The sequence below is a fragment of the Hydrogenispora ethanolica genome (assembly GCF_004340685.1).
Classification (GTDB): Bacteria; Bacillota; UBA4882; order UBA8346; family UBA8346; genus Hydrogenispora; species Hydrogenispora ethanolica.
The window spans coordinates 1-57,671 of the sequence record NZ_SLUN01000027.1; the positions used below are offsets into that span (position 1 = coordinate 1).

55 protein-coding genes (1 of these 55 running past the window's edge) are annotated in these 57,671 nt (G+C 55.2%); 39 read left to right on the plus strand and 16 right to left on the minus strand.

Translation table 11 applies throughout. The features are described 5' to 3' along the window. Positions 1-161: 161 nt before the first annotated feature. Entirely contained in the window at positions 162-608 is a 447-nt protein-coding gene (locus tag EDC14_RS18630) for a hypothetical protein (RefSeq protein ID WP_132015824.1), read from the minus strand. A gap of 302 nt (positions 609-910) precedes the next feature. After that, on the minus strand, positions 911-1,744 hold the full coding sequence (locus EDC14_RS18635; protein ID WP_165908127.1) for an AraC family transcriptional regulator: 834 nt from the start codon (positions 1,742-1,744) through the stop codon (positions 911-913). Between the two features lie 77 nt (positions 1,745-1,821). Between EDC14_RS18635 and EDC14_RS18640 the strand changes: the two genes are divergently transcribed. Then, the gene (locus tag EDC14_RS18640) at positions 1,822-2,880 is read left to right on the plus strand and encodes a hypothetical protein (protein ID WP_132015826.1); all 1,059 of its coding nucleotides are present in this window, start codon (positions 1,822-1,824) and stop codon (positions 2,878-2,880) included. A 434-nt stretch (positions 2,881-3,314) separates the two neighbouring features. Here EDC14_RS18640 and EDC14_RS18645 read toward each other — a convergent pair whose 3' ends face one another. From EDC14_RS18645 to EDC14_RS18665, 5 genes are all read right to left on the minus strand, one after another. Beyond that, complete coding sequence (locus EDC14_RS18645; protein ID WP_132015827.1) at positions 3,315-4,094, minus strand: ABC transporter ATP-binding protein; 780 nt, start codon at positions 4,092-4,094, stop codon at positions 3,315-3,317. Beyond that, positions 4,091-4,867: an ABC transporter ATP-binding protein gene (locus tag EDC14_RS18650; RefSeq protein WP_132015828.1), complete on the minus strand. Its 777-nt coding sequence runs from the start codon at positions 4,865-4,867 to the stop codon at positions 4,091-4,093. The genes EDC14_RS18645 and EDC14_RS18650 overlap by 4 nt, the downstream gene beginning before the upstream one ends. Next, positions 4,836-5,876, minus strand: coding sequence for a branched-chain amino acid ABC transporter permease (locus EDC14_RS18655; RefSeq protein ID WP_132015829.1), 1,041 nt, complete (start codon positions 5,874-5,876; stop codon positions 4,836-4,838). The genes EDC14_RS18650 and EDC14_RS18655 overlap by 32 nt, the downstream gene beginning before the upstream one ends. 6 nt (positions 5,877-5,882) lie before the next feature. After that, positions 5,883-6,761: a branched-chain amino acid ABC transporter permease gene (locus tag EDC14_RS18660; protein WP_132015830.1), complete on the minus strand. Its 879-nt coding sequence runs from the start codon at positions 6,759-6,761 to the stop codon at positions 5,883-5,885. Between the two features lie 159 nt (positions 6,762-6,920). Next, positions 6,921-8,060, minus strand: coding sequence for an ABC transporter substrate-binding protein (locus tag EDC14_RS18665; protein ID WP_132015831.1), 1,140 nt, complete (start codon positions 8,058-8,060; stop codon positions 6,921-6,923). 420 nt (positions 8,061-8,480) lie between these two features. Between EDC14_RS18665 and EDC14_RS18670 the strand changes: the two genes are divergently transcribed. From EDC14_RS18670 to cysK, 18 genes are all read left to right on the plus strand, one after another. Beyond that, positions 8,481-9,833, plus strand: a complete 1,353-nt coding sequence (locus EDC14_RS18670) for an aminotransferase class III-fold pyridoxal phosphate-dependent enzyme (protein ID WP_132015832.1) — start codon at positions 8,481-8,483, stop codon at positions 9,831-9,833. A 63-nt stretch (positions 9,834-9,896) separates the two neighbouring features. Continuing rightward, complete coding sequence (locus EDC14_RS18675) at positions 9,897-10,997, plus strand: iron-containing alcohol dehydrogenase family protein (RefSeq protein ID WP_132015833.1); 1,101 nt, start codon at positions 9,897-9,899, stop codon at positions 10,995-10,997. A gap of 520 nt (positions 10,998-11,517) precedes the next feature. After that, a complete protein-coding gene (locus EDC14_RS18680) occupies positions 11,518-12,480 on the plus strand; it encodes a sulfate ABC transporter substrate-binding protein (RefSeq protein ID WP_132015891.1) in 963 nt (320 codons plus the stop codon). A 20-nt stretch (positions 12,481-12,500) separates the two neighbouring features. Continuing rightward, positions 12,501-13,331, plus strand: coding sequence for a sulfate ABC transporter permease subunit CysT (gene cysT, locus EDC14_RS18685; RefSeq protein ID WP_243663020.1), 831 nt, complete (start codon positions 12,501-12,503; stop codon positions 13,329-13,331). A gap of 14 nt (positions 13,332-13,345) precedes the next feature. Further along, the gene (gene cysW, locus EDC14_RS18690) at positions 13,346-14,239 is read left to right on the plus strand and encodes a sulfate ABC transporter permease subunit CysW (RefSeq protein ID WP_243663021.1); all 894 of its coding nucleotides are present in this window, start codon (positions 13,346-13,348) and stop codon (positions 14,237-14,239) included. A gap of 3 nt (positions 14,240-14,242) precedes the next feature. Further along, positions 14,243-15,313: a sulfate/molybdate ABC transporter ATP-binding protein gene (locus EDC14_RS18695; RefSeq protein ID WP_132015835.1), complete on the plus strand. Its 1,071-nt coding sequence runs from the start codon at positions 14,243-14,245 to the stop codon at positions 15,311-15,313. A gap of 60 nt (positions 15,314-15,373) precedes the next feature. After that, positions 15,374-15,604: a sulfur carrier protein ThiS gene (gene thiS / locus EDC14_RS18700; protein WP_132015836.1), complete on the plus strand. Its 231-nt coding sequence runs from the start codon at positions 15,374-15,376 to the stop codon at positions 15,602-15,604. A gap of 12 nt (positions 15,605-15,616) precedes the next feature. Beyond that, positions 15,617-16,864, plus strand: coding sequence for an O-acetylhomoserine aminocarboxypropyltransferase/cysteine synthase family protein (locus EDC14_RS18705; protein WP_132015837.1), 1,248 nt, complete (start codon positions 15,617-15,619; stop codon positions 16,862-16,864). Positions 16,865-16,867: 3 nt separating this feature from the next. Next, positions 16,868-17,683: a HesA/MoeB/ThiF family protein gene (locus EDC14_RS18710; protein ID WP_132015838.1), complete on the plus strand. Its 816-nt coding sequence runs from the start codon at positions 16,868-16,870 to the stop codon at positions 17,681-17,683. Next, complete coding sequence (locus EDC14_RS18715; protein ID WP_132015839.1) at positions 17,676-18,086, plus strand: M67 family metallopeptidase; 411 nt, start codon at positions 17,676-17,678, stop codon at positions 18,084-18,086. Before EDC14_RS18710 ends, EDC14_RS18715 begins: the two co-directional genes overlap by 8 nt. Then, positions 18,083-18,946 (plus strand): 4Fe-4S binding protein, encoded by an 864-nt coding sequence (locus tag EDC14_RS18720; RefSeq protein ID WP_132015840.1) that lies wholly within the window; start codon positions 18,083-18,085, stop codon positions 18,944-18,946. Before EDC14_RS18715 ends, EDC14_RS18720 begins: the two co-directional genes overlap by 4 nt. Next, on the plus strand, positions 18,939-19,172 hold the full coding sequence (locus tag EDC14_RS18725; protein WP_132015841.1) for a sulfurtransferase TusA family protein: 234 nt from the start codon (positions 18,939-18,941) through the stop codon (positions 19,170-19,172). The genes EDC14_RS18720 and EDC14_RS18725 overlap by 8 nt, the downstream gene beginning before the upstream one ends. Positions 19,173-19,238: 66 nt before the next feature. Then, positions 19,239-19,970, plus strand: a complete 732-nt coding sequence (locus tag EDC14_RS18730) for a phosphoadenylyl-sulfate reductase (RefSeq protein ID WP_207930760.1) — start codon at positions 19,239-19,241, stop codon at positions 19,968-19,970. Further along, complete coding sequence (gene cysD, locus EDC14_RS18735) at positions 19,967-20,848, plus strand: sulfate adenylyltransferase subunit CysD (protein ID WP_132015843.1); 882 nt, start codon at positions 19,967-19,969, stop codon at positions 20,846-20,848. Before EDC14_RS18730 ends, cysD begins: the two co-directional genes overlap by 4 nt. Next, positions 20,848-22,653, plus strand: coding sequence for a GTP-binding protein (locus EDC14_RS18740; RefSeq protein ID WP_132015844.1), 1,806 nt, complete (start codon positions 20,848-20,850; stop codon positions 22,651-22,653). Before cysD ends, EDC14_RS18740 begins: the two co-directional genes overlap by 1 nt. 252 nt (positions 22,654-22,905) lie before the next feature. Continuing rightward, positions 22,906-23,097 (plus strand): DUF2292 domain-containing protein, encoded by a 192-nt coding sequence (locus EDC14_RS18745; protein ID WP_132015845.1) that lies wholly within the window; start codon positions 22,906-22,908, stop codon positions 23,095-23,097. Between the two features lie 52 nt (positions 23,098-23,149). Continuing rightward, positions 23,150-23,308, plus strand: coding sequence for a YezD family protein (locus tag EDC14_RS27395; protein WP_243663022.1), 159 nt, complete (start codon positions 23,150-23,152; stop codon positions 23,306-23,308). 75 nt (positions 23,309-23,383) lie between these two features. Beyond that, positions 23,384-24,319, plus strand: coding sequence for a cysteine synthase A (gene cysK / locus EDC14_RS18755; RefSeq protein ID WP_132015846.1), 936 nt, complete (start codon positions 23,384-23,386; stop codon positions 24,317-24,319). Positions 24,320-24,693: 374 nt separating this feature from the next. Here the strand turns inward: cysK and EDC14_RS18760 are convergent, their stop codons facing one another. Together EDC14_RS18760 and EDC14_RS18765 are read right to left on the minus strand one after the other, a co-directional pair. Next, positions 24,694-25,638, minus strand: a complete 945-nt coding sequence (locus tag EDC14_RS18760) for a TerC/Alx family metal homeostasis membrane protein (protein WP_279388782.1) — start codon at positions 25,636-25,638, stop codon at positions 24,694-24,696. A gap of 240 nt (positions 25,639-25,878) precedes the next feature. Continuing rightward, complete coding sequence (locus EDC14_RS18765; protein WP_132015848.1) at positions 25,879-26,721, minus strand: TerC/Alx family metal homeostasis membrane protein; 843 nt, start codon at positions 26,719-26,721, stop codon at positions 25,879-25,881. 446 nt (positions 26,722-27,167) lie between these two features. Here EDC14_RS18765 and EDC14_RS18770 point away from each other — a divergent pair, with 446 nt between their 5' ends. Together EDC14_RS18770 and EDC14_RS18775 are read left to right on the plus strand one after the other, a co-directional pair. Further along, positions 27,168-28,316: a DUF362 domain-containing protein gene (locus tag EDC14_RS18770; RefSeq protein WP_165908128.1), complete on the plus strand. Its 1,149-nt coding sequence runs from the start codon at positions 27,168-27,170 to the stop codon at positions 28,314-28,316. A gap of 14 nt (positions 28,317-28,330) precedes the next feature. After that, positions 28,331-29,362: a sugar kinase gene (locus EDC14_RS18775; protein ID WP_132015850.1), complete on the plus strand. Its 1,032-nt coding sequence runs from the start codon at positions 28,331-28,333 to the stop codon at positions 29,360-29,362. 18 nt (positions 29,363-29,380) lie between these two features. Here EDC14_RS18775 and EDC14_RS18780 read toward each other — a convergent pair whose 3' ends face one another. Then, positions 29,381-30,370 carry a hypothetical protein gene (locus tag EDC14_RS18780; RefSeq protein ID WP_132015851.1) on the minus strand — a complete coding sequence of 330 codons (990 nt, stop codon included), beginning with the start codon at positions 30,368-30,370 and terminating at the stop codon, positions 29,381-29,383. A 231-nt stretch (positions 30,371-30,601) separates the two neighbouring features. Here EDC14_RS18780 and ruvC point away from each other — a divergent pair, with 231 nt between their 5' ends. From ruvC to EDC14_RS18835, 11 genes are all read left to right on the plus strand, one after another. Further along, positions 30,602-31,090, plus strand: a complete 489-nt coding sequence (gene ruvC / locus EDC14_RS18785) for a crossover junction endodeoxyribonuclease RuvC (protein ID WP_132015852.1) — start codon at positions 30,602-30,604, stop codon at positions 31,088-31,090. Positions 31,091-31,426: 336 nt separating this feature from the next. Next, the gene (ruvA, locus tag EDC14_RS18790; protein WP_132015853.1) at positions 31,427-32,029 is read left to right on the plus strand and encodes a Holliday junction branch migration protein RuvA; all 603 of its coding nucleotides are present in this window, start codon (positions 31,427-31,429) and stop codon (positions 32,027-32,029) included. Between the two features lie 18 nt (positions 32,030-32,047). After that, positions 32,048-33,091: a Holliday junction branch migration DNA helicase RuvB gene (gene ruvB, locus EDC14_RS18795; RefSeq protein ID WP_132015894.1), complete on the plus strand. Its 1,044-nt coding sequence runs from the start codon at positions 32,048-32,050 to the stop codon at positions 33,089-33,091. A gap of 24 nt (positions 33,092-33,115) precedes the next feature. Then, positions 33,116-33,646 carry an epoxyqueuosine reductase QueH gene (locus tag EDC14_RS18800; RefSeq protein ID WP_132015854.1) on the plus strand — a complete coding sequence of 177 codons (531 nt, stop codon included), beginning with the start codon at positions 33,116-33,118 and terminating at the stop codon, positions 33,644-33,646. Positions 33,647-33,652: 6 nt separating this feature from the next. Further along, positions 33,653-33,877, plus strand: coding sequence for a DUF2905 domain-containing protein (locus EDC14_RS18805; RefSeq protein ID WP_132015855.1), 225 nt, complete (start codon positions 33,653-33,655; stop codon positions 33,875-33,877). Then, positions 33,878-34,630, plus strand: coding sequence for a DNA repair protein RecO (recO, locus tag EDC14_RS18810; protein WP_132015856.1), 753 nt, complete (start codon positions 33,878-33,880; stop codon positions 34,628-34,630). It begins immediately after the preceding gene. 219 nt (positions 34,631-34,849) lie between these two features. Beyond that, the gene (locus EDC14_RS18815) at positions 34,850-35,230 is read left to right on the plus strand and encodes a DUF4342 domain-containing protein (protein ID WP_132015857.1); all 381 of its coding nucleotides are present in this window, start codon (positions 34,850-34,852) and stop codon (positions 35,228-35,230) included. A gap of 369 nt (positions 35,231-35,599) precedes the next feature. After that, positions 35,600-36,244: a stage II sporulation protein M gene (locus EDC14_RS18820; protein ID WP_165908129.1), complete on the plus strand. Its 645-nt coding sequence runs from the start codon at positions 35,600-35,602 to the stop codon at positions 36,242-36,244. A gap of 15 nt (positions 36,245-36,259) precedes the next feature. Further along, a complete protein-coding gene (locus EDC14_RS18825) occupies positions 36,260-37,573 on the plus strand; it encodes a glycine--tRNA ligase (RefSeq protein ID WP_243663023.1) in 1,314 nt (437 codons plus the stop codon). Positions 37,574-37,896: 323 nt separating this feature from the next. Then, positions 37,897-38,181 carry a zinc ribbon domain-containing protein gene (locus tag EDC14_RS18830; RefSeq protein ID WP_243663024.1) on the plus strand — a complete coding sequence of 95 codons (285 nt, stop codon included), beginning with the start codon at positions 37,897-37,899 and terminating at the stop codon, positions 38,179-38,181. Positions 38,182-38,288: 107 nt separating this feature from the next. Then, a complete protein-coding gene (locus EDC14_RS18835) occupies positions 38,289-40,955 on the plus strand; it encodes a calcium-translocating P-type ATPase, SERCA-type (RefSeq protein ID WP_132015859.1) in 2,667 nt (888 codons plus the stop codon). A 107-nt stretch (positions 40,956-41,062) separates the two neighbouring features. Here EDC14_RS18835 and EDC14_RS18840 read toward each other — a convergent pair whose 3' ends face one another. Beyond that, on the minus strand, positions 41,063-41,458 hold the full coding sequence (locus EDC14_RS18840; protein ID WP_132015860.1) for a hypothetical protein: 396 nt from the start codon (positions 41,456-41,458) through the stop codon (positions 41,063-41,065). A 516-nt stretch (positions 41,459-41,974) separates the two neighbouring features. Between EDC14_RS18840 and EDC14_RS18845 the strand changes: the two genes are divergently transcribed. Further along, a complete protein-coding gene (locus tag EDC14_RS18845; protein ID WP_132015861.1) occupies positions 41,975-42,478 on the plus strand; it encodes a hypothetical protein in 504 nt (167 codons plus the stop codon). 93 nt (positions 42,479-42,571) lie between these two features. Here EDC14_RS18845 and EDC14_RS18850 read toward each other — a convergent pair whose 3' ends face one another. Beyond that, complete coding sequence (locus EDC14_RS18850) at positions 42,572-44,383, minus strand: DNA/RNA non-specific endonuclease (protein ID WP_132015862.1); 1,812 nt, start codon at positions 44,381-44,383, stop codon at positions 42,572-42,574. Positions 44,384-44,707: 324 nt separating this feature from the next. Continuing rightward, the gene (locus EDC14_RS18855) at positions 44,708-45,646 is read right to left on the minus strand and encodes a hypothetical protein (RefSeq protein WP_132015863.1); all 939 of its coding nucleotides are present in this window, start codon (positions 45,644-45,646) and stop codon (positions 44,708-44,710) included. Positions 45,647-46,149: 503 nt separating this feature from the next. On the opposite strand from EDC14_RS18855, the gene EDC14_RS18860 reads away from it, so the two are divergent. Together EDC14_RS18860 and gnd are read left to right on the plus strand one after the other, a co-directional pair. Then, on the plus strand, positions 46,150-46,815 hold the full coding sequence (locus EDC14_RS18860) for a phosphoribosylanthranilate isomerase (RefSeq protein ID WP_243663025.1): 666 nt from the start codon (positions 46,150-46,152) through the stop codon (positions 46,813-46,815). A gap of 529 nt (positions 46,816-47,344) precedes the next feature. Then, positions 47,345-48,796, plus strand: coding sequence for a decarboxylating NADP(+)-dependent phosphogluconate dehydrogenase (gene gnd, locus EDC14_RS18865; RefSeq protein WP_132015865.1), 1,452 nt, complete (start codon positions 47,345-47,347; stop codon positions 48,794-48,796). A gap of 125 nt (positions 48,797-48,921) precedes the next feature. Here the strand turns inward: gnd and EDC14_RS18870 are convergent, their stop codons facing one another. The 3 genes from EDC14_RS18870 to EDC14_RS18880 all read right to left on the minus strand — a co-directional run bounded on the left by EDC14_RS18870 (position 48,922) and on the right by EDC14_RS18880 (position 51,933). Next, positions 48,922-49,344, minus strand: coding sequence for an organic hydroperoxide resistance protein (locus EDC14_RS18870; RefSeq protein ID WP_132015866.1), 423 nt, complete (start codon positions 49,342-49,344; stop codon positions 48,922-48,924). 517 nt (positions 49,345-49,861) lie between these two features. Further along, positions 49,862-50,950: an aspartate-semialdehyde dehydrogenase gene (gene asd, locus EDC14_RS18875; protein ID WP_132015867.1), complete on the minus strand. Its 1,089-nt coding sequence runs from the start codon at positions 50,948-50,950 to the stop codon at positions 49,862-49,864. A 35-nt stretch (positions 50,951-50,985) separates the two neighbouring features. Further along, positions 50,986-51,933 (minus strand): DMT family transporter, encoded by a 948-nt coding sequence (locus EDC14_RS18880; protein ID WP_132015868.1) that lies wholly within the window; start codon positions 51,931-51,933, stop codon positions 50,986-50,988. A gap of 149 nt (positions 51,934-52,082) precedes the next feature. On the opposite strand from EDC14_RS18880, the gene EDC14_RS18885 reads away from it, so the two are divergent. From EDC14_RS18885 to EDC14_RS18900, 4 genes are all read left to right on the plus strand, one after another. Next, a complete protein-coding gene (locus tag EDC14_RS18885; protein ID WP_132015869.1) occupies positions 52,083-53,051 on the plus strand; it encodes a LysR family transcriptional regulator in 969 nt (322 codons plus the stop codon). A gap of 48 nt (positions 53,052-53,099) precedes the next feature. Continuing rightward, positions 53,100-54,047 carry an alpha/beta hydrolase gene (locus tag EDC14_RS18890; protein ID WP_132015870.1) on the plus strand — a complete coding sequence of 316 codons (948 nt, stop codon included), beginning with the start codon at positions 53,100-53,102 and terminating at the stop codon, positions 54,045-54,047. Positions 54,048-54,466: 419 nt separating this feature from the next. Further along, the gene (locus tag EDC14_RS18895) at positions 54,467-56,065 is read left to right on the plus strand and encodes a SpoIVB peptidase S55 domain-containing protein (protein WP_165908130.1); all 1,599 of its coding nucleotides are present in this window, start codon (positions 54,467-54,469) and stop codon (positions 56,063-56,065) included. A 35-nt stretch (positions 56,066-56,100) separates the two neighbouring features. Next, positions 56,101-57,671: the 5' end (the start) of a translocation/assembly module TamB domain-containing protein gene (locus tag EDC14_RS18900; protein ID WP_132015872.1), read on the plus strand. 3,109 nt of this gene lie beyond the right edge of the window; only the first 1,571 of its 4,680 coding nucleotides appear in the window; its start codon is at positions 56,101-56,103; the stop codon falls past the right edge of the window.

The following is a 57,671-nucleotide window of genomic DNA, read 5'->3' on the forward strand; positions in this document are numbered from 1 at the left end:
ATTTCCGCCCATGTTAACTCTAAAATTCGTAAGTTTATTCATTGTCAACTCCAAATCTGGTTCGCTGGTTTGCCCAACTTTATCAAGGCGTATTTGCCGATTCCAAGCTGCGAAAGTTGAGAACTTATATATTTTATCGGTTATTATCTGTTTGATGTTTATCAAGTTAACTCCGCGGGTAACTTGGGCATGAGCAGGTAGAAACTTACAAAAAGAACTTTTAATTCATAAAAAAAGCCCATTATTCGCAGAAAGAGCTTGCTGAGCGACTGAGAGAGCTTGCTGAGCGACTGAGAGAGCTTGTTGAGTGACTGAGAGAGCTTGCTGAGCGACTGAGAGAGCTTGCTGAGCGACTGAGAGAGCTTGCTGAGTGACTGAGAGAGCTTGCTGAGTGACTGAGAGAGCTTGCTGAGTGACTGAGAGAGCTTGCTGAGTGACTGAGAGAGCTTGCTGAGCGACTGAGAGAGCTTGTTGAGTGACTGAGAGAGCTTGCTGAGCGACTGAGAGAGCTTGTTGAGTGACTGAGAGAGCTTGTTGAGTGACTGAGAGAGCTTGCTGAGCGACTGAGAGAGCTTGTTGAGTGACTGAGAGAGCTTGCTGATCCGCAAAGAGAGCATTATCCATAAAACCGGAATCCGTGGCTTTAATAGGGACCTTCGACAATAACCGGACAACCGGCGCCAGAGAGCAAAGACTTGATCGCGGATTTAGCGGATGAAATGATTCCATAGACTGGAGAACGGAAAATGGGTTTTTCTGTGAAATCCCCAAATCCATGAATCCGTGATCGGCTTTTTTCATAGCAGCGTCTTTGCTGGGCAAACTTGATAATCAGATCTGATTTCATTTTGTGAATAAAACAACTCCGGCGATATCGCCGGGGCTGCTAATTTGTCCAAGACATTGCTGTTTATTTGTTATGTTTTCTATATTTACCCGGTGAAATACCCGTGTGTTTTTTAAACTGCCTTATGAAAAAGCTCGTGTCATAATAACCAAGTATCTCGGCGATATAGTTTATAGTGTAGTCCGAGGATCTTATTAAAAATTTTGCCTTATTTATCTTTGCATTGGCTACATATTCAGAAAAAGTAACTCCGATTATCTTGTGAAAAAGTTTTCCGAGATACGTTTCGGAATATCCTAATTGTTTAGCAAATTCTGAAAGCTTAGGCGCAGTTTCAGCAGATGCGTTAATTTTGTCGCACATTTCAAAAACTTTTTTTTCATTGATACCGATGTAGGCTGAAGTCAAATTTTCAGTAGCATTTGAAGTTAAGAATTCATACAGGGCCGCATTCAGCCAGAAAGAAGCCTTTTCAGTCTCGTTTCGGTAAAAAAAGGTGATGACATGATTTAATAGATCCCCAAAGAAAGCAGTATCCGCAATATGTCTATGCTGAACTCCCCACGGGGAAACGTTTTTTTGGTTTTCTGAAATACTAAAATGGACATGGATGACAAACAGCGGAGATAATGGATCGTGGTTTCCGATGTATTTTTTCCCCGGTGCAAGCAGCATGCATGAACCGGCCGACACTTCGAAAGTTTCCGACGCGGTCCTAATTTCGCCTTTTCCGCGAAATACGGCCCAAAGATCATAGTCGTCGAAACCATTGTCAGCGGTTATCCAACTCCAATCCGGAGCGCAGTCCGTAATACCACATGAATTAATTATTAATTGATAATCTTTTATAATTCGGAAGCCTCCATACCTTTTATAGAATATGTCGTAATAATACAATATCGCGTCGTAGAAATCAATGCTCCTGCCTTCCTGTTTGTGCTAGTATTTACTTAATAAAAAACGGAGGTGGAGATATGAAGAATCCCAATATCAAGATCAAAGTCGTTGTCCAGGCGAAGAAAGAAAATGTTCCAGGCTGGCCGCATATCAATTTCGACTATTTGAAAGAAACCGAAAAGGTTATGGAATGTGTAAAAGCCGGAAATTCGGAGACCGAATTTGACGTGATAAAATACACGGCTGTTGCCGAGGCGGAAGCTGATTATCAGGCTGATCTTAAAAAATACAGCGGCGTTCTTGTCCTGGAAATGACCAATTGGATAGGACTCGATGCGTTTTATGCCAGAAAAAGCATTGACGGCATCCCGTGTGTTATTGCAGATGTTCCTTTCTGCGGAAGCGGCTCGACTTTGTCCGGAGCAAGCCCTATGGTTAGAAACGAAAAACTGCCCGTTCCGATCATTGCGTCAAGTAATTATAACGATATAGCGCGTGGTGCAAAACTTTTGGCCGTTAATGAAAAGCTTAAAAATACAACGATACTTGTAGTAAAAAACAGTGTGCAAATGGATGAGCAAAAAGCGGCTATGGAAAAATGGGGATGTAAATTCATAAACAGGACGGCAGCCGAGCTCATAAAGATTTTTGATTCTGTGCCGCTGGAAAAGGCGGAAAAAACGGCCAACTATTGGAAAGAGTCCGCTCTGGGAGTAATCGAACCTAACGATGCCGATATTCTGGAAAGCGCAAAGCTCTATCATGCGATAAAAGCACTAAAAGAGGAATGCTCCGCAGATGCGGTAACCATCGACTGTCTAGGACTTTCATATCATAATGATTACGGAAATAACAAGCATATGTATCCATGCCTTTCTTATTATCAGATGTGTAACGACGGAGAGATAGGTGTATGCGAGGCTGATATCAATTCAACAATATCGTCCATCATAATCCTATATCTAACCGGCCGCTACGGTTTTGTATCCGATCCGGTGGTAGATACTTCTTCCGATGAAATTACATATGCCCATTGCGTCGCCTGCCGGAAGCTATTCGGCTGTGATGATCTTAGAACATGTAGCTTTATATACGCAGCCATGCCGAAGATCAGCAAGGCGCATCAGTTCAAGTGATATTCCCTAGCGGAGAAAAGCTTACGACGATTAATCTGAATAATAAGGCAAACTGGGCTTGCGTCCATTCCGCGCGATCGGTCGGCAACGCAGGCGGAGATGCGGGATGCCGAAGTAAGCTCGTGGCTTCGTGCAACGCCGATAACCTTCTTGCAAATTGGATGCCCATGTGGCATCGCGTTACAGTTTTCGGCGATTACCGACGCGATTTTATCAACTTGTTCAAACTCAAAGGCTTTGATTGGAAAGAGGAAGATAAATAGAGGGGACGCAATATAGCTTTTTTGCTGAAAATCAGTTCGAATAAAGCCATAATAAAAAATGAAAACCCTTGAATTCAAAGGGTTTTACCGATATGGCACAGTTAATTCTTTTCACATTTTGACATATATAATTGAATAATCAGCTTATAGTATCAAGCGTGATGGCGCGGCCTAATTAGCCGCCCTGCTAACCGGACCTGGCTCAGCGCCAGCGTCGGCGGTTGTTTCGCGATGCGCCGGCTGTTTGCCGAGGTAGGCTTCTTTGACCCTAGGGTCCTGGGCCAGTTGCGCGGCTGGGCCGTGCAGCACGATCCTGCCGTTCTCCAGGACATAGCCGCGATGGGCGATCTTCAAGGCCATATTGGCGTTCTGCTCCACCAGCAGAATGGCCGTGCCCTGTTCATTGATCTCCTGCAGGATCCGGAAGACCTCCTTTACCAGCAGCGGCGAGAGGCCCATCGACGGCTCATCCAGGAGCATCAGGCGGCAGTTGGTCATCAGGGCCCGGGCCACCGCCAGCATCTGTTGCTCGCCACCGCTCAGGGTGCCGGCCAGTTGCTTTTGGCGCTCCGCCAGGCGGGGGAAGAGCTTGAAGATCCGGTCGCAGCTGTCGCCCCTGCGGGCCTTGCTCCGGCAGGTCCAGGTCGCCAACTGCAGATTTTCGAGAACCGTCAGGCTGGGGAAGATGCCGCGGCCCTCGGGAACCTGGGCGATTCCCAGGCTGACCACCTGGTGGGCCGGGATATTGGCCAGACTGCGGCCGGCGAACTCGATTTCGCCCGCCGCCGCCGGGATCACCCGGGAGATGGCCCGCAGGGTGGTGGATTTGCCGGCGCCATTGGCGCCGAGCAGGGAGACGATCTCGCCTTCGTTCAATTCCAGATCGATGCCGTGCAAGGCGCGGATGGCGCCATAGGCCACCGCCAGTTTTTTGATGGTTAACAGACTCATGCCGTGGCCTCCTCTTCGCCGAGATAAGCCCGGATGACCAGTGGATGATTGGTGACCGTCGCCGGGTCGCCCTCGGCGATGGTCTGGCCAAAGTCGATCACCTGGATCAGGCCGCACAGCTCCATGACCACCGGCATCTGATGCTCGATGAGCAGGATCGCCAGGGGGAAATCCCGGTGGACGTTACGGATGAATTGGATCAGATCCTCGACTTCCTTGGGGTTCATTCCGGCGGCCGGTTCATCCAGCAACAGCACCCGCGGGTTGGTCGCCAACGCCCGGGCGATCTCCAGCCGCCGCTGCTCGCCGTAGGATAGGTTTCTGGCCAGCTCCCGGCCGCGGTCAGCCAGGCCGAAACGGTCCAGATATTCCAGGCTCTCGCGGCGGATCCTTTCCTCGGCGCGGCGGAAACGGCCCGAATGGATCAGGCTATCCCAGAAATGATAGCCGGTCCGGCTGTGGAAGGCCATCCGGATATTATCCATGACGCTCATCTGGGCGAAAAGCCGGATATTCTGAAAGGTGCGGGCGATTCCGGCCCGGGCGATGGCATCCGCCGCATGAGCGGTGATATCGGTCCCGGCGAAATAAATCCGGCCGCTGTCCGGATGGTAGACCCCGCTGATTAGATTGAAGATCGTGGTTTTGCCGGCGCCATTGGGACCGATGATGCCGCGGATCTCCCGTTCCGACAGTTCCAGGCCGAAATTGGCCACCGCCGTCAATCCGCCGAAGGCTTTGTTAATTTGCTCTAGTCTCAGGATGGCTCCCATGCTCAACCCTCTCTTCCTTTAAGCGCAGCCAGCGCCATTCCTTGTTACCCATCAGGCCGTACTGGCGCGTCAGCATGATCACGATCAGAATCAGCGGGCTGATGACCATCCGCAGGTCGGCCAGGCGGGGATCGAACGCCAGTAGATTACGGAGCAGCTCCATTAAGATCGTATAGACCACCACGCCCAGGATCGAGCCGGACAGACTGCCCATGCCGCCGAGGTACAGCATCACCAGGATCTCGGTGGTCTTGATGTAATCGAAACTCTTCGGGGTAATGAACTGCTGGTATTGGGCCCACAGCCCGCCGGCCAGCCCGGCCAGGGCCGCCGCGATGGTAAAAGCCAGGTTCTTGGCGCGGATGATGTTCACCCCCATCAGCTCGGCGGCAATGTCGTTCTCGCGGATGGCCACCCAGATCCGGCCGTAATTGGAGGCGATCAGGTTGCGGAGCACGGCGTAGGTGAAAACGACCCCGCAGACGACCGCGAAGAAATTGGTGTTGCGCGGGATGCCGCCGAAGCCGCGCGGCCCGCCCACGAACTCCAGGTTCTGGATGCCGTTCACGATGATCATATTAAAACCCAGCGTAATGATGGCCAGGTAATCGCCGACGGTTTTGAAGGTCACCAGCCCGATCAGGTAGCCGATGAGCCCGGTCAGCGCGATGGCGCCGGCGAGCGACAACACCAGTCCCGGCAGGGCCGGCCAGGCGGTGCCGGTCGCAATCAGGGCGGCGGTGTAGGCGCCGATCGCCATGAATCCGGCATGGCCCAGGGCGAATTCGCCCAAGTAACCGTTGAGCAGGTTCAGGCTGGCCACCAGGATCACATTCATCCCGATGATGGTCACGATATGCAGGTAATACTGATTGATCCAGCCGGAGTCGGCGCCGATCTGGATGAGCCCCGCCGCCGCCAGCAGCGCGGCGCTGAAGATCCCCCAAAAGCGCAGGGAAGAGCGGCTGCGGGGCAAAGCCGCGGGATGGATCGAGGTCTGTTGTGACATGGTTCGTTACACCTTCTTCAACATTGGCTTGCCCATGATCCCGCTCGGCCAGATGAGCAGCAGCACGATCAGCAGGCCGAAGGCGATCCCGTTCTTGAGGTTGGAGGAGAGGTAAGCCACGGAGAATACCTCCACCTCGGCCAGCATGAATGAGCCCAGGACCGCGCCCTCAATGGAGCCGATCCCGCCGATCACCGCTGCGATGAAAGCCTTCCAACCCAGATCGATCCCCATGTACGGGTCGATCGAGTAGGCCTGGCCGAAAAAGATGCCTCCGGCGGCGGCCAGCGCCGAGCCGATGGCGAACGTCACCGCGATCACCTGGTTAAGATTGATCCCCATGAGGGGCACGATCTCTTTGTTGTCGGCCACTGCCCGCAACGCCGTGCCCATCAGCGTCTTATTGACGAAAAGCCACAGGATCATCATCAGCGCCAGGGAGATCAGGATGATCAGGATCTTATCCTCGGTGATCACGATCCCCCCGGGCAGCTGCAGGATCGCATCGGGCAACAGCGGCGGCAGCTGCCGGGTCTGGGGTCCCACTAGCACCCGGACGATGTTCTCCAGGAAGATGCCCACGCCCAAGGCGGTGATCACCAGCGACATCCGCTGGGCGTTCCGCAGCTTGCGATAGGCGATCCGTTCGATGGCCACCCCGACCAGCGCGGTGAGCAGCATTGCCAGGGGCATGATCACATAAAAGGGGAGGCCGGCCAGAGTCGCCAGGAGAAAGCCGATGAACGCCCCGACCATGAAGATGTCGCCGTGGGCAAAGTTGATCAGCCGGATAATGCCGTACACCATGCTATATCCCAGGGCGATCAGGGCGTAGACCGCCCCCAGCTGGGTCGCGTTGAGCAATTGTTGGATGATGATGGCCACTGCAACCACTCCATAATCCAGTTTACGCCGCGGCGGCGGGCGGACCCGTACCTTCCGGGCGGCCCGCCTCGCGTCGACGGCAGGGAGGCTCCGGGTTGGACCATCAAGCGCTGACGCACGGACGATCCAACGCCGGGAGGTTGAACGCTCGCAAAGTTCTCACGGATTCACCGCGCTGTCAAAGACGTACTTGCCATTTTCGATCCGCAGCATCACCGCGCCTTTGACCGGATCGCCGTCGCCGTTGTAGGTGATCACGCCGGTAATGCCCGAGAAGTTTTTAATCGCCGCGATCTGATCTCGGATCGCCAAAGAGTTGGCCTTACCCGCCTTGGTCACGGCCTGGAAGATGATCTTGGCCGCGTCATAGGTTAGGGCGGCCGCCGCGTCCGGGATGGCGTTGTATTTCTTTTGATAGCTGGCGATGAAGGTTTTCAAAGCCGGGCTGGCGTTGTCGACCGCGTAATGGTTGGAGAAATAGGCGCCTTCCATCAGCTTGCCGCCGAGCTGGATCAGCTGGGGATCGTCCCAGCCGTCGGATCCGAGCACTTTGGCCTGGATGCCGAGTTGGCGGGCTTGTTTGATCTGGAGCGGGACTTCGTTGAAGTAATTGGGAAGGAACAGGACGTCCGGATCGCTTCCCCTGATCTTGGTCAGTTGGGCGGAGAAATCGGTGTCCTTGGTGTTATAGGTCTCGAAGTTGACGATCTTGCCGCCGGTCTTCGTGAATTCGTTCCGGAACACTTCGGCGATGCCTTTATTGTAGTCGCTGGCGATGTCATAGAGCACCGCCGCGGTCTTGGCTTTCAGTTTGGTATAGGCGAACTGGGCCACCACCTTGCCTTGGAACGGATCGATGAAACAGGCCCGGAAGACGAACTTGCGTCCTTTGGTCACATTGGGATTGGTCGACCAGGGTGTGATCTGGGGAATCTTGGCGGCCTCAGCGATGGGAGCCCCGGCGTTCGAACATTTGCTGGCCTGGGAGCCGATGATCGCCAGCACCCGGTCCTGGTTGATCAGTTTCTGAAACACCGTGGCCGTGCCTTCCGGTTTATTCTCATCGTCTTCAATAATGAAGCGGACCTTCCGTTTGGAGGAGCCGACTTTCAAGCCGCCGGCGCTATTCGCCTCATCCTGCGCCAGGAGGGCTGCGTTCTTCGTGGCCTGCCCGATGGCGGCGATATCGCCCGTCAGCGGGGCGGAGACGCCGAACTTCAGCTCAGGCGGAGCGCAAAGACCCTCGAAAGTCAAACCGAGTAAAAAGATTATCAGAAATAGCAGTCCAAGCTTTTTCATGTTTATCCTCCCATCTATGTAATATTTATGTAATTCATATTAGCAAATATCATAATTTATGTCAATTATTTGTAACTATATTCTATACAGTTAACAGTAAAATCACACAAATCTTTCTTTGAGCTTGAGCGATCCTAAAAAGCGGTTGGGAGAAGGCTATCATCCGGAGATTCAAAGTTTTTTGCCGACGAGCAAGGAATGGTCGTGTAAGGTCGGAGTCCGATTTTCGCCCATGGAAATGGTTTCGGCGGAAAAATCTCTCTCGGAATGACATATTGATGGAATGGATATTGACATTAATTTCTAAAAATTAGTATAATATTTACAAAATTCAATAAATTGGAAGAGAGCGTCGCGGGACCATATCCCCAAAAAACGGCGCAATCCCTTCGAATCCGCCGATGAAAGGGGTTAAGAGCGATGGCAACCGTTGATGATCAGCGTTTTAGCGATGAAGTCTATCGGAGCGACCGGGAACACGTGTTGCATTCCTGGTCGGTTCAGAGCCGGTTGAAGCCGATGGTAGTGAATGAAGCCCGCGGCATTTATTTTTGGGACAGCGGCGGCAAACGTTACCTGGATCTGGCCTCACAGCTGGTGAACTCGAATATCGGGCACCAGCATCCCAAAGTGGTTCAGGCCATCAAGGATCAGGCGGATAAGCTTTGCTACATCGCGCCGTCCATCGCCACCGAGACCCGGAGCGCGCTGGCCAAGCTGCTCAGCACGGTCACGCCGCCGCGGATCAACCATTTCTTCTTCACCAACGGCGGTGCCGACGCCAATGAGAATGCCATCAAAATTGCCCGGCTGGCTACGGGCAGGCAGAAGATCATCTCCCGTTACCGTTCCTACCATGGCTCGACGTACGGCGCCATCACTCTTACCGGGGATCCGCGCCGGCCGCCGGTGGAGCCGGGAATTCCGGGGGTGATCAAGGTGTACGATCCCTACTGTTATCGCTGTACATTCGGGCAGGAATACGGCAGCTGCCGGATCGAGTGCGCTAAGCATGTTGAAGAGACGATCCTGTACGAGAACCCGAAGACGGTCGCGGCCATCCTTATCGAATCGATCACCGGCAGCAACGGCGTTTTCATACCACCCCGGGAGTACCTGGTCATGTTGCGGGAGATCTGCGACACCTATCATATCCTGCTGATCGCGGACGAGGTGATGAGCGGGTTTGGCCGGACCGGGGAATGGTTCGCTATCAACGCCTTCGGCGTGGAACCGGACATCATGACCATGGCCAAAGGAATTAACTCCGGCTACGTACCGCTGGGGGCGGTCGGGATCTCGGACGCAATCGCTACCGCCATTGCCGATCAATATCTCTACTGCGGCCTGACCTATAGCGGCCATCCGCTGGCTTGCGCCGCGGCCATCGCCACCATCGAGGCCTATCAGGAGGAGGAACTGATCGCCAACGCCAGGGCCATGGGTGGCGTGACGCGAGGGTCGATGGAGGATCTGAAGCGGAAACATCCTTGCGTGGGCGACGTCCGGAACCAGGGATTGTTCGGCTGCATAGAGCTGGTCAAGGACCGCGCCAGCCGTGAACCGATCGTGCCCTGGAACGGCAGCGGCGAGGTGATGGCGGCGGTGGAACGGACTCTGCTGGCGGAAGGGGTCTTCATGTATCTCCGCTGGAATTACATGTTCTTCGCGCCTCCGATCATCATCAACGAAGCCCAATTGAACGAGGCTTTCCGGGCGATCGACAGGGCGCTGACTGTCGCCGACGGCTATCTGCAGCGGGCCGCCTCCTAAACTGTTGGGAACGGCTCGATTTCCGCGGCATCTCATAAACTTTCGCTTCAAGAGGAGGCGCCCATGGCCGAGCAATTTTTCATCCCCACCAAAGTGATCGCCGGAAAGGGATGCATCCGGGAGCATGCTTCGCTACTGGCCGCGCTGGGCGCGAAGGCTATGGTGGTCACCGGTTGCCACTCGGCGCTGGTTAATGGTTCGCAGGCCGATATCACAGCGGCTTTGCAAGAGAAGCGGATTCCCTACTTTGTCTATAACCGGATCGCCAGTAATCCATCGATCGCCGCGGTGCGCGAGGCAGCGGCCGTCGCCCGGGACGAAGGCGCGGATTTTGTGATCGGCTGCGGCGGCGGATCGCCCTTAGATGCGGCCAAGGCCATCGCCTTACTGGCCGCGAACGATCTTGATGATGCGGAGCTGTTCGCGGGCATCTTCGAAAATCCGGCTTTGCCGATGGTCGCGGTTCCGACCACCGCCGGAACCGGCAGTGAAGTGACCCAGTACGCAATTTTGACCAATGACCGGCTGCAGACCAAGACCAGTATTGCCAGCGAAGCAATCTTTCCGCGGCTGGCCTTTTTGGATGCAACTTACACCTTGAGCCTGCCACTGCGGGTGACCGTCAACACTGCGCTGGACGCGCTTTCCCACGCGCTGGAAGGCTGTCTCGCCAAGCGGGCAATCGCGCTCAGCAATCTGCTGGCTGCGGAGAGTCTGCGAATTAGCGGTGCCTGCCTGCCGCTATTGCGGGGGGAGGAGATCTCCTGGACCGTCCGCGAACAGCTGCTGTATGCTTCGATGCTGGCGGGAATGGTGATCGCCCACACCGGAACCACGGCCCTGCATGCCATGGGGTATTCATTGACTTATTTCCGGGATATCGACCACGGCCGCGCTAACGGCCTATTGATGTCGGAGTACCTGCGTTTCGTGGCCGCAAGTTGCCGGGAACGAGTGGAGGAAGCGCTTCGCCGGACGGGTTTCGCCGATCTGGATTCATTTCAAGCCATGCTCAAAGAGTTGTTGGGAGAACGAGAATGGATCAGTGAAGCGGAGATCGACCGGTTCTCGGCCATTGCGATCCGGGCCAAGAACATTGGGAACACATTGCGGAACCCGGTGCAGCAGGATTTGGCGGAAATCATCCGCCGGAGTTTTATCTGAGGCGCCCCGATTGCCGACGGAGAGCGAGAAATTCCGCTTGCTCGCTTTATGTTATGGATAACCGAATCATTGCATTGACCGCGGCAGGCGATCCGCGGTTTTATTTTATATTATTTTGAGAGATTGCAAGAGCAGGTGGTCTGATGCTGATGAGAATGGCTTGTTTGTTATGTTACAAGAGAGTGGAGAGATGCGGAGTTTTGTCAGCTGATTTGATGAGAACTTTGTGACAACTTTTTATAAAAATTCCCTGGCGAGTATTGACTTTCCCATGTTGGTAAAGTAAGATAAAAAATATCTTACTAAACCTCTTGGAATTAAAGACATTCCTTCTGCATAGGATAGAGTGAATTGGCGGAAAGACGGCCTATTTTTTTAAATCAAATACCTAGTATTTTGATAAGAATAATAAAATTCATCATGAGAGATTGCACTCAAAAAAATAAAACGAAAGCTGAAGGAGGTTTTAGCGGTGGTTAAAAAACTGGTCTTGTTTCTGGGGTTTGTAGTGGTGTTAGGAATGTCGCTCCTGCCGATGGCCTGGGCGGCGGGGGAGGTCACGTTGCTGAATGTATCGTATGATCCGACCCGTGAGTTGTATCAGGAATACAATGCCGCGTTTGCCAAGTATTGGAAGGCAAAGACCGGCCAGACAGTGACCGTCAAGCAATCGCACGGCGGATCGGGCGCCCAGTCCCGGTCGGTGATTGACGGGTTGGAGGCTGACGTTGTGACGTTGGCTCTGGCGTACGATGTCGACGCATTGTATGAGAACGGCCAATTGCTCGCGAAAAACTGGTTGAAACGATTGCCGGATAATAGCGCCCCTTATACCTCGACCATTGTCTTTCTGGTTCGCAAGGGGAATCCCAAAAGCATCAAAGACTGGTCCGATCTGGTGAAACCGGGCGTGCAGGTGATTACGCCGAATCCGAAAACTTCGGGGGGCGCCCGTTGGAATTACTTGGCGGCCTGGGGTTACGCTTTAAAAAAGAACCGTGGTAAAGAGGAGAAGGCCAAAGAGTTTGTGACTCAGCTTTTTAAAAACGTGCCGGTGCTGGATTCGGGAGCGCGCGGCGCTACTAACACTTTTGTCCAGCGTGGGCTGGGGGATATTTTGTTAGCCTGGGAGAACGAAGCGTTCCTGGCCATTCATGAGCTTGGCAAGGACAAATTCGAGATTGTAGTCCCATCCCTAAGCATTCTGGCGGAGCCGTCGGTAGCCGTGGTTGATAAATTCGCCGATAAGCACGGTACCCGCAAGGTGGCCGAGGCTTACCTGAAATACTGGTATACCAAGGAAGGCCAAGAGATCGCCGCGCGAAACTATTACCGGCCGCGCCTCAGAACGGTGGCCGCCAAGTATGATCATTTCGCCAAGGTGAAATTGTTCACCATCGACTCGGTCTTCGGCGGTTGGCAGAAAGCGCAAAAGACTCATTTTGTCGACGGCGGCGTCTTTGACCAGATTTACCAGCATTGAACATAGCGGATGTGATGGGATTGAATCGGAAGCAACGCAGTATCCTGCCGGGCTTCGGCCCGGCGCTCGGGTTTACCGTATTGTACATGAGTCTGATCCTCTTGATTCCACTGGCGATGCTGTTTTTGCGGGCTGCGACGTTGAGCTGGCCACAATTTTGGCAGACGGTGCTCGCGCCGCGGGTGGTGGCATCTTACCGGTTGAGCCTGTTGGCCTCTTTTGGCGGTGCTTTGATCAATGGTATCTTCGGTCTGCTGCTGGCCTGGGTGTTGACGCGCTATCGATTCCCCGGACGGAAACTGGTGGATGCCATTGTCGATCTACCGTTTGCCATGCCCACTGCGGTGGCTGGCATCGCACTGACCACCATTTACTCGGCGAATGGCTGGATCGGCCGTTTTCTGGAACCATTGGGCATCAAAGTCGCTTACACCCCTTTGGGGGTGATGGTCGCCCTGACCTTCATCGGGCTGCCGTTTGTGGTCCGAACCGTCCAGCCGGTACTGCAGGATTTGGAGAAAGAGGTCGAAGAAGCTGCCGTCAGCCTGGGCGCGAACCGCTGGCAAACCTTCACCCGGGTCATCTTTCCGGCCCTTTGGCCGAGCTGGCTGACGGGCCTGGCGCTCGCTTTCGCCCGCGCACTGGGGGAATACGGATCGGTCGTTTTCATCTCCGGCAACATGCCAATGCGTACCGAGATCGCGCCGCTGGTGATCGTCACCAAGCTGGAACAGTTTGATTATGCCGGCGCGGCGGCGGTGGCCGTGGTGATCCTGGGTATTTCTTTTGTTTTACTGCTCTTGATCAACTTATTGCAATGGTGGAGCGGCAAGAAACAACTTGCAGCCTGAAAGGTGGGTGAACCTTGTCTCTGGAAAGTAAAACGACGGTGGTGACGGCCCGGCCGGACGCCCCCATCAGTGAGCCGTTCCAAGTTCGCTGGCTTCTCATCGTCATGGCCCTCTTATACATCGGCTTTTTTATTATCATCCCGCTCTTCGCCATCTTCGGTCAGGCGCTGGAGAAAGGATTTCAAACGTATCTGAAAGCGCTGGCCGAACCGGATACCTTCGCGGCGATCCGGCTGACGTTATTGACGGCGGCGATCGCGGTGCCGCTCAATCTGGTCTTCGGCCTGGCGGCTTCCTGGGCCATCGCCAAGTTCGATTTTTTCGGCAAAAGCTTTTTAATTTCGCTCATTGATTTGCCATTCGCTATTTCGCCGGTGATCTCGGGTTTAATTTACGTCTTGCTCTTCGGTCTAAACGGTTGGCTGGGGCCATGGCTGTTTGCGCATAATCTGAAAATCATTTTCGCGGTGCCCGGAATCGTGCTGGCGACGGTCCTGGTGACATTTCCTTTCGTTGCCAGAGAGTTGATCCCGCTGATGCAGAGCCAGGGCAAAGAAGAGGAAGAGGCGGCCCTGGTGCTCGGCGCCAACGGCTGGCAAACCTTCTTCAAGGTAACTCTTCCGAATGTAAAATGGGGCCTGCTCTACGGCGTAATTCTTTGTAACGCCCGGGCAATGGGAGAATTCGGCGCCGTTTCGGTTGTTTCCGGCCACATTCGCGGCATGACCAATACGATCCCGTTGCAAGTGGAGATTCTGTATAACGAGTATAACTTCACCGCCGCCTTCGCGGTGGCTTCACTGCTGGCGCTACTGGCCTTGGTTACCCTGGCCGTCAAATCGCTGGTGGAATGGAAACAGCAGCATCAACGGCCGGAACTGCAGAATCCGGTGGAGCGGGAGGCATAAAAGATGAGTATCGTCATTCGGGATATCGATAAACAATTTGGCAGTTTCACGGCTTTAAACCATGTCGATTTGGAGATTCCCACCGGCGAGTTGGTGGCTTTGCTCGGCCCGTCCGGATCCGGCAAGACTACGTTGCTGCGGATCATCGCCGGGTTGGAGACTCCGGATGGGGGGACGGTCTTTTTTGAAGGAGAAGACGCTACTGCCCAGCGGGTCCAGGACCGGAAAGTCGGTTTCGTTTTTCAGCATTATGCGCTATTCCGGCATATGACGGTCTTTGAGAATGTTGCGTTCGGACTACGGGTGCGGCCAGCCCGTTCCCGCCCTTCGCGTGAAGCGATCAACGCCAAAGTCAATGAGCTTTTGAAACTGGTTCAAATGGACCGGCTGGGCAATCGCTATCCCGCGCAACTCTCCGGCGGCCAGCGGCAGCGGATTGCTTTGGCTAGGGCGCTGGCGGTGGAGCCGAAAGTAATGCTGTTGGATGAACCGTTCGGCGCGCTGGATGCCAAGGTGCGCAAAGAGTTGCGGCATTGGATTCGTCATTTGCATGACGAGATCCATGTGACCAGCATTTTTGTGACGCACGACCAGGAGGAGGCGCTGGAGGTGGCGGATCGCATCGTGGTGATGAACGAGGGCCGGATCGAGCAGATCGGTACACCCGAAGCGGTCTATGACCATCCCGTTAACTCCTTTGTCTACCAGTTCCTGGGCAACGTCAATCTTTTCCGCGGCCGGCTCGACCGAGGGAAGGTCCGGATCGGTGCCAGTGAGTTCGTCGCGCCGGAGCACCGGGATGCCGCGGCGCAATCGGCCATTGCCTATGTCCGCCCCCACGAACTGGCGATTGAACGCCACAGTGAGGATAATCAAAGCATCAAAGCGCGGGTCGCCCATATCCGGGCCATCGGCCCGGTGGTTCGGTTGGAATTGAAGCGGGCCGACGATAACAGCCTGATCGAAGCGGAACTGACCAAGGAGCGCTTCACCGAGCTGAGGCTGGCTGAGGGTGACGAGGTTTTTGTCGGATTAAAAAACCTCAAGGTCTTTGTCGAGAATTATGTGATTTGAAATGTATCCCGTATCAGCAACGAATCATTATCATATCAAAACAAGCAAAGGATGAGCGACATGCAACTGACAATCAATGGGAACAGCGAAGAAATCCGACTGGAGCAGGGAACCATCAGTGAGCTGCTGAAGGTCAAAAAAGTCGAGATGCCGGAGATGGTCTCGGTGGAATTGAACGGAAACATTCTGCGGCGGTCGGATTATGAAACGACCCGGTTGCAAGAGGGCGACCAGGTGGAATTCCTGTACTTTATGGGCGGCGGTGCCGCGGCCTGGGAATGTTGTCAATGAAGGAGCAGCGAGATGGCAAACACATGGGATTTTGAAACGAGGTCCATTCATAGCGGCTTTGATCAAGACAAGGGGACCGGCGCCACGGCGCTGCCTATCTATGAATCGGCCGCGTTTGCGTATGACAGCGCCGAAGATCTGGAGGCGGCCTTTCAAGGCCGGAAATTCGGCCATATTTATTCACGAATCGCTAATCCGACGGTGACCGCCTTTGAAAACCGGGTCAATGCTTTGGAAAACGGATTGGGCGCTATCGCCACCGCTTCGGGAATGGCCGCGATCGCCACGGCCGTTTATACGCTGGCTCAAGCGGGGGATGAGATTGTCTCCGGGAAGAGTCTGTTCGGCGGGACCTTTCAATTGTTCAACGAGATCTTTGGAAACTCCGGTATCAAGGTGGTTTATGTCGAATCCACCGCTACCGAGGCCTACCGCCGGGCCATTTCTCCCCGGACCAAGCTGGTGTTCCTGGAGACGATCGGCAACCCTAAATTGGACATCCCGGATATCGGAGCGATTGCGGCCGTCGCCAGAGAGCAAGGCGTGCCGCTGGTGGTCGACAGTACCTTGAGTACGCCGTATCTTTTCGCGGCCAAGCGCTTCGGGGTTGATCTGGTGATTCACTCGACCTCCAAGTATATCTCAGGCAGCGGGAATACCATCGGCGGGATCCTGGTGGACCTCGGGAATTTTGATTGGCGGCATTGCCGGACCGGGGCGGTGGCGGCCTTGACCAAGCAGGCCGGGGAATATGCTTTTTTGGCCCGGGCCAGACGGCAGGTTCTCCAGAACACCGGCAGTTGCCTGTCGCCGTTCAATGCCTACCTGCAAAACCTGGGGCTGGAAACTTTGGCATTGCGAATGTCGAAGCACTGTACCAACGCGGTTGGGCTGGTGGAATACTTTCAAGCCCAGCCGCAGGTAGTATCCGTGAATTATCCCGGTTTACCCGGGCATCCCGATCATGCCGTGGCTGCGGCACAATTCCACGGAGGGTACGGCGGGCTGATTACCCTTCGCTTGGGTACCCGGGAACGCTGCTTCCGGATGATCAACCGTTTAAAAATGGTAAAATGCCTCGCCAATGTGGGCGACGCCAAAACACTGATCATCCATCCGGCCTCGACCATTTATCATAATTGTTCAGCAGCGGAACAGGAAGCGGCGGGAGTTTATCCGGATTTGGTCCGGATATCGGTAGGGATCGAGAGCCTTCGTGACATCATAAACGACTTTGATCAAGCATTGGCAAAGGAGTAGCGCATGAATTTTACAGAGAGTCAAATTGAACGCTATAGCAGGCATATCATCCTGAAAGATGTCGGCGGGGTGGGCCAGGAAAAAATCTTGCGGTCAAAAGTGTTGATTATCGGGGCAGGAGGATTGGGCTCGCCGGCCGCCCTTTATCTGGCCGCGGCCGGCGTTGGCACCATCGGCTTGGTGGATGGCGATACGGTGGATCTTTCCAATTTGCAACGGCAGATCATTCATTTCAGCGCCGACTTAAACCGCCCCAAGGTGGAGTCGGCCCGGAACAAGCTCGAAGCCATCAATCCCGATGTCCGGGTTAAAACCTATCAGACCCGGGTTTTTGCGGATAACATCGGCGAAATCATCGCCGGGTACGATTTCATCATCGATGGCACCGACAATTTTCCGGCCAAATTTTTAATCAATGACGCCTGCGTGTTGTATCAGAAACCGTTTTCCCACGGCGGCATCTTGCGCTTTAACGGCCAGACCATGACCTATGTCCCGGGTCACACCTGTTATCGTTGCGTCTTCGACTCACCGCCTCCCAAGGGAGCCGTTCCCACCTGCAGCGAAGCGGGCATCCTGGGAGCGGTCGCCGGCATGCTGGGCACGATCCAGGCCGCCGAAGCCTTGCGATACATCATTGGCAAGGGAAAGCTGCTCACCGACAGGATCCTGATGTTCGATGCGCTCGATATGCAGTTTCGTACCGTGAACCTTCGCCGCAACCCCGACTGCCCCATCTGTGGCGAACATCCGACAGTTACCGGGCTGGTCGACTACGAACAGCCGGTTTGTGAATTGAGGCGCAACGCTCATGCTTAGAATCCCGGTTGCCATCAAAGAACAGCTGATCGCGCAGACGCGCCGGGAACTTCCCAATGAGGCTTGCGGCTATCTGGCGGGTCAAGATGAAACGGTGAAGGCGTTGCTCCCGATGACCAACGCCGATCATAGCCCGGAACATTTTTCATTCATTCCCGAGGAACAGTTCCGGGCGGTCAAGGCGAGCCGGGCTCAGGGATTGCGGCTGATCGCGGTATACCATAGCCATCCTTCCTCGCCGGCGCGCTTGTCGGAGGAAGATTTGCGGCTGCTGAACGATCCGGATCTGGTGTACCTGATCGTTTCCTTCATGGCCGCCGAGCCGGCGATCAAAGCCTATCGGGTCCGCTCAAGGGAAGTATCGGAGATTGTCATCGAATTCACGGAGGAGGAACCGGCATGAGTACACCGGATTTCGATCTGGCTGCCTTGAAAAAGGTCGGTATGATTCAGCAGAAACAAAAGGAATACTTCGCCATGCGCCTGCATGCGGTCGGCGGCGATTTCAGCGCCGCGCAGCTGCAAAAAGTGGCCGAGGTTGCCGCCGCCTACGGCCGGGGCCAGATCCATCTTTCGACCCGCCAGGGAATTGAGATTCATTTCGTCCACTATTCCAAGCTGGAAGCGGCCCGGCTTGAGCTCGAAAAGGCGGGGATCGCCATGGGCGCTTGCGGCCCGCGGATCCGGATCGTGGTGGCTTGCCCCGGCAGCTCCACTTGCCGCTGGGGGACGATTGACACCAAAACCGTGGCCCGTTCTTTGGACGAAAAATATTTCCGGCAGGATACACCGCATAAATTCAAGATGGCGGTCACCGGGTGCCCCCATAATTGCGCCAAAGCCACTGAGAACGATCTGGGCATCATGGGCGGCATTCTGCCGGCCTGGCAGAGCGAGCGCTGTACGGGCTGCGATCTCTGCGTCAATAGCTGCCCGGCGGGGGCCATCTATCAACAGGACGGCGAGTACCGTTTGGATGAGACAAAATGTATCTATTGCAGCATTTGTACGGCCAATTGCCCCACGGACGCCTGGTTCGCGGCCAAACAAGGATATATCGTATGGATCGGCGGCACCATGGGCAAGACTCCCCGGCTGGCTACCAAGCTGCGGACATTGATCGAGGATGAGGCGGAGCTGTACCGGCTGGTCGACAAGGTGGTCGAATACTACCGGCAACACGGCAGAAAACGGGAACGTTTCGGCCATATGATCGACCGGATCGGGCCGGATAAGGTGAAGGAGGATCTTTTAAATGAGTGAAGTGAAAAAAAGCATCGATCTCCACGGGGTAGTCTGCCCGTTGAATTTCGTCAAGACCAAATTGGCCCTGGAAGAGCTGGCGGCGGGCGAGCGCTTGGAAGTGGTCCTGGATGAGGGCGACGCCATGTTGAATGTGCCGCGCAGCCTCAAGGAGGAAGGGCACAAGATTATCAAGGTCACGCCGGAAGGCGAGGTTTATCGAATTATCGTCGAAAAAGGAGTCTGAGCCGTTGGGCGAAGAGATTTGCAATACCGGGCGAATCTCGGCTGACTCCGAAGGGAGAGGCTGAACATGCAGATGGAACTGTCCGAAATACAGTCCCGCTATGGGGATTATCCGGCGCCGGAATTGTTGCGGGAGATGACGGCCCGCTACGGTAGCCGGATTGCCTTGGCTTCCAGCCTGGGCGCGGAAGATCAAGTGTTAACCGATATGCTGCTGGCCATCGATCCGGCGGCCCGCATTTTTGTCCTGGATACCGGACGGCTGCCTCAGGAGACCTATGCGACCATTCAGGCGACCATGCGCCGTTATCATTTTCATTATGAGATCTACGCCCCGGATAGCGCGGAGTTGGAAGCGCTGGTCCGGGAACATGGGCCCGATCTGTTTTATGAAAGTATCGAACTCCGCCAGCAATGTTGTCAGGTACGAAAGCTTCAGCCGTTGCAACGGGTCTTGGGGACGCTGGATGTCTGGATCACCGGGCTGCGCCGCGAACAAGCGGTGACCCGGACCGCCACGCAAACGATCGAGTGGGATGAGGCCCACCAGTTGCTCAAGTTGAATCCTTTGGCCAACTGGACTACCGAGGAGGTCTGGCAATATCTCCGGGATCATCAGGTGCCTTACAATCCGTTGCATGACCGGAATTACCCCAGCATCGGCTGCGCGCCGTGCACCCGGGCCATCGCCGCCGGCGAAGACCTGCGGGCCGGCCGTTGGTGGTGGGAGGCTCCGGAGCATAAGGAGTGCGGCTTGCATTACCGGAACGGCAGATTGGAACGGGTGAGGGAAACATGAATCAACTCGAAAAACTGGAAAATCAGAGCGTCTACATTTTGCGGGAAGCATACCGCGAATTCAAAAGCCTGTGCATGCTGTGGTCGATCGGCAAGGACAGCACGGTGCTATTGTGGCTGGCGCGGAAAGCATTCTTCGGTCATGTGCCGTTCCCGCTGGTCCATATCGATACTTCCTTCAAGATCCCGGAGATGATCGCCTACCGTGACCGGCTGGCCGCCGAATGGGGACTGCAGATGATCGTCGGCCAGAACGAAGCGGCCATCGCCGCCCATGAGACCTATCCCGACGGGAGAACAGACCGGATCGCCTGCTGCAAGAATTTGAAGAGCGAGGCCTTAAAAAGAACTCTATCCGGCGAATGGCCGCGCCGCCGGTTCGACCATGAGAGCCGGCAGTACCGGGAGGATACGAACCATGAACCGTATACCGGAGTCATCGTGGGGGTGCGGGCCGATGAAGAGGGCAGCCGCTCCAAGGAACGCTATTTCTCGCCGCGCGACCGTCAGAACGAATGGGATGTCGGAGACCAGCCGCCGGAGCTGTGGAACCAGTTCAAAACCGATTTCGCGCCCGGTACCCATCTGCGGATCCATCCCTTATTGGACTGGACCGAGCTGAATATCTGGGAGTATATCGAGCGGGAACGGATCCCCGTCACCTCGCTTTATTTCGACCAGGGGAACGGGAAACGCTATCGTTCCCTGGGTTGCTATCCGTGCACCAAACCGGTGGATTCGGATGCCCGGAACGTGTCCGAGATCATCGCCGAACTGCGCAGCGGCAAATTTGCCAACATCGCCGAGCGTTCCGGGCGCGAGCAGGACAAGGAAGACGGCGGCAGCCTGGAGACTCTGAGACGGGATGGTTATATGTGATGGACAATCAACAAGAGCAGATGAATATCGTGATCGTCGGCCATGTCGACCACGGCAAAAGCACGGTCATCGGCCGGATGCTGGCGGATACGGGCTCGCTCCCCGAAGGCAAGCTGGAGCAGGTCCGGCTCAATTGTGAGCGGAACGCCAAACCGTTTGAGTACGCTTTCCTGCTCGATGCCCTCAAGGATGAGCAGGCCCAGGGGATTACCATCGACACCGCCCGCTGTTTCTTTAAAACCGCCAAACGGCATTATATCATCATTGACGCGCCGGGGCACATCGAGTTTTTAAAGAACATGATCAGCGGCGCCGCCCGGGCGGAGGCCGCGCTATTAGTGATCGACGCCAAGGAGGGCATCCGCGAGAATTCGCGCCGCCACGGCTTCATGCTGTCGATGCTGGGCGTCAAACAGATTGTGGTCCTGGTGAATAAGATGGATCTGGTCCATTATAGCCAGACCGTCTATGACCAAGTCGTGGCGGAGTTCGCCGCGTTCCTGGCGCAGATCGGCGTCGAGCCCCAAGCCTTTGTGCCGATCTCCGCCCGGGACGGCGACAATCTGGCCTTCCGCTCGGCTAACCTTCCTTGGTACCAGGGGCCCAGCGTTTTGGAGCTGATGGACGGCTTCCGGAAAGAGAAGGACCAAGCGGAACAGCCATTCCGTTTTCCGGTGCAGGACATCTATAAGTTCACCGCCGGCGGCGACGACCGGCGCATCTTCGCCGGAACCGTCGAGACCGGGGTGATCCGGACCGGGGATGAGGTCATCTTCATGCCGTCCGGCAAGCGTTCGACGATCCGGAGCATCGAAGGGTTCAACCAGCCGGTCCGGAACGAGGTCGGCCCCGGCCAGGCCACCGGGTTTACGCTGACCACCCAGATCTATGTCAAGCCGGGCGAGATCCTGTGCCGCGGCGGCGAATCCCTTCCGCATCAGGGCGGCACCTTCCGGGCCAACCTGTTTTGGATGGGCAAACATCCGCTGATCAAGGAGAAGAAGTACCAACTCAAACTGGCCACCAGCCGGGCGACGGTGACGCTGCAGCAGATTACCAAGGTGCTCAACTCCGCCGATCTGACCGCCGAGACCGATCGGAACCAGGTGGAACGGCACGAAGTGGCCGAGTGCATTCTGAAGACGGCCAAACCGATCGCCTTCGATAACTCGCGGGATATCGAGGCCACCGGGCGGTTTGTGATCGTCGATAACTATGAGATCGTCGGGGGCGGAATCATCACCGAGGCTTTTGCCGATGCCGGGACCCTGGCGGCGCACGAGTTATCGCGACGGGAGTTCGCCTGGGAACGGACCGCCGTATCCCAAGCGGAACGGGAAGACCGTTACAAACAGCAAGCCAAGTTTATCGTCATCGCCGGCGGCGACGGCCAATTTCAAAAGCAGGTCGCCCGGACGCTGGAGGTGGAGCTGTTCCGGGATGGCTACAGCGTCTACTACCTGGGCATGGCCAATCTCCTGAGCGGGTTGGGCGCCGATGTGAAGAGCCGGGCCGATGAGCGCGACGAACAGATCCGGCGCCTGGGAGAACTGGCTCATATCTTCACGGATGCCGGCCAGATTCTGATCACTAACATTCCCGAGCTGGATGAGTACGAGATTGATACGTTACGGACCTTGAACACCCCCAATGAGATCCTGGTCTTCGATCTGGGCGGTCAAATCTTTGCCGATAATCAGCCGGTACAGTCTTTGGGTGATTCCGTCCGGGACGTGGAGCAGGCTGTATCGCAAATGAAAGCGATCTTGCGCGATCGGGCGATCCTGATCGAATATTTCATCTGACATTTCGTTTTGACATGATGCGCGGGTGTCACAGCCTGACTTTTTTGGAAACAGGGCACTGTCACCCCGCGCACGCGAAAAAGGAGGCGGCGCTTTTCCGGTAAAGTGATTGACAGTATTGGAAAGATGGAGTATGATTGCCATATATACAAGTAAAATAGTAGGTTTATAAGGAATTTAAACCGGCGACGCGCATAGGATATACGGGTTGGAAACACGCGGTTGAAACGATCGATTGGGAAGAGGTGTTTCATGATGGCGATCGGGAGAACATTCCCGTCACTCGGCGGCAGGCGGGAGCCGGCCCAGGTGATATGGGCCGCATTGCGGGGCCTGAAGAACGGTTCGGTAACCATTGTCAAGCAAGACAACCAGATCATCCAGGTGAACATTTATGAGGTTATCCCGAGCGAAGCCCGATGTACCCCGTTCTCGATCGGCTAGGTAACCATCGAAATACGGGCGAACGAAAGTTCCCCAAAGGGGGATTCTAAGCGTGAATGAGCGAGCGAAAACCGACGGCCCGATCGCGGAAGCGGATTTACAAAAGTTGCTGTTGATGCTGGAGAAGGTCTCCTTCGGTTCGGTCACTTTAGTGATCCAAAACGGAAAAGTGGTCCAAATCGAAAGAAATGAGAAACTGCGGCTGAAATGAGCCCGAAGGGGCCCAACAAGCGAAAAACTTTTCAGCCCGGGGAAAGTAGTTTTTACAAGCACATGGAGGATGGACATGACCAAGATTGCCGAGAATTTGACTGATTTGATCGGGAACACGCCGCTGCTGCATCTGGCGAAATACGACCAAGCCCACGGTTTGGAGGCGCGGATCGTCGCCAAGCTGGAGTATTTCAACCCCGCCGGGAGCGTGAAGGACCGCATCGGCTATGCGATGATCCGGGACGCCGAAGAACGGGGGATCTTGAAGGAGGGTTCGGTCATTATCGAACCGACCAGCGGCAATACCGGGATCGGCCTGGCATTCGTGGCGGCGGCCAACGGGTATCGCCTGATCCTGACGATGCTGGAGACGATGAGCATCGAGCGGCGGAACCTGCTGAAAGCGCTGGGCGCGGAGATCGTGTTGATTCCCGGCCCCGAAGGCATGGCCGGCGCCATCCGCAAAGCGGTCGAACTGGCGGCCAGCATTCCCAATTCCTTCATTCCGCAGCAGTTTGACAACCCGGCCAATCCGGCGGCCCACCGCCGGACGACCGCGGAGGAGATCTGGCGCGACACCGACGGCGCGGTGGACATCTTTGTGGCCGGCGTCGGCACCGGCGGCACCATCACCGGGGTCGGGGAAGTATTGAAAGAACGGAAACCGGCGGTGCGGATCGTCGCGGTGGAACCCCAGGATTCACCGGTTCTCTCCGGCGGCAAACCGGGACCCAACCGCATTCAGGGGCTGGGCGCCGGATTCGTGCCGGCGGTTCTGAACCGGGCCATTCTGGATGAGATTCTGCCGGTGCGGAGCGAGGACGCCTTTGAAACCTCCCGAAAATTGGCGAAGCTGGAAGGGCTGCTGGTGGGGATCTCCTCCGGCGCGGCGGTTTTCGCAGCCACCCAGCTCGCCAAGAGGCCCGAGAACCGCGGCAAAACCGTCGTCGCCCTGCTGCCGGACACCGGAGAACGCTATCTGTCCACCACGCTGTTCCAGGCGGAATAAAATCCGGCGCGGGAAGCGCCGGATGAGCATCTTCAACCATACAAAGAACTGCTTCGGCCACCCAAGGAACATCTTCGGCGACTGGAGGTACATCTTCAGTCGCTCAGGGAACTGCTTCGGTGACCCAAGTAAGTTCTTCGGCGGCTGAAGGAACATCTTCAGTCGCTTAAGGAACTGCTTCGGTGACTCAAGTAAGTTCTTCGGCGACTGGAGGAACATCTTCAGCCGCTTAAGGAACTGTTTTGGTGACCCAAGGAACAGCTTCGGCGGTTGAAGGAAGCTTTTGTAACCCCAGGGACGTCTCTGCGATCGAAAGAGCATCTGCCGGAACTCCTCACAAGAGAGCCGTCAAATGTTTCTTTTTTATGGCCGAATCAGTTTTTAGCTCTCCCGGCCGATTGAGGCTGTTCACGATGGATGACCGAGGCCAAAATGCTGACGCCCAGGATCGCGAAGATCGTCAAGACCGAAGTTTGAATCGGCACTTCGATCTGGAAGAACAGGATGAGCATCTTGACGCCGGTTAAAACCAGGATCAATGCGACGCCGTATTGAACGTAACGGAAAGCCTGATGGAGCTTTTCCAAAATGAAGTATAGGGAACGCAGCCCCAGGATGGCGCAGATGTTGGAGGTGAAGACGATCAGCGGATCGGTGGTGATCGAAAAGATGGCCGGGATCGAATCAATGGCGAAGATGATGTCCGATGCTTCGATCACGACCAGCACCGCCAGCAAGGGAGTGGCATAGATCATATGCTTTTTGCGGATAAAGAAGCGGTCGCCGCTGAGGGTGGGGGAAACCGGAATGATCTTCCTCAGTAATTTCAGGACGAAACTGTCCTGAAAATTGGCCGCCTCGTCCTTGTGGGTGACCATTTTAATGCCGCTGACCACCAGCAGCGCGCCGAAGATGTATAATACCCAATGGAAGCGGTTGACCACCGCCGCCCCCAGCAGGATGAAGATGAGCCGCAGAATCACCGCGCCGAAGATCCCATAGTTCAATACCCGCCGTTGGTACGGGGCAGGGATCCCAAAGGTGCTGAAAATGAGCAAAAACAGGAAGAGATTGTCCACGCTCAGGCTCTGTTCGATGACATAACCGCCCAGAAATTGCAGGGCTTTCTCGGCTCCCAGCCACCAGTAGATTCCCGCATTCAATAGCAACGATAAACCAATCCAGAAAAAAGTCCATAATAGTGCGCGTTTGATCGGCATGATGCTCTCTCCTTTTATGATATCAAAGTTAAATTTGATTTTTGAAGCCGGACGTGATGGAAAAATGAAGGGATTGTTACATCCCGTATCGCTTATCATCAATCAAAAACCCTGCATCCGACGGTGGAATGCAGAGTTTTCTCAACTTGCGCTGGGAAACCTTGGCGAATGAGTTCTCCGGTGGTGCGCCGCTCGGGGGACTAAACGCAAAGATGCAATCATTACCGGAACAAGGTATTTCACGGATTATTTTACCACGATGGAATTCCCGACTCAAGGCTGGCGATGCCGTGCCCCGTTGGTACGATTGGGTTTCCCATGCCAACCGGTTCCGCGGTTTCACGGACTTTCTTTGGAGACCGGGAGTTTCTCCCGGCAGAATAGCGAAGCCAGGATGCTGACGGCCAAAATGGCGAAGATCACCGTCACGGAAAGGACGATCGGCACCTCGATGTGAAACATCAGGATCAAGAGCTTCACTCCGGTCAGGGTCAGGATCAAGGCGACGCCGTATTGGACGAAACGGAAAAGCTGATGGAGTTTTTCCAGTACGAAATACATTGACCGCAACCCCAGAATGGCCAGGACGTTCGAGGTAAACACGATAAAGGTGTCGGTAGTGATGGAAAAGATGGCCGGGATGGAATCAATGGCAAAAACGATGTCCGAGGCTTCGACCACCGCCAGCACCGCCAAAAGCGGTGTCGCGTATAATACCCGGTCTTTCCGGACGAAAAAGCGGTCGCCTTCCAAAGCCGGGGAGACCGGAATAATTCTCGCCAGAGCCCGTAACGCGAAACTATCCCCGTAATCATTCTTTTCTTCTTTACGGGAGAACATTTTGATGCCGCTGACTACCAGCAAGACTCCGAAAACATACAGGACCCAGTGAAAGCGGTTCACCACCGCCGCTCCCAGTAGGATAAAGAGCAGCCGCAAGATAATCGCGCCGATGATGCCATAGTTCAGAACGCGCCGCTGATAATGGACTGGGATTCCAAAACTGCTGAAAATCATCAGGAACAAAAAGAGATTGTCAATGCTCAGACTCTTTTCGATAATATATCCGCCCAGAAACTGGAGGGCTTTTTCGCTGCCCATAAACCAGTAAACTCCCGCATTGAACAGCAGTGCAATCCCGATCCAAAATAAAGTCCACAAAAGAGCCCGTTTGATCGTCATCTGTTTCTCCCCCGTTGCCCCAATAGTATTCCCGATTAAATCTTTGTTTGATTGCGTCTTTCCTTGGCTGGCGTAATCGATCCGGTTGCAAGGAACAAAAAAACTCCGCATCCGCCGCTGGAATGCAGAGTCTCACAGAACTTACGCCAACAAAGCCGGGTTATGAAACCGTATTGACGACTTTGTTTCCCGCTTACAAACCGGCGGGCCCGTTACTCCCTCTGGAAAAGAAACGCTAGCAAGGAGGACAATCTCCTTACCAAGCTATTCTATCATAACTATCCTGCCAACTCAAGTTGAATTCGGAATGTACCTGGTGAATCACAATGCGTTCCGGGAGAATCCGCGGAAAGCGCGAATGTTCACGTCAAGATCGCAAGAAATTTGCTTTGCATCCGCTGAGCGACATGTTAAAATCGAGGAAACGGGGGAAACGGAGGGCTGCGATGGAACGGGTCTCTTTATTGCAATGCGAATCGTATGGCACAGGGCTCAAGAGTCAACTGGAAAAGTTGTTAGCGCCTTTGGGCGGGCTGGGTTCGTTTTTCCGGCCCGGGGATCGGGTGTTATTAAAACCCAACCTGATCGGTCCCCGTTCGGTGGAGAGCGCGGCGACCACGCATCCGGCGCTGATTCTGGCAATGGCGGAACTGGTCAAGGATTGCGGCGGCCGGGTCGGGGTGGGCGACAGTCCGGGAATCGGCAGCGCCGAGAGTGTCATCAAGCGGCTGGGAATGGAAGCGGCGCTGAAACGCCTGGGCGCCGCGATCGTCGAATTCAACACGCCGGTGGCCTTGGCCGGTTTCGGCCGGGAACTCCCCTTTGAGCGCCGTTACAAGAATTTGTTCATGGCCCGGGAACTGGATGATTTTGATCAGCTGATCAATCTGGCCAAGTTGAAATCGCACGGCCAGATGGGGGTGACGCTGGCGACCAAGAACCTCTTCGGCTGCGTGGTCGGGACCAACAAGGGACGGTGGCATTTCAACGCCGGCAAGGACCTGGACGGTTTCGCCCGCTTGCTGCTGGAGATCGCCCTGACCGCCCGGCCGGGTTTGCATATCGTCGACGGGATCATCGGCATGGATGGCAACGGGCCGTCCAACGGCCGGCCGCGCCAGCTGAACATCCTGGCCGCCGGCGGCAATCCGCTGGCCCTCGATCGCGTGATTGTCGAATTGCTCCAGAAACGGCCGGAGCAATTCCCGCTCTTTGCGGCGGCCCGCGCCCTGGGCCTGCCCGGACTGGAGCTGGCTGAGATCGCGATCGCCGGGGCTGGGCCGGAAACGTTACGGGTGGAAGATTTTCAGATCCCCGCCTTTCACCGGACCCATATCTTCGTGAATGAAACCTTCAGCAGGATCGCTTCCGGTCTGCTCAAGCAGCGGATGCTGCTGGATGAGAAGGCCTGCGTCAACTGCCGCAAGTGCGAGGAGCTCTGTCCGGCGCGGGCCATTTCCTACGCGGGCCGGATCCGGATCGACGACAGCCAATGCATCCAGTGCTGTTGTTGCCAGGAGATGTGTCCGGTGGGCGCGTTGCGGGTCAGCGAACCGTTCACTGTCAAATTGTTGCGCAAGTTGAAAATCATGTGATTTGGGGGATACGTATGGTACAGGCACGAACGGAGAAAGAATTTGCGGTTTTGGGTCTCGGCGAGGTATTGCTGCGGCTTTCGCCGCCCAACAAGGAGCGCATTCTGGCCGGCGAGGTCTTTGAGAAACGGGCCGGGGGCTCGGAGTTGAATGTGGTCTCCGGGATCTCGCTCCTGGGGTTGCGGACCGGCATCGTCACTAAACTGCCGGACAACGAGATCGGCAAATACATCAAAAACCGGATCCGTTTCAGCGGCGTCAGCGATGACTACATCATCTACGATTCCGGCAAAAACGCCCGGCTGGGGATCTATTATTACGAGAGCGGCGCCGCGCCCCGCAAACCGACCGTGGTGTACGACCGCGCCAATTCATCCTTTACGTCTTTGGCCCTGGCGGAGATTCCGGCCGATGTCTATTCCAAAACCGCGGTCTTCCATTTCAGCGGGATCACGATGGCTCTCGGCGCCAACATCCGGGAAGCGTTGCGGGAGATGATCGCCAATTTCAAGGCCAACGGGACGCTGATCTCTTTCGACGTCAACTTCCGGGCCACCCTGTGGAGCGAGGCGGAGGCGCGGGCCGAGATCCTGAAGATCCTGCCTCAGGTGGATATCCTCTTCGTGTCCGAGGAGACGCTGCGCAAGATGTTCGGCCGGACCGGCACGGTGGACGCGATGATGAAGGAGTTCGCCGCCGAGTTCGGCTGCAAGCTGATCGCCACCACCCAGCGGCAGGTGCTCAGCCCCACCCGGCATACCTGGAACTCCCTGATCTATTCCCGGGAGGAGGATCGCTATTACCAGGAGGAGCCGTATCCCGAGATCGAGGTGGTGGACCGGATCGGCAGCGGCGACGCTTACCTGGCCGGCGTGTTGTTCGGCCTCTTGAAATTCGGCGCGATCCAGCCGGCCCTGGAGTTTGGCAACGCCATGGCCGCCATCAAAAACACCATCCCCGGGGACATGCCGGTCAGCGACTTCCATGAGATTCGCAAGGTCATCACCGATCACCAGAGCCATAACAGCAGCGAATTGAACCGCTGATTCCGGGGAAGGCGCGAATTACTCCTCGATGCGGCGGATGAAGCCCGCCAGCAACTCCCGCAGGTTTTTGCCGGTCGCCGTCCCCTGCTCCGTCTCGGGAAGCAGCAGGGTGGCGGTCCGGTACTTCCGGGTTTTCAGCGGCAGGGCCCGGCTGAATTCGCCGGAGTTCTTCTGAAGCAGGGTGATGCCTTTTTGGGCCGCCACTTCCTCGAAAGTCTCTTTCACGAACGGATCGGCGGGCAGCCGCAGCCAGCCTTCGCTCAGCAGCAACTGCAAGTCCTGGCCCGCGGCGCTTCCCAGCGTGATGACGTAGGTCAACTCCGGCCCTCCCTTGAGCGAACGGACCAGTTCCAGCAGTCCCGAGTTTAACGAGGCGGAGCCGGAGAAGAGCAGGGAAACCGTAGTCGTGGCCGGCCGCGCTTTGAAGAGCATCGCCACCAGCTCGGTCAGGGCGGCGCTGTTGATCGGGGAATGCTTCCGCTCCCTGGTCTCGGGCAGCAGCGCCAGCAGCAGCAGCCCGGCCATGGGGATAAACGCCAGGGGCAGCAGGGCCACGGCGCCCCGCAGGTTCAGCCAGTGGGCCAGGAGCACCGCTAGCCCCAACCCCAGGGTCACCAGATAATAAACATGCTCCGACAGGCCGGTGGCCGGGAGGACCCCCTGGCCGCCGCTGGGAACGACGATCACTACTTTTTGAAATTCCTTGCTCCGGGCGGGGATGGTGACCGAGAGGTTTTGGGAGGAACCGGTTTTGACCCGGGCCAGGACGGGCCGGACCAGTTCCGCGGCCAAAAGCAGCCAGGCGATGCCGGTCAGCGCCAGGCCGCCGAACGGCTGGGCATAGCCGGCCAGGACGCCGAGAACGGCAACGGCCGTAAAGACCAGGATGCTGATTCTGTAACTGTACACCGGTATCCGGTGGGTTTCCGGGTTTAATCCCAAGGCGGTTAAGCTTTCTTGAATCGCGCCGAGATGGGTCTGGGGACTGCCGGTCGATGTCGTGGGCATGGTATCGACTCCTTCGTCAAGATTGATAGCCTTATCGGAACGCCATCCGTGCGACGGCGTTTGCTTCTTCCTTCGGATTATTCGACTTCCATCGCATAAATCCTACTGCGGATGATCGGGAATGGCACAATTCTTCGCGGGATCAAGCGGATTTGAGGAACGATTTTCCTGGGCGAGCAGGATTTGCGGCAGTTGAAGCGAATTGGAGGGAGGTGGAGGAGATCACGGATTATGATCATTTTGGGAATCGATCCCGGGACGGCGATTACCGGTTTTGGTGTCATCGCCCACGAGGGAAATCATTTGCGGCGGATCACCTACGGGGTGGTCCGGACCGAGGCCGGCCTGGCGCTGGCTTCCCGGTTGAGCCGGATCTACCGGCAGATTCAGACGATTATTCAGGAGTACCGGCCGGAAGTGGTGGCCGTCGAGGAACTCTTTTTCAATAAGAATGTCCGGACCGCCCTGGCGGTGGGCCAGGCCCGCGGCGTGATTCTATTGGCGGCGGAGACCGCGGGACTGGAGACGGTGGAGTATACGCCGCTCCAAGTGAAACAGGCGGTGGTGGGATACGGCCGCGCCGAGAAGCAACAGGTCCAGGAGATGGTCCGCATGCTGCTCTGCCTTCCGGAGATCCCCAAGCCCGACGATGCCGCCGATGCCTTGGCCATCGCCATCTGCCACGCCCATTCGCGGAAACTGTCCAAGGTGTGTTATTAAAAAGAGGAGACAGCATTGGCGGCTGGGGAAGCTGGGGACGAAAGCCGGGAAAGGGTTCCGCAGGGTTCGGAGGAGCCGCCGGAACTTCCGGCGAACCTTCCGGTGGCTTCGGACGATTGACCGAAGCCTTTGGCAGGCTTTTCGAAGAATTCGGAAGACCGCCCCAAGGCTTTGGAATGCCGTTCGGCGGCTCCGGCGGACCGTCCGCAGCGTCCGGCAAGCCTGCCACGGCCTTGGGAAGAGCTTGCGGAGCATTCGGAGCCTCTCCGGCAGAATATCGGAGCACCCAGCAATATTGGAAATTTTAGATGAGCCATCAAATTTGGAGGGGATTCGATGATCGCCACGCTTACCGGAAAAGTGCAGAGCGTCAGCGGCGAAAGTTGTGTGATTGATGTGAACGGCGTCGGGTATCAGGTTTTTATGCCGCTCCCGGCCCTGGAGACGATCAGCCGGACCGGGGAACCGGTGCGGGTTTTCACCCATTTTCACCTGCGCGAGGATGGCGCGGCGCTGTTCGGGTTCTTGACGCCCGAGGACAAGGCGGTTTTTGAGAAGATCATCGGCGTGTCGGGGATTGGTCCCAAGACCGCCCTGGCGGTGCTGGGGACGCTCTCCGGCGGCCGGTTCGCCGAGGCCGTTCATAACGAGGACCACCGGGTGCTGACCAGCGTCTCCGGGATCGGCCTCAAGACGGCCCAGCGGCTGATCCTGGAGCTCAAAGGCAAGCTGGTGCGCGTCAGCGGCGCCAATGAGGCCGGCCAGAAAGCCGGGGCCGGCTTTGACAGTTCCTTCGGCGACGCGGTGGACGCCCTGGTCTCACTGGGGTATCCTCAGAAAGAGGCGGTGACGGCCATCGAAACCCTGACCGCCGCCGAGCCCGGCCTGACCACCCCGGAATTGGTGCGCCGCGCCTTAAAAAATCTAGGCAGAAAGTGAATGGAATAATCCATGGAAATGGAAGAAGAGCGGATTGTCAGCGCTTTAAAACAGATCAACGACGACAGCGAGTTCAGCCTGAGACCCCGCAACTTTGCGGAGTATATCGGCCAGCCGCGCGTTAAGGAGAATATGCAGGTCTTCATCCAGGCCGCCAAGGCGCGGCGCGAGTCCCTGGATCATGTGTTGCTCTACGGCCCGCCCGGCCTCGGCAAAACGTCGCTGGCCCACATTATCGCCAATGAGCTGCAGGTGCACATCCGGATCACCTCGGGCCCGGCCATCGAACGCCCGGCCGATCTGGCGGCGATCCTGACCAACCTGGAGCCCAGCGACGTGCTGTTCATCGACGAGGTGCACCGGCTGAACCGCGCGGTGGAGGAGGTGCTCTACCCGGCGATGGAGGATTTCGCCCTGGACATCATCATCGGCAAGGGACCCAGCGCCCGGTCGGTCCGGATCGACCTGCCCCGTTTCACGCTGGTGGGAGCGACCACCCGGGCCGGATCGCTGTCGGCCCCGTTGCGCGACCGCTTCGGGATCATCAACCGGCTGGAGTTTTATGCTCCCGAGGATCTGCAAAAGATCATCGAACGTTCGGCGGAGATCCTGAAGATCGAGATCGAAAAGTCAGGCGCCCTGGAGATCGCCCGCCGTTCGCGGGGCACGCCCCGGATCGCCAACCGGCTCCTGAAACGGGTCCGCGACTATGCCCAGGTCAAGACGGGCGGGGCGGTCACCGCCAACACCGCCGATCAGGCGTTGCGGATGCTGGAAGTCGACGCCCTGGGGCTGGACCGGATCGACCGCACGGTGCTGCTGACGATCATCGATAAATTCGACGGCGGCCCGGTCGGCCTGGATACCATCGCCGCCTCCATCGGCGAGGAGTCGGAGACCATCGAGGATGTTTATGAACCGTACCTGTTGCAGATCGGTTTCATAAACCGGACGCCGCGGGGGAGAATAGCTACCAGGCTGGCCTATGATCATCTGCACCGTTACTACAAGCCCTGCCCCGCCCCGGCCCGGCAGGACGGGTTGTTTGAGGAATCGCAATGAAAGCGTTGAAAGGAGTGACGGGAGATGAAACTCTTGCTCCATGCCTGTTGCGGGCCTTGTTCCTGTTATACCACGCAGCAGTTGACCGAAGAGGGCTTCGAGCCGACGCTCTTCTTTTTTAATCCCAATATCCATCCCTACCAGGAGCAGTTGCGCCGCCGCGACGGGCTGCGGCAGCTGGCCGAGGTGCGCGGATTGCCGCTGGTCGAGGAGCCCGGCTACGAATTGGAGGAGTTTTTGGCCCAGGTCGCGGCGGAGCCCGCGCAACGCTGCGCCAAATGCTACCGGATCCGCCTGGCCCGCACCGCGGCCAAGGCCAAGGAGCTGGGGTTCGAGCGTTTCGGGACCACCCTTTTGATCAGCCCTTACCAGAATCGGGAACTGCTGATCGCGACCGGCCGGGAGTTGGCTCAAGGATTTGGCTTGCAATTTCACGACGCGGATTTCCGGCCGGGTTTCCGGCAGAGCCAGGCGATGGCCAAAGAGCTGGGTCTCTACCGGCAAGGCTATTGCGGCTGCGTTTACAGCGAGAAAGACCGTTACTACAAAGGGTGAGCGGGTATGAATGAGCTGTCCGGATTGGGCAAGATCCTGGTGGCGCTGGGCCTGGTCATCGCCGGCCTCGGGGTATGGTTGTGGCTCGGCGGCAAGATCCCGGGGTTTGGGCGTCTCCCCGGCGACATTCTGATCAAGCGGGGCAATTTTACCTTCTACTTCCCGCTGGCCACCTGCATTCTGGTGAGCATCGTGGTGACCCTTATTCTGGCGTTATTCCGGAGACATTAGATGAGTTTATATCGGACCAAAGCCCTCGTCTTAAAATGCCGCAACTTCGGCGAGGCCGACCGGGTGCTGGTGCTCCTCAGCGAGGACCACGGCAAGCTGGAGGCCGTGGTGAAAGGCGCGCGCCGGCCCCGCAGCCGGTTCGTGGGGAACACTCTGCCTTTCAATCTCCTGCAGACGCTGTTGTTGACCGGGAAGAGCCTGGAGACCTTGAGCCAGGCCGAGCTGCTTCATTCCTTTTCCAGCCTGCGCGAAGACTTGATCCGGATGGCCTATGCCAGTTTCTGGGCGGAGCTGGTGGACCGTTTTGTGCCGGAGCGGGAGGAGGCGCGGGAGATCTTCCGTTTTCTGCTGGCGGCTTTCGTCACGCTGGAAGGGGATCATGATCCGGGCTTGCTGAATCTGGCCTTTCAAGCCCGGCTGTTGAATTACCTCGGATACCAACCGGAGCTTGATGGTTGCGTGGGATGCGGCACGGCGGAGGCGGACTTTCGTTTCTCCGCGCAGGCGGGCGGGTTGGTCTGCCCGGAGTGCCGGGAGCAGTACCGGGATCTGATACCGGTCGACCGGGTGCTGATCGACGGGTTGCAGCGGATCGCCGTCACCGACCTCCGCCAATTGGCTCAATTGGACCTGACCAGCGGCCAGCGCCAATCCTTGTTGCGACTCTTGCGCTCCTTCATCGAAGCCCGGATGGATCAGCCTCTCAAATCCCAACTATTCCTCGATCACTTGCTTTCCTCCACCTCTCCTTGAGTTGATTTTCCGCCCGGAACGATGCCGTTGAATGGCTTGGCCTCCTATTGTAGTGAGAATAGCCGGGTCCGGCATCGGGTAATCTATAGGTATGGGATAATAGGATTCCAAGGTGAAAGTAAATTCCGCTATTGTCTTCTCCCAGCCATGATGGGCAAGGATGGGAAAGCATAACCAGACTGTTCGGTGCATGATTATTGGGATAGGGAGGTGAATGGTATGGATAATTTAGAAAAGGTCGACCTGGTCCGGGAACGGATGGATGTCAGCTACGAAGAGGCAAAACGGGCTCTGGAAGCCACCAATTGGGATGTGGTGGAGGCGATTATCAAGATCGAACAGGATTCGCGCAGCGCGAAGGAGGAGATCTTCGTGCGCGGCAGTGAGTTGGTGGATAAAGTCAAGGAACTGATCCGCAAAGGCAACGTCTCGAAGATCCGCGTCAAACAGGAGGATAAGGTGCTGGTGGAAGTGCCGGTCACCGCCGGGGTGGTCGGGGCGCTGCTTGCGCCGCAACTGGCGATCATCGGAGCAGTGGCCGCCCTGGTCAGCCGGTGCACGGTGGAAATTGAACGGATCGACTCCGATGTCTACCATTGACAGATGAGGGATCAATTTGATATATTGTCGAGTAGGCGATTCGTTGCCGCCAACATTTCCATATGGGCGATGAAGAAGAGAATTACCAAACTGTAAAGGGTTCAGAGAGCCGGGGGATGGTGCGACCCGGACCACTGCGTTTGGGAAAGGCGCTTTGAGCTATTGAAAGAAGTGGGCTCTCCGAGCCAAGCAGGGTGGAACCGCGGGAAACCTCTCGTCCCTGAAAAGGGATCAGGTTTCTTTTTTTATTCTCAAAAACCGCGATGGTATTGAAATTTTCCGGTCGCCATAATAATGATCCAGGGCGATTAAAAAGTCGGATTCGCCCGGCCGGTGGACGGAAAATCGGCAAAACGTAAGGGGGATATGATGACGGAGTTTGGAACGAAGCTCAGACAGTTATTGAAAAGAGATCGACGGTTGTTTCTGATCCTGGGGTTATTATTGGTGGGAGGAGCCTGGCTGGGAGAGCTGCTGCCCCGCCTGAATCCGGAGGCCGCCCGCGACATCGAACGGATGGCGCTGGAACATTTCGGAGAGATTGCCCGCAGGATGAAAGGAGCTTCGTTATTCGTTCAGATACTGGTGATCTGGGTGAACAATATCTCAGCCTCGATCCTGGCGTTTTGCGCGGGGCTGATCTTTCCGCCCGTTCCCATCCTGATGTTGGCCGGCAACGGCTTGTTGATCGGCGTGTTTCAAAATTACACGGAGGCCCACGCCGGTTTAAGCGTGGCCCAATATTACCTGGGGTTGTTGCCGCACGGCATCTTTGAACTGCCGGCCTATATCATCGCCATTGGCCTCGGGTTCCGGTTCGGCATGATTCCTTACCGGTTAATCCGGCATTATCTTACGACCAAAGAACATCTGCCGCTTTTCCGGGAATTCCTCGGCGAATTACGATATTACGCTATCTTCCTTTTTATTCTTTTCACTGTCGCCGCCGCGGTGGAGGTGGCCGTTACCCCTTATGTAATGCAGCTTTTTTTAAAATATCCCATATCAATTTGATCAGGAGGGTTTACGATGTCGGAAATTCAAGCAACCACCACGATGGACAAGATTGTCTCATTGTCTAAACGGCGTGGCTTCATCTTTCAATCCAGTGAGATCTACGGTGGATTGAACAGTTGCTGGGACTACGGCCCACTCGGCGTCGAGCTGAAGAACAATGTCAAACAGGCCTGGCGGCGCAAGGTCATTCAGGAACGCGACGACATGGTCGGATTGGACGCCAGCATTCTGATGCATCCCCGGGTCTGGGAGGCCAGCGGCCATGTCGCCGGCTTTACCGATCCTTTGGTGGACTGCAAAGTCTGTAAGCAGCGGTTCCGCGCCGATCATCTGGAGGGCGACAAGTGTCCGGCCTGTGGCGGCGAACTCACCGAAGCGCGCCAATTCAACCTGATGTTCAAGACCTTCATGGGTCCGGTCGAGGACAATGCGGCAGTGGTTTACCTGCGACCGGAGACCGCGCAAGGGATCTTCGTGAACTTCAACAATGTCCAAACCACTACCCGGATGAAACTGCCTTTCGGCATCGCCCAGGTTGGCAAGTCCTTCCGGAATGAGATCACCCCGGGCAACTTTACCTTCCGGACGCGCGAGTTCGAGCAGATGGAGATCGAATATTTCGTCAAACCCGGCACGGATGAACAGTATCACAAGGAGTGGATCGATCGCCGGTTCCAATGGTACCTCGACCTCGGCATCACCAAGGAACGGCTTCGCCTGCGCGAGCATGCCGCCGACGAATTGGCCCATTATGCCAAAGGCTGCTTTGACATCGAATATTATTTCCCGATGGGCTGGTCGGAGCTGGAGGGCATCGCCAACCGCACCGATTTCGATCTGAAACGCCATGCCGAATACAGCGGACAACGGATCGATTATTTCGATCAGGAAGCTAATGAGCATTACGTACCTTATGTGATCGAGCCGTCGGCCGGAGCCGACCGGGGCACGCTCGCGTTCCTATTGGATGCTTACCATGAGGAGCCGGACAAGGATGAAGTACGGGTGGTTTTGAAACTCCACCGGGCCTTGGCCCCGTATAAGGTGGCGATTCTACCGCTCTCCAAGAAAGAGCCCCTGGTGGCCGTGGCCAAGGAGATCGAACAGGAGCTGCGGAAGTACTGGATGGTGGATTATGATGATTCCAAGGCGATTGGCCGGCGCTATCGTCGCCAGGACGAGATCGGGACCCCCTATTGCGTGACGATTGACTTCCAAAGCTTGGAGGATAAAGCAGTCACGGTGCGGGATCGGGACACCATGGAGCAGGAACGGATCCCCATGGCAGAACTTTCGAAATATCTGTGGGAGAAGCTCGCCTGGTAGTCGGGGAACGCCCGCAAGAACGGTCAGTCCGGGTTCTTTCAAATGAACCTCTTGACAGGACTGACGGGATCGGATAATATTTTCTTGTTAAGAGGGAGTAGTTATGATTACAAAGTCAACAGCATGGTAAAGACGTTCGGGTCTTGCCTGGCTTTGTAACCTAAGTTTCTTAGGAAACGAGACTTTTAACGTAATCTTCGGATTATGTTAAAGGTCTTTTTTTATATTATGATTTAGGAAATTTTGGGAATGGGCGATCGCTGAGTTGCCGTAAGGCGTACCGGAAGAGCCTGGCATTTTGAAGAAGGAAAGGAGTGCAATCATTGGATTTTCTGGAAGATCTTTTTGAAGGGCTCGAAAGAAAGAAACATAAGCAGCGGGGGGATGATTACAAACGGCACGGCATGCCAGCGGAGCCCGTGGGGCATGATAATTTGAGTGTCGAAGCCGGCGGAACCTGTCACCAGTGTTCGAATCGCCTGCAACCTTCCTTTAAATTCTGTCCTGAATGCGGTGCTAAGGTTCCACAACCGAGATTCTGCACCCATTGCGGGACAAAGCTCGCCGAAACCGGAGCGTTCTGTCCGGGCTGTGGCGAAAAGGTCTGAAAATAAAATTCAGTTCGTATCGATGGCTTAGAAACCAAGTCCGATTTCTAGCCGGACTTATCTTTGGGGAAAGGGAAATGAATTCAATCATCTGGCGGGAGGAAACGATGGAAAATCTGAAAAATCCACCTCTATACCATACGATGGAGCCGAGTGAGGTTTTGAAGGCTTTAGAAACGAAGTCCAGCGGATTATCGGAAAATGAAGTATTACGACGACGGGCTGTTTATGGACAGAACGAGTTAGATGAGGGCAAGCGCAAAACAGTTTGGTCCATGTTCCTGGAGCAGTTTAAAGACTTAATGGTGATCATTCTGCTGGTCGCCGCAGCGATCTCCGGCTTCATGAAGGAATTGACGGATACGTTCATTATCTTGATCGTCGTACTCATCAATGCCATCCTGGGAGTAGTGCAAGAGAGCAAAGCTGAAAAAGCGTTGGCGGCATTGAAAAAGATGTCTTCGCCCTATGTGAAAGTAAAACGGAATGACGAGACCTATCAGATCCGGACCGAAGAGTTGGTTCCCGGCGATGTGGTGTTGCTGGAGGCCGGTGATTTCGTACCGGCGGATCTGCGCCTGTTGGAGAGCGTGAGCCTGAAGATTGAGGAAGCCGCCCTGACCGGCGAATCAGTGGCGGTGGAGAAGATGACTGCCGCCATCCCGGAGGCCGATATGGTAATCGGCGACCGCAAAAATATGGCTTTCTCGGGAAGCAGTGTGACTTATGGGCGTGGAACGGGTGTCATCACCGCGACCGGGATGAAGACGGAAGTTGGCAAGATCGCCGCGCATATTGCCAGTCATGAGACTCAGGAAACACCGCTTCAGAAAAAACTGGCGGAGATGAGCAAATACCTGACAGTGGGGATCATCATCGTCTCCGTAATCATTTTCATCGCCGGCGTGGTTCAAGGCAGAAACGGCCTGGAGATGTTCTTGATCGCAGTCAGTCTGGCGGTGGCGGCTATCCCGGAGGGATTGCCGGCGGTAATCACCATCGTGTTGGCCCTGGGTGTGCAAAAGATGGCCAAACGGAACGCCATCGTCCGAAAGTTGGATGCCGTGGAGACGCTGGGAAGTACCGAGATTATCTGCTCCGATAAGACCGGCACACTAACGCAGAATAAAATGACCGTTCAGGAAATTTACGTCAACGGAATGAATCTCGCGGCCGCAGATCGAGCGGCGGACCATTCTGACGAGGCTTTCTTTCAGATATTAGCGCTGTGCAATGATTGCCGGATCAAACGGACTGGCGACGGACAGGTTGAAGTGCAAGGCGATCCGACCGAAGTTGCGCTCGTTCAATATGCGGCAGATGCGGAGTATCCCAAGGATCAATTGGACAATTCGTACCGGCGGCGTTCGGAATTGCCGTTTGACTCGGAACGGAAACTGATGTCCACTGTGAACCAGCTGGGTGATGGACTGCGGGTCATGACCAAGGGCGCCCCGGATTTACTGCTCGAACGTTGCAATCGAATGCTGTTGCCGGAAGGAATCGTGCCGCTCACCGATGAAAAGCGGCAAGCGATTCGGGACGCTAACCGGATAATGGCCGGCAAGGCGTTGCGGGTGTTAGGAACCGCTTGGAAAGATATTGCGCAGCTTCCGGAACGGCCGAGTACTGATAATTTGGAGCAGGAGCTGATCTTTGCCGGATTGGTCGGAATGATCGACCCGCCCCGGCCAGAGGCCCGCGCCGCGGTAGCGGTTTGCCGCAAAGCGGGGATCCGGCCGATCATGATTACAGGCGACCATCGGGATACCGCCGCCGCCATTGCCAAGGATTTGGGCATCTTAACGGAGGAGAGCGGGATTATCACCGGCAGTGAATTGAACCTGATCCCCGACGACCAATTCAACGAGCAGATCTCGCGGTACTCGGTATACGCCAGAGTGTCGCCGGAGCATAAGGTGCGGATTGTGAAAGCCTGGCAGAACAAAGGGAAGATCGTGGCCATGACCGGAGACGGGGTCAATGACGCGCCGGCTCTGAAAACTTCGGATATCGGAGTGGGAATGGGAATCACCGGAACCGACGTGGCCAAAGGCGTCTCCAACATGGTGCTGGCGGACGATAATTTCGCCACGATCATCATTGCGGTGGAAGAAGGCAGAAAGATCTACAGCAACATCCGGAAAAGCATTCAATTTTTGCTCTCGTCCAACTTGGGCGAGGTCGTCACCCTGTTCCTCGGAACGATGCTCAACTGGACAGTGCTGTTACCGATCCACATCTTATGGGTCAATTTGGTGACGGATACCTTCCCTGCTTTAGCCCTGGGCGTGGAGAAAGCTGAACAAGACGTGATGACGCAGCCGCCGCGCAAGGCCGGCGCCAGCTTTTTTGCGGACAGGGTGGGAGTCAACATCATTTATCAGGGAATCCTAAAAGGGCTGATTACGCTAGGGGCCTACTTTATCGGGATCACCTATTATTCGCACGAAATTGCCACTACCATGACCTTTGCGACCCTGGGCCTGATCCAATTGACGCACTCCTTCAATGTCCGCTCCAATACAAAGTCATTGTTTCAACTGGGGATCGGGACCAACGGCTATTTGATCGTAGCCAATCTGGTTTCGGCATTGCTCCAGGTATCGGTGATCCTGATCCCGTTTTTGAATGATCTTTTTAAGGTGGAACAGTTAAATCTGACGCAATGGCTGATCGTAATCTTGGCCTCGTTCTCGATCATTCCCATCGTGGAGGCGGTCAAATGGTTCGAGCGTAGGTTGGATGAGGGAAAACAAATTGTGGAATCATAAAATCTCAACATTCGCAGATTAAATATACCAGTAAACCCTCGCAGTCATAGGTATAGCATCATGACAAGAAATTATCTTGACATATATAAAAATAAGTGATTGGGCTTCTATGTAAAAAAATAAACAAATGAATGGATGCGATTGAGGTCGATGGGGACTATTCCTGCCCCCACACCATCGGCTTTTATCGCCTTCCTGGCAAAGCCGATTTTTTGGACTTCCATGTCCTGACCCCAGGACCAAAGGGTGTAGTGGGACACCCTTTGGAATCCGCCCACTTGGAACCGAGGTTCCAAGACCTCCTCATTCATCCGGGGTTTTAGCATGTCGCCGCCATCCCTGGCATTTCGACTGGCAACCAAGTGTAGGCTTCCGCTGACGACCGCAGGTTTTTCATCCACGAAAATATGCGTCGTCCGCCTTCTTCCCTGAAGGCGGTTACTGTTTCGTAAGCTAAGGGCTTCTAACGACTTTTGAGTTTGATTAAAAACCAGAAAAGACAAAATAGCACCCGTCTCCATGGAGGGAGTCGGCGCCGCTTCTTTTCCAATGCAACGACATTATTCCTCGAGTATAGATGATTTGCGAAAATAACGAACGCTTTACCGTTTTTTTGCAAATCATGTGATTTACGATAATGTCGTTGCATAGGAGGATGAAAAACAGCGGTCGGGAACGGAAGCCATGACCTGGTTGCCAGACAGATGGCCAGGGATGGCGAAGACGTTCTAGAACCGGGATGAATGAGGGAGGTTTGGAATCCGTAGGTTCCAACGGTTTTTTGGTTACTTTTTTACCGCTAAAAAAGTAACCCGCCGCCGGAACCGTGGGCCAAAGGAACAAGCATCCATAAGTTTTTCCCCCACAACATTCAATATCAGTTCTGCTTTTAGGCCGTTTGTCAAGCTAACTTTCTATTTTTGCTTTTATGCTTATGTATCTATGGCTTTGTTTGCTTTTTTCTCTGCGAAAGTTGAGTAAAATGATTTTAAGTTTTCCGAAAAGAAAGGCTGCCTCGCGTGGAGGCGGCCTTTTCTTCTCGGAAAACTGAGTATCAACTTAGCTCCCGCTCACTCTTTGACTTAACCAGTTTTAGCTGCGCTTCCCAGACTTATCCACAGTCAAGACCATTAACTAGGTTAAACGGTTCCGTTTATCCACAAAACCAGCTTGCTCATCCACAAAAAGAGCTTGCTGAACGACAGAGCAAGCTTGCTCATCCACAAAACCAGCTCGCTCATCCACAAAAAGAGCTTGTTGAACGACTGAGCAAGCTCGCTTATCCACAAAACCAGCTCACTCATCCACAAAAAGAGCTTGCTGAACGACTGAGTAAGCTTGCTCATCCACAAAACCAGCTCACTCATCCACAAAAAGAGCTTGCTGAACGACTGAGTAAGCTTGCTCATCCACAAAACCAGCTCGCTCATCCACAAAAAGAGCTTGCTGAGCGATTGAATGAGCTCTTTCCGTCATCCAAAGCGATCCGTGATTTCCAAAACGTTTCGAAATGCCCGGTATAAAAGGAAGGCACTGCGATCCCTTATCCGATTCGGACGGTTTTAAGCCGGAGCGTTCCTGCAGCCGAGGTTGGGAACGCTCCCCTGTGACGTTGGCTAGAGCCGGATATCCTCGGGATGCTCGATCAGGTGTCCCACGGCGGCTTCTTTCCGACCTATCGGGTCATGCTGGCGCAATGTATTGAAGTCCAGGCCCGTCAGTCCTTCAATGACGGCGACCGGAACTTGATACGTCTTATACTGGCCGTAAGCGAATTCCAGGTCATCAAGGAGATTTTTCTGCGTCTGCAGGTAGGCGGTAGCCGATAGGTTGCCATCTTCCTTCACGATCACCGCGACCTTCCAAAACTCGGCCGGAATCCGGAATTTTCCGCGATAAAGCATATCGTCGCCGCGAAATACGGGACCGGTAAAGACGGAGACTTTCAGACGGGATTGACCGGCGTTCTTCAGAATATATTCCTCCAGGTCAAGCCAGGTTCGCTGATTCAAGTATTTGTGCTGCGGCGCGCAGTTGGTAAAGTGAAAAGTATCTTCGTTGGCTATGGCCGCCGCTTCGCCCCAGACAGGATCCAACCGCCGCACCAGATGACCCCGGTCCAGTTCATTGTGCTCGTATAAAGCCGGGCCGCACTGATATTTCTGGGCGATGCGGGGATCGAAGTGCCATGTATCGGCATTACGGCTGAGATTTTGCAGTTGGGAGCCGTCGATATTGACCGCGGTATAGTAGGCCAGCCGCCGGGAGCGGCTCATCACAATGGAGAAGTGTGTATAGTCCAACACCCTGCCGCCGTCCTTTAAAGGCGCGATATCCGCTTCGAGTGAGGGACTGAGGATTGGCAGCGGTACTTCGAACGAATCGCCTAGAAATTGCGGATCGTATCCGGTCAAGTTCCGATACCATTCGGCGCCTAGATCCACCACCTGGAGCGGCTCGGCTTCAGGCGCCGAACCCGCTTTGACGGCAGCGTCGGCGAGGAGAGGTTCCAAAAGCTGTTGCTGTTCCGCGTTGAAAGTGGGCCGTTGCGAACTGACAAACTTGAGAATGCTGCTGATGCGGATGCCTTCATTGGCAATGTACTTGGTGTCGTCATGGGGATCGGGGACCCCGGAGTGGTGAAGGGCGATCACCAGCCAATCGTCATTGAAGACCGGGGAGCCGGACGATCCCGGCAAAGTATCGGTGGTATAATGCAGGAAATCGTCAAATACATCCGTGATGCGGTTTTCACGAATAGCCACGGCCTTGGGGGCTCCCGACGGATGTTGGATGATGGAGACATACTCGCCCAGCAGCGCCTTGCCGGATTTGCCGCGCAACGGCAGATGGCCGAATTCGCTCAATTTGCTGCCATCACTGGAGCTCTCCTCCACCGCGACCAGCGTGAAGTCGAGTTTCCGGTCCGTCAGGAAAAAACGTTCCGGAATGAAACGAAAACTTTTGGCTTGGCGGGGCATAAGGTTCAGATCGACTTCGTAATTGAATTGGGCAAGGCTAAATCGAGCGCTGTCCGAATCCTCCAAGACGTGATTGTTGGTGAGCAACAGGGCCGGGGTGACAAGAAAACCGGTGCCATGGCCGAGGACTCTGCCGATGCGATCGCGGATTTCGATCCGGCAGACGGGATGGCTTGCCTTGAGTCCAGCCTCCAGATAGGAAATGGGGAAAAGATCGCTCTCGCCGATCAGCCGTTCCATGGCGAGTCCGTCCCGGGGATCAATCAATTCCTTGCGGACCGCCGCCCGGAGTGGCGTATCCACTTCGAGCGAACTCCTGGTAAGAAGCTCCTGCTGAGTTTTTTCCCGTTGACGAGTCCTCCGGATGTAACGATTCAAAGCGTCGCGTTGCTGCGTCATCAAGCGTTCTTGCAAGAATTTCAGACACGGTTCGGTTAGAAGGGACATGGGGGCGCCTCCTTATCAGCTAAAATACGGTTGATGCCTCAACGGTTGCGGGCGGGCATTGATATCGATGAAAAGAGGTACTTTAGTTTATATGGCGGGCAATCTTATCCATATTATGGAATTGATTATTTATTATATCAAAATGGAACGGATAATTCGAGATACTGGAGGCACGTTTTGGCTTTAAGCTTTCGAAAACCAGATTGAGAAGCTTGACTGCTTCCTTTGGAATACTGACCCGATATTTTCATGCGAAAACGGGCTGTACCCGGAGAAGGGACAGCCCGTTGCTTTTCGAATGAACTCGTGTCCGTGGCGGCACTTTCAAGATTTCTCGCGGACGCCCAATTCCACCAGTTCAACCAGCAAGCGGAAATTTCCATTGGTCGCGGTGGGTTTCACAAGTTTTAACACATACTTATTGTCCTTTTTAGCGTCGTAGGAGTCGGTTAAACGGATGGTCTGGTTAAATTGGAAGAAATTCTCGTGATAATTGCAGTATACCCGGTCGTCTTCGGTAAATTGGCCATCCAGATTCCAATCGAATATGTAAAAACCGATCTTTTTGGTCCCGGCCATCTTTTCGGCGTATAAACACTGGCGCGCTCCGATACAGATCTGGGATTTGCCTTTCAGCGTGAGGCTGTCATACTCATAATAACCGCGATCGTCCAGGACAAAATTGCCCTTTTTATCCGTTTCCCGGTCGGCGACGGAATTAACCTCGTAGGTGCTGCTCACGATATAGTCGCACCCGGTGTCCGCGTCAAAAAAAGTGATCTTAAACTCTCCGCTGCGGGAAAGATAATGGCGTTCCTGGTCGTTCCCGTTATCCAGCCGGTTGTTCCAGTCGTCTCCCGTGTCGGATTGCTTCATCACGAAGAACTTCACCCGGCGATGCGTGTTATAATTGTAAAGCTGGGTCTGAAAGCCCGGGAAATCATTGGACTCGATATAATGAAAATTGGCAAAAGGGGAAAAGCCTCCTTGAAATCGGCTGACAAAGAGGTAATCGGTCTTTCCGATGCGCAATGTTTGATCCAGCGCTAGATCGCTGCGAATTTCATACAGCCGGCTGCTGGGAGAGATATTATAGCGGGTGGGATCGGTTTGGGCGATAATCCGATACCCCCAACCGGCATTGGACATTGCCAACGGTATCTCGCCGGAGAGATCCACCACCCCCAGCTCATCAGTACACCCCGCCATCAACAGTGAAAAGCCAACGATGAACAGTAAAAGCCAACCCCAATGTTTGCGCATGAACGCAACCCCCTTCGAAAGTTCTGTAAGTACTGGAATGACGAAGTCTGACGATGCTTTGTTCAACAGCAGGAATATTTATGAATGAAAATATGACCGATCCCAGCGATTGAATATTTTACCTTTTTTCATCGTATCATATCTTTCTCAAAAAAGCCACTGCTTGACGGAATGGAGCGGCTGATGTACGATATAGCCGACTCAAGCAACGAAAGCGGTCTGATTTTGGATGGCCTAAAAGCGTTGTGATAAACCCTGTCCGAAGGCCAGGGTGAACACAAAAGCTCAGAGAAGCAAGGGATAAAGTCGTTTTTAATTCCTTTTGCAAGCTGATTCCCATTTCGAAAGACTTTATCACATGGCTTCTAATAAGTTTCCGGAGACCTTCGAGACCGACGCGGCGATTCAGGAGGCCATCCGCATGGCGAAGACCAACTGAGAAACTGGCCGGCAAAGAGCTTGATTTCTCGATTTGCGAGATGATTGAAAAGAGGTTGAAATCATTGGAATTCACGCCGATACCCCGGGTGAAGATTTGCTGCATTAGCACTGTGGAAGAAGCGAGGTTGGCCGTCAAATACGGCGCCGCCGCCGTCGGTCTGGTGGGGCCGATGCCGAGCGGCCCCGGCATCATCCCCGATGAACGGATCCGGGAGATTGCGGCGGCGGTTCCGCCGCCCGTCGCCACCTTTCTGTTGACCAGCGAAGTGGAACCAGTCCGCATCATCGAGCACTACCGGAGAACCCGGACCAACACCATCCAGTTGGTCGACAGGCTCGCTCCCGGCGCGCATCAAGCGATTCGGGCCGAATTGCCTGGCGTGAAGCTGGTACAGGTGATCCACGTCCAGGACGAGGGGGCGATCGCCGAGGCTTTGGAAGCGGCCGCTCATGTCGACGCGCTGCTTCTCGATTCGGGCAATCCGAATCTGGCCGTGAAAGAGCTGGGCGGCACCGGCCGGATCCACAATTGGGAGATCAGCGCCGCGATCCGACGCCAGGTGGCGCTGCCCATCTTTCTGGCGGGCGGACTCACGCCTGAAAACGTAGGGCAGGCTATCGCGACGGTCGGCCCGTTCGGAGTCGATGTCTGCAGCGGAGTACGGAACCAGGGAAAGCTCGATCTGGGCCGGTTGAAGCGTTTCTTTGCGGCTGTGCGCTCGGAATAAATTGCCCCCCCACGGGTTGTTGGCCGCCCAATCTTTTTCGCCGGCGTTCATGCCGCCCTTTTTCGCGCGTTTGATGCCAATCCTTTTCATTTCATGAATTGAAGAGGTTTATTCCCCGAATGGTTATTGAAAAACCATTCTTTGGCGTCTTGCCGGCAAAGGGAGCTGACAATGGTAGGGTTATTGCAATTGAAAATTGTCGGGATTATCTTGAAAACTGTCCCTGGCTTTGGGGCGTATCACCCAGTAAAATGGTATTAAAATTTGCTCGCGAAACATCTTCCATGATGTGGCTGCGATTTGAACGCTGGAAGCGTCTCATCGACCGGGGGCCCTTCAGAAGTATTCCAAAATATTTTGTGAAAATGAGAACTTGTCGAAGCCGGAAGGAACTCAAAAGGACGATCGCGAATTTGCTTGTATTCACGAAACGGTAGAGACTTTGAACCGGCATTCTCGCCAATCGATTGGGGGCGGCATCGAGAGATAGAGGTCAAAGACCCATAAATCATAAACAGGAGGTAGTGGAATGAGTAAAGCGGACATCGGTTTGATTGGCTTGGCGGTCATGGGCGAAAATCTGGTGATGAACATGGAGAGCAAGGGATTCACCGTTGCCGTGTATAACCGCAGCACCGAAAAGGTGACCCACTTCGTAGAGGGCCGGGCTCAGGGCAAGAAGATCATCGGCGCTTATTCGATCGAAGAACTGATTCAGAATTTGAAGACCCCGCGCAAGGTAATGCTGATGGTCAAGGCGGGACGGCCGGTCGATGACTTCATTGAGCTGCTCATTCCCCATCTGGAACCAGGCGACATCATCATCGACGGCGGCAACTCCCATTTCCCGGACACGACCCGCCGCACCCAGTATGTGGAGAGCAAGGGCTTGCTCTATATCGGCACCGGTGTCTCCGGCGGCGAAGAGGGCGCGTTGCTCGGGCCGAGCATGATGCCGGGCGGATCGCCGGCGGCCTGGCCGCATGTGAAACCGATTTTCCAGGCCATCTGCGCCAAAGTCGCCGATGGCAGTCCCTGCTGCGATTGGGTCGGCGAGAACGGAGCCGGGCATTTCGTGAAGATGGTCCACAATGGCATCGAATACGGCGACATGCAGCTGATCTGCGAGGCCTACCAATTGATGCGCGACCTGCTCGGGATGTCTGCCGACGAGATGCACCAGGTTTTCAAGGAATGGAACCAGGGGGAGCTGGAGAGCTATCTGATCGAGATCACCCGCGACATCCTCGCCTACAAGGATACGGACGGGCAACCGATCGTCGACAAGATCCTGGATACCGCCGGCCAGAAAGGCACCGGCAAATGGACCGGTATCGCCGCATTGGACGAAGGGGTACCGTTGACCCTGATCGGCGAGGCGGTCTTCGCCCGCTGCCTGTCGGCCATGAAAGAGGAACGGGTGGCAGCCTCGAAAGTACTCTCCGGGCCGCAGCCGACGTTCGACGGGGATAAGCAGGCATTGATCGAGGACATTAAGAACGCCCTGTACGCTTCGAAGATCGTCTCCTACGCCCAGGGATACACGCTGATGCGGGCCGCCGCCGGGACCTACGGCTGGAACCTGAATTACGGCGGGATCGCTTTGATGTGGCGGGGCGGTTGCATCATTCGTTCGGTTTTCCTCGGCAAGATCAAAGAGGCCTTTGACCACAATCCGGGACTCACCAATCTCCTGCTCGATCCGTTCTTCAAAGAGAAGGTCGAGGGAGCCCAGGCCGGCTGGAGAAGGGTCTGCGCCGCCGCGCTGACCAACGGGATCCCGATCCCCGCCTTCACCACCGCGCTCTGCTATTTCGACGGTTTCCGGACCGCAAAGCTTCCGGCCAACCTCCTTCAGGCGCAGCGGGATTACTTCGGCGCTCATACCTACGAGCGGGTCGACCAACCGCGCGGCCAGTTCTTCCACACCAATTGGACCGGCAAGGGCGGAACCACCTCGGCCTCCACGTATGTGGTCTGATTTAGCATAGATCTCAGAGGTGACTAAAAAGGGCTGCCCCCAAACGAACGAAGGGGCGGCCCTTTTTAGTCCCGATAAAACCGAAGCCGAAGTGATAATCCAGCGGATGGCTAAAGGTCGCCCAGTTATTCCGTCCGGGCTGCCAGCGTGACTTCGACATTGCCCCGTATCGCGTTGGAATAAGGGCAGACTTGATGGGCTTCCTGAACCATGCTTTCGGCGGTGGCCTGGTCGACTCCGGAAAGGGTGGCGGTTAGGGAGACGGCCAAGGAATAGCCGCCCGCTTGGTTCCGGCCGATGCCGACCTCCGCCGTTACTGAGGTCGCTGGGACGTTTATTTTTTGGACCCGGGCCACATGAAGAATGGCGTTTTCAAAACAAGCCGCGTAGCCGGCGGCAAATAACTGCTCGGGGTTGGCGCCGGCCTTTCCGGAACCGCCCATTTCCTTGGGGACTGCCAGCTCCAGATCGAGCGGGCTGTTTTCCACCCGGACCTTGCCGTCGCGGCCGCCGTGGGAGATGGCTTTGGCTTGATAAAGGATTTTCATGATAATCCCTCCAAAAAATATCATTTAATTAACTATATTATAGTTTAACATCATTATCATTTTGGAGTCAATAGATTCAGCCGATCGATCCCAGTTCTTTCTGTACCAGTCATCAAGGCGAAGATGTTTTCGGATTCATGCCATGGTTCTGAACGGAGAAACCACCTCGCCCGCTTGCGGCCCGATACCGGGAAGGACGGCTGATCCAGATCAAGCTGACGGTAAATGTGCCGAGGCTTTTCGAGGGGTTCCATTGCGGACTTGAGAAACCGGGATTTTTGGTTTGGCGAAGGAGGGCGGCATCGACCCCGTCCGGGGCGCCGGTCGCCCCGGTTCGCTTATTCATCATGGTGTTCCGGGCAGTTGTAGCCTCAAGCGGGGCAGCCGTTGCCCCGCTTGAGGCAATACTCGAAATAAGGAGGGCAAAAAATGCCCTTTCAGGGGCTAGGCCCCGCTCAATTCAGGCAACACTTGCCCCGGATCGAGGATTCCCGGCGGCAAAGATGCTGCGGCCCCATCACGCTTTGGCGGAGAGATATCCCTCGGCCCGGAGCAGTTCCGCGATGAGCACCGCCCCGCCGGCGGCGCCCCGGAGCGTGTTGTGGGAGAGCGCCACAAATTTGTAGTCGAACAGTGTATCCTGGCGCAGCCGGCCGACGGTTATACCCATGCCGTTCTCAAAGTCCCGGTCCAGCCGGGTCTGGGGCCGGTCCTCCTCGTCAAAATAGTGGATGAAGCGGCGCGGCGCCGAGGGGAGGCCCAAAGCTTGCGGCCGGCCCTGGAAGCTCCGCCAGCGCTCCAGGATGGTTTCCCGGTCCGGCTTTTTGGCGAAGCTGACGAAGACGGTCGCCAGGTGGCCGTCGGTCACCGGCACCCGGATGCACTGGGTAGTGATTACCGGCGCAGTGGCGTAGGCGATCTGCCCGTCAGCCACCGCGCCCCAGATCTTTAACGGTTCGATCTCGCTCTTTTCTTCCTCGCCTGGGATAAAAGGAATCACGTTGTCCACCATTTCCGGCCAGTCGGCAAAGGTTTTGCCCGCACCGGAAATCGCTTGATAGGTACTGGCCACCACCCGGGCCGGCTGGAGCTCGCGCAAAGCGTGGAGCGGCGGCACGAAGCTCTGAATGGAGCAGTTGGGCTTGACGGCGATGAAGCCGTTTTTGGTTCCCAGCCGCTTCTTTTGCCAGTCAATCAGCGCCAGATGTTCCGGGTTGATCTCCGGGATCAGCATCGGCACATCGGGGGTCAGCCGGTGCGCCGAATTGCAGGAGATTACCGGGGTTTCGGCCTTGGCGAATGCTTCCTCCATTTGCCCGGTCGCTGCTTTGGGCAGCGACACGGCACAGAAGACGAGATCGACCATCTCGGCCAGCTGGCTGACGCGCTCGGCATTTTGGACAGTGAGCCCGGCCAGCCGTTCGGGGAGGGGCTGGCTCATTTTCCAGCGGTCCCGTACCGCCTCGGCATAGCTTTTCCCGGCCGAACCCGGGCTTGCGGCAACCATGGTCACTTCGAACCACGGGTGGTCCTGCAACAGCGTCATCAGCCGCTGGCCGACCATTCCGGTTCCGCCCACCAGACCGACCTTTAATTTGCGCTCCATTTGACATTCCTCCGGTTTCTTATTTTAAAATGAGATCACGGGTTTACGATTTCCCGGTTATCCCCTGGACCGCCGCCAGGGACTCCGGCCGGTTTGGTTCGCTTCCGGCCGCCGTTTTGATTGGCGAGCATTACGCCGCCGATGGCCAAGAGGCCGCCGACGCCGGTGATGATCTTCGGCATTTCCCGCAACCAGACCAGCCCGATGATCGCGGTAAGCGGCGGAATCAGAAATAGAAAGGAAGCGGCCTTGGCGGCCGGCAGTTTTGACAGAACGAATGACCAGCTGAAATAGGCGATCGCTCCCGGAAAAACACCAAGGTAGATCACTGCCAAACTGGAAGCGGCCGGCGCTTGCATCATGCTGCCGAACAACGGCTTGATGAACGGCAGGGGCAATAAAGTCCCGAACCAGATGGCGTAAGTGGTCACTTCCAGGCTATGATACTTTTTGAGCAGCGGTTTTTGAACTACGATATAGAAGCTTTGGAAGACTGCAGCGCAGAGAATCGCCAGAATTTCGCCGGAAAAAGCGAGGGTCGGACCTCCCTGGCAAGCAATCAAGCTGACGCCGGCGAAACTAACCAGCATTCCCAGCCATCCCAGCGGACGGACTTTCTCTTTTAGGAACAAGGCCGACCCGATCAGCGTGAAGAGCGGAGCGGTATTTACGATCAAACTGGCCGACGCTGCCGTTACAGAGCGTTCCCCATAATTCAACGCCATATTATAGCCGGCGATCCCCACCGTTCCCAATAGCGCCAACCGGCATAAATCGCGGGGTTCGGGAAAGCGGATCTTCCTGAGTCCGGCTACCGCCAGCAGACACAGCGAGGCGACCAGATAGCGGAAGAGCGCCAGCTGAAACGGATCATAGTCGCGCAGTCCCACCCGGATGCCCACGAAGGCCGAGGCCCATAAACTCAAGGTTATTGCGGCGGCAGCCCAGCGAGTGGCGGGATGGCCGGTAGTTTTGATAAACATATTGGTTCACCTCGGATTGGATGGAATGGAAGCTCGTTGAAAAACAGCTATATTTTATATAGCGACCATGATATCATGAAATTAGGAATTGGTAAAATTGATAGTTTCGAAAGGTTCATTCGATAAACTTGATGGAATGAGGTCCCGGCATGGAATTGAAGCAATTGCAGACCTTTGTCACCATCGCCCGGCGCGGCAGCTTTACCCAGGCCGCGCAGGAACTGGGTTATGCGCAATCGACCATTACCACCCAGATCCAACTGTTCGAACAGGAGCTGGGCACCAGACTCTTTGAACGCCTGGGACGTAGCGTGGCGCTCACCCCCGCCGGAGCCAAGCTTTTGGAGTATGCCCGGCCGATCCTGCGTCTTTGCGCGGAAGCGCAGCGAGCGGTGGCCGTCGGCGAAAACATGCGCGGAATCCTGACCATCGGGGCGGTTGAGTCCCTGTGCGTGGTGCGGCTGCCGGAGCTGGTCAGGGAATACCGGCGACGTTACCCGGAAGTGGAGATTGCGCTCAAGATCGCCAACTGCGCCGATTTTCGCGAACTCCTAGGGGAAAACCAGATCGACGTGGCCTTCTTTTTGGACCAAGCGATCGCCGCGCCGGATCTGGTGACTGCTTTGCAGGTCCCGGAGCCGCTGACCTTCTTGGCGATGCCCGGACATCCGCTGATTAGCCGGGCGCCGATCGGTCCGGCGGATCTGGCCGGAGCGTCTTTGATCCTGACCGAGGCCGGATGCAGCTATCGGAGAGCTTTGGAATCCACGCTGGCCGGGGCCGGCGTGAAACCGCACTCGGTGTTAGAAACGGGCAGCCTCCAAGCAATCAAACAGTTTACCATGGATGGGATGGGCATTACCTTGCTGCCGCGGATTGCGGCCACCGCAGAACTGGCTGACGGCCGCCTGGTCAAACTGGACTGGATAGGGCCGGAGTTCGCCATGTTGACTCAGTTGGTCTATCACAAGGATAAATGGCTTTCTCCGCCGCTCCGCGCATTTATCGCTTTGGCTCAAGCACGGATGGGGCGGGACAATGGGGCGGTTGCCCGGCGGAAGGCCGGTGAAATGGCGGGAGAAATTGGGGATTCGGAATCATTCGCTTCGCTTTCGTAGTATAATGGGAATAAAGGCGATGAGCCTTGGCGCGCGAGGTGATGAGGGGTGCTAAAACCAATCGTTGAAGCCCGTCCGGGACGCCGATTCAGCCGGCAAAAACCGGTCGATTCTCAATGGGAACAGCGGATTCGAGCATCGCTTACCGGCGATGACCCGGCGCGTTTGGAATTGGCCCGTTCCTTGGCGGAAACGGCCTATTACCATCCAGAATGCGAGGCTGTCCGGGCCAGACCCGAGCAACGAAGTTTCTATATGGACCATGATCGCGTGACCGAACGCTCGGTCTTGCTATTGCACGGCTGGACGGCTTGCCCTTTTGAAATGCGTGAACTTGGCCTGCGTCTATATGCGGAGGGGTACAATGTGGTCGGCCCGCGTTTGGCCGGACATGGTACCCGGGTGGAAGATTTCGTTTGTTACGGCGGTAACGACTGGTGGGCGGCGGCGCGGGAAGGTCTGGAGATTGCCGCCTTGAGCGGCCGGACCGTGACGATCATCGGCGAAAGCATGGGCGGGAGCCTGGCGGCATTATTAGCGCAAGCATATCCCCAACTGGTACAGAAGCTAATTCTGTGCGCGCCTTGCTTTGAGATCGCCAATCCGCTGGCTCCCTTCACTCGATGGCAATGGGTGCAACGGTTCATTCCCCAGGTGGACATGGGACCGCAACCCGAATGGATGCGGGGTTTTTGGTACTCCGTGGTCCCTACCTCCGCTATCGCCGAATTAGTCCAGGTCGCCGCCGCGGCGCGTCGTACCGGGCCGCTCCTGGCGACGCCGGTCGTAATCATTCAGGCGGACGAGGATCAAATGGTTCGGCCAGTCGGCGCACACCGTTATCTGCGCTCTTTAACCCGGCTGGCGGAAGGAGAAAAACGGTTGATCGCTTTTTCCGGCGGACACCATAATTTGACGGTGTCTTTAAACCCCCAAAAAGAACGGGTGTTTAAGTGGATTCTCAGTTCGATCGGCCGGAAAGAAGCGGTGGCCTAAAAATTAGGAGACCGGTTATACGGGAATCATCTTATGGTAATTTATGCAAACCATCATGAGTTTTCCATGAGCGTCATGGAATGCTAAGACCGGAAAAAATAAATAATATTGTGGGATTTATGCAACTCTTAGCCGGTCTATGCGTTTGATTTTACTGTAACTACCTTTCGCCATCGAACAACTTCTTGCAGGATTTGCCCAGGCATGGACGAATATATTTCATCATTGCAATAATTGAAAAAGGGCTTTGTTGATCCAAGCGATGTCGCGATTCTTAGTATGAAAAAGATGAACTGCTGAATCGATTGGAAGCCCCCTTTAAATGCCGCAATGAATCGGAACCCTTTGGAATGAGGAGTGGTCGCGTGTTCACCCGGAGAAATCTGCTATGGCTTTGTCTTTCGATATGGCTATTCGTTATGGCCGCACCATTTTCTCTGGCGCAGACGAAGACCAAGTTTTTTCCGATTGAAGAGGTCAGACCGGGGTTAAAAGGCGTCGGCTATACGGTTTTTTCCGAAACGAAGATCAGTTCTTTTGATGTCACGGTTTTGTCGATGGTCGAAAGCAATCTGGGAAAAGGTAAATTAATTCTGGTCCGGCTGTCCGGCAAACTCTTGCAAGAGAACGGAGGACTCTCCGCGGGTATGAGCGGAAGTCCGGTTTATATCGATAAAAAATTACTCGGCGCCATCAGCTATGGCTTTGAAAATGCCGACCCGTTTTTAGCTTTGGTAACGCCGATTGACGACATGATGAAATTGACGCCGCTTGATACCTTCTCCAGCCATTCATTGCCTTCGGCGGTTCCGGCCGGTACGCCGGTGATGGTCAGCGGAATGGGTCAGCGGGCTTATGAGATATTATACCGCTCTCTGGGTGATCATGGGTTGAAGGCCGTGATGATGCCGAAAGTTTACGGCCAATCCAAACGGGGTGATGAGCCGGTAAAACCGGGAAGCGCCATCGCAGTTCAAATGGTCTCCGGGGATTATCAGGTCGCGGCGATAGGCACGGTTACTTGGGTGGATAAACAGAAGTTTCTGGCTTTTGGGCATTCTTTCGCCAATAAAGGCGAGGTAGACTATTTAGCCCTTCAAGCATACATTCTGGACACGGTCAAAAGCCCGGTCATGTCATTTAAAATCGGGGTGCCGCTCGAACCGGTCGGGCGGATAGTTCAGGACCGCCAGGCGGGAATTATGGGACATTTGGCTGAATTGCCGCGTTTTATCCCGGTGACCGTGGCTGTTGTGGATTTGGACCGTAAGTTGTCTCGCACCACTAATTTTCAGGTGAACCGGAATGAGCAGATGTTTCGCGATCTGATCTGTTCCGGGGTAATGGATACTATCGATCAAACTCTCGACCGAGTGGGCGGGGGAACCGCCAAATTGAAATTAAATATCCAGACCAATGCTTTGGCCAAACCGATCCTGCGGGAAAACTTGTTTTACGGGAAAGATATTGCATTAGCCAGTCTGGGGGATCTTCGCAATATTCTGGACATATTAGCGGCGAATGAATTCCAAGCGACAGAGGTCCATTCGGTCAAGGTGGATGTGGAAGTTAAGGCCCGGCAAGAAACGGCCCGGATTATAAAGTTAGAAACGGAGAAAGAGAAGTTTAAACCCGGTGAAAGTATTGCACTCAAAGCCGTGTTGCACACCTATCGGGGATCCAATCTAACAGTCCCACTGGAAGTGAAGCTTCCCGATAACCTGGAACCGGGGAAACTATCCCTGACCGCCCGTGGAGGAGCCAAGGATAGTAATTTGGAGGAGAACGATTCGGTCAAGAACAGCCGCTTCAAGGTTGATTACAAGAATGTCGACTCGCTAGAGAAATTGGTCAAGACTTATTTGGATACCCCCGTCAATCAGCAATTGGTAGTAGAATTCACCAACAACGCCAAATCCGGCGCAGATAAGGAACCGCAGACGGAACAGTCGAAAGCGGATACCAACTACTACATAATCGGCGAGGCACAACTCACCATTGAACTTCTTCCCCGCTAGAGCCGACAAGCTGAAAGAGAATTTGGAGAAGCTGCATGAGCGTTACGGCCTATAAAAAATCAATGATTGGAATCATTATTGCGATCGCGGTGGCAGGATTATTTTTGTCAGCCGTCTCGTTTTATTTTGCCCAGGAGCAAGTGCTGACCAATCAGGTCCGCCGTCAATTGCAGGTCTCCTTAAAAGCAACCGGTCTCAAAGTGAAAATTGGCCGGGTCCGATGGACGGGGTGGGGACGTTTCACCGGCCGCGATTTGGTTCTTACCGACCCGAAGACTGGTCAAAATCCTTTTACAGCCGAACGGGTAGATATCAGTCTCGATCCGGTACGGCTTTTGCGGAACCCGCGCCGTCCGGAAGTGATCCTTTCCAAGGTGGAATTCTTTCATCTGCGTGCCAAGATGATGCGGTTTGCTGACGGCACTTTCAACTTTCAGCAGTATATTCCCAAAAGTAAACGAAAATTAGCATTGAGGACGTTGTTCAATATTCGGGACGGATTGCTGGAAATCGACGACTATCAGTATGGAACTCACCGGTTGGAACGGGTCCGGGGAAAAATTGATCTTCGTTCATTGCCGTTGATTCGCTGTAGTCTAACGGGAATCGCTGATCTCAACGATGGACTGCAATGGAATCTCGTCAGCACTTATCAAACGGAAGAACAATCCGGTCAAGCGACTCTTCAAATAGAAAAAGCGCTGTTGAAAAAGGTGCTTCCGTTATTACCACGCCGATATCAATTCTCAGTTCGTTCCGGATCGGCTGATTTGCAATTCAATTTCGCCTGGGGCAATAAGGCGGTCTGGCTGAAGAATGGCGGCGTAAAGCTCCGCCATTCGCAGCTTGTTGTGCCCAAACTGAACGATGTATTGACAGTGGATTATCTTCAAGGGTGGTTTGACCCGGATCGGCTTAAACTCGATCGTGCGCGATTCAAGTACCAAGGCGGGGAGATTTTGGCCTCCGGTCAATTGCGTACCACCGATATGGCACTACGGCTTAAATTAGCTGCCAACCATATTCGAATCAACAAAATTAAACAATTTTTGCCGTCTACTACGAATATGACTCTAGCCGGGACCGCCGATCTGCAGTTGGAGGTTGGCGGAAAGCTGAGCCATCCCATTGTGACGGGTGACGTTTTGTTGAATAATACCCGGGTCGTTTGGAAGGAGAAATTAGATCTTAATCGCATCTCCGGTCAATTACGTATTGATAACAATAATCTCACCATTAAACGGCTGGCAGGCTATTGGGAAGACGCTCCGATTGGGGCAACCGGAACGATCAATAATATTTTCAAACCGCAACTGGCGATCGATCTCTATGGTTATGGGTTAAGGCCGGACTACTCAAGTTTGGGTTTGACACAGATTGCCAAGGACGAACTTAAATTCGGAAAAGTGGATGTTTCTGGGAGGCTGAGTGGCGGTTTAAAAGAGCTTTCTTTCGACGGTGAAATGGGCTTTGACTATTTGGAATATCGTCAAATTCGCACCGAGCAAGCCAGAATCAATCTTTATTGGGAAACAGCAACTCAGGCGGTTACGATTAAACAGGTGAGTGGGTTATTCTGGGGAAGCCGGGTATCTGCCACTGGAAC

Excerpts from the sequence above, each read along its gene's own strand:
- EDC14_RS18640 (WP_132015826.1), top strand. The coding sequence starts at position 1,822 with ATGAAGAATCCCAATATCAAGATCAAAGTCGTTGTCCAGGCGAAGAAA.
- EDC14_RS18645 (WP_132015827.1), bottom strand. The coding sequence starts at position 4,094 with ATGAGTCTGTTAACCATCAAAAAACTGGCGGTGGCCTATGGCGCCATC.
- EDC14_RS18650 (WP_132015828.1), bottom strand. The coding sequence starts at position 4,867 with ATGGGAGCCATCCTGAGACTAGAGCAAATTAACAAAGCCTTCGGCGGA.
- EDC14_RS18655 (WP_132015829.1), bottom strand. The coding sequence starts at position 5,876 with ATGTCACAACAGACCTCGATCCATCCCGCGGCTTTGCCCCGCAGCCGC.
- EDC14_RS18665 (WP_132015831.1), bottom strand. The coding sequence starts at position 8,060 with ATGAAAAAGCTTGGACTGCTATTTCTGATAATCTTTTTACTCGGTTTG.
- EDC14_RS18670 (WP_132015832.1), top strand. The coding sequence starts at position 8,481 with ATGGCAACCGTTGATGATCAGCGTTTTAGCGATGAAGTCTATCGGAGC.
- EDC14_RS18675 (WP_132015833.1), top strand. The coding sequence starts at position 9,897 with ATGGCCGAGCAATTTTTCATCCCCACCAAAGTGATCGCCGGAAAGGGA.
- EDC14_RS18680 (WP_132015891.1), top strand. The coding sequence starts at position 11,518 with ATGTCGCTCCTGCCGATGGCCTGGGCGGCGGGGGAGGTCACGTTGCTG.
- EDC14_RS18695 (WP_132015835.1), top strand. The coding sequence starts at position 14,243 with ATGAGTATCGTCATTCGGGATATCGATAAACAATTTGGCAGTTTCACG.
- thiS (WP_132015836.1), top strand. The coding sequence starts at position 15,374 with ATGCAACTGACAATCAATGGGAACAGCGAAGAAATCCGACTGGAGCAG.
- EDC14_RS18705 (WP_132015837.1), top strand. The coding sequence starts at position 15,617 with ATGGCAAACACATGGGATTTTGAAACGAGGTCCATTCATAGCGGCTTT.
- EDC14_RS18710 (WP_132015838.1), top strand. The coding sequence starts at position 16,868 with ATGAATTTTACAGAGAGTCAAATTGAACGCTATAGCAGGCATATCATC.
- EDC14_RS18715 (WP_132015839.1), top strand. The coding sequence starts at position 17,676 with ATGCTTAGAATCCCGGTTGCCATCAAAGAACAGCTGATCGCGCAGACG.
- EDC14_RS18720 (WP_132015840.1), top strand. The coding sequence starts at position 18,083 with ATGAGTACACCGGATTTCGATCTGGCTGCCTTGAAAAAGGTCGGTATG.
- EDC14_RS18725 (WP_132015841.1), top strand. The coding sequence starts at position 18,939 with ATGAGTGAAGTGAAAAAAAGCATCGATCTCCACGGGGTAGTCTGCCCG.
- EDC14_RS18730 (WP_207930760.1), top strand. The coding sequence starts at position 19,239 with ATGCAGATGGAACTGTCCGAAATACAGTCCCGCTATGGGGATTATCCG.
- cysD (WP_132015843.1), top strand. The coding sequence starts at position 19,967 with ATGAATCAACTCGAAAAACTGGAAAATCAGAGCGTCTACATTTTGCGG.
- EDC14_RS18740 (WP_132015844.1), top strand. The coding sequence starts at position 20,848 with ATGGACAATCAACAAGAGCAGATGAATATCGTGATCGTCGGCCATGTC.
- EDC14_RS18745 (WP_132015845.1), top strand. The coding sequence starts at position 22,906 with ATGATGGCGATCGGGAGAACATTCCCGTCACTCGGCGGCAGGCGGGAG.
- cysK (WP_132015846.1), top strand. The coding sequence starts at position 23,384 with ATGACCAAGATTGCCGAGAATTTGACTGATTTGATCGGGAACACGCCG.
- EDC14_RS18760 (WP_279388782.1), bottom strand. The coding sequence starts at position 25,638 with ATGATAAGCGATACGGGATGTAACAATCCCTTCATTTTTCCATCACGT.
- EDC14_RS18765 (WP_132015848.1), bottom strand. The coding sequence starts at position 26,721 with ATGACGATCAAACGGGCTCTTTTGTGGACTTTATTTTGGATCGGGATT.
- EDC14_RS18770 (WP_165908128.1), top strand. The coding sequence starts at position 27,168 with ATGGAACGGGTCTCTTTATTGCAATGCGAATCGTATGGCACAGGGCTC.
- EDC14_RS18775 (WP_132015850.1), top strand. The coding sequence starts at position 28,331 with ATGGTACAGGCACGAACGGAGAAAGAATTTGCGGTTTTGGGTCTCGGC.
- EDC14_RS18780 (WP_132015851.1), bottom strand. The coding sequence starts at position 30,370 with ATGCCCACGACATCGACCGGCAGTCCCCAGACCCATCTCGGCGCGATT.
- ruvC (WP_132015852.1), top strand. The coding sequence starts at position 30,602 with ATGATCATTTTGGGAATCGATCCCGGGACGGCGATTACCGGTTTTGGT.
- ruvA (WP_132015853.1), top strand. The coding sequence starts at position 31,427 with ATGATCGCCACGCTTACCGGAAAAGTGCAGAGCGTCAGCGGCGAAAGT.
- ruvB (WP_132015894.1), top strand. The coding sequence starts at position 32,048 with ATGGAAGAAGAGCGGATTGTCAGCGCTTTAAAACAGATCAACGACGAC.
- EDC14_RS18800 (WP_132015854.1), top strand. The coding sequence starts at position 33,116 with ATGAAACTCTTGCTCCATGCCTGTTGCGGGCCTTGTTCCTGTTATACC.
- EDC14_RS18805 (WP_132015855.1), top strand. The coding sequence starts at position 33,653 with ATGAATGAGCTGTCCGGATTGGGCAAGATCCTGGTGGCGCTGGGCCTG.
- recO (WP_132015856.1), top strand. The coding sequence starts at position 33,878 with ATGAGTTTATATCGGACCAAAGCCCTCGTCTTAAAATGCCGCAACTTC.
- EDC14_RS18815 (WP_132015857.1), top strand. The coding sequence starts at position 34,850 with ATGGATAATTTAGAAAAGGTCGACCTGGTCCGGGAACGGATGGATGTC.
- EDC14_RS18820 (WP_165908129.1), top strand. The coding sequence starts at position 35,600 with ATGACGGAGTTTGGAACGAAGCTCAGACAGTTATTGAAAAGAGATCGA.
- EDC14_RS18825 (WP_243663023.1), top strand. The coding sequence starts at position 36,260 with ATGTCGGAAATTCAAGCAACCACCACGATGGACAAGATTGTCTCATTG.
- EDC14_RS18835 (WP_132015859.1), top strand. The coding sequence starts at position 38,289 with ATGGAAAATCTGAAAAATCCACCTCTATACCATACGATGGAGCCGAGT.
- EDC14_RS18850 (WP_132015862.1), bottom strand. The coding sequence starts at position 44,383 with ATGTCCCTTCTAACCGAACCGTGTCTGAAATTCTTGCAAGAACGCTTG.
- EDC14_RS18855 (WP_132015863.1), bottom strand. The coding sequence starts at position 45,646 with ATGCGCAAACATTGGGGTTGGCTTTTACTGTTCATCGTTGGCTTTTCA.
- gnd (WP_132015865.1), top strand. The coding sequence starts at position 47,345 with ATGAGTAAAGCGGACATCGGTTTGATTGGCTTGGCGGTCATGGGCGAA.
- EDC14_RS18870 (WP_132015866.1), bottom strand. The coding sequence starts at position 49,344 with ATGAAAATCCTTTATCAAGCCAAAGCCATCTCCCACGGCGGCCGCGAC.
- asd (WP_132015867.1), bottom strand. The coding sequence starts at position 50,950 with ATGGAGCGCAAATTAAAGGTCGGTCTGGTGGGCGGAACCGGAATGGTC.
- EDC14_RS18880 (WP_132015868.1), bottom strand. The coding sequence starts at position 51,933 with ATGTTTATCAAAACTACCGGCCATCCCGCCACTCGCTGGGCTGCCGCC.
- EDC14_RS18885 (WP_132015869.1), top strand. The coding sequence starts at position 52,083 with ATGGAATTGAAGCAATTGCAGACCTTTGTCACCATCGCCCGGCGCGGC.
- EDC14_RS18895 (WP_165908130.1), top strand. The coding sequence starts at position 54,467 with ATGGCCGCACCATTTTCTCTGGCGCAGACGAAGACCAAGTTTTTTCCG.